The sequence below is a fragment of the Shewanella sp. Isolate11 genome (assembly GCF_022398315.1).
Lineage (GTDB): Bacteria > Pseudomonadota > Gammaproteobacteria > Enterobacterales > Shewanellaceae > Shewanella.
The window spans coordinates 230,686-276,072 of record NZ_JAKEVF010000005.1 but is presented as its reverse complement, the minus strand read 5'-3'; the positions used below and the strand labels follow the sequence as shown (position 1 = coordinate 276,072).

Below are 45,387 nucleotides of genomic sequence, written 5' to 3'. Positions count from 1 at the left end.
AGATGAAACTCATTTGGGTTGTATGGTTAAGTGACTAAGCGTATACGGTGGATGCCTTGGCAGTCAGAGGCGATGAAGGACGTAGTAACTTGCGAAAAGCGTTGGCGAGCTAGTAACAAGCATTTGAGCTAACGATGTCCGAATGGGGAAACCCGGCACCATAAGGTGTCATTCTTAACTGAATACATAGGTTAAGGAGGCGAACGAGGGGAACTGAAACATCTAAGTACCCTTAGGAAAAGAAATCAACCGAGATTCCCCTAGTAGCGGCGAGCGAACGGGGATTAGCCCTTAAGTCATTGGGGTGTTAGTGGAATGTGTTGGAAAGCACGACGGTACAGGGTGATAGTCCCGTACACGAAAACTAACCGATGATGAAAACGAGTAGGACGGGACACGTGACATCTTGTCTGAACATGGGGGGACCATCCTCCAAGGCTAAATACTCCTGACTGACCGATAGTGAACCAGTACCGTGAGGGAAAGGCGAAAAGAACCCCTGTGAGGGGAGTGAAATAGAACCTGAAACCGTATACGTACAAGCAGTGGGAGCGGTTCTTGAGACCGTGACTGCGTACCTTTTGTATAATGGGTCAGCGACTTACATTTTGTAGCAAGGTTAAGCGAATAGCGGAGCCGTAGGGAAACCGAGTGTTAACTGCGCGTTTAGTTGCAAGGTGTAGACCCGAAACCCGGTGATCTAGCCATGGGCAGGTTGAAGGTTGAGTAACATCAACTGGAGGACCGAACACACGTATGTTGAAAAATGCGGTGATGACTTGTGGCTGGGGGTGAAAGGCCAATCAAACCGGGAGATATCTGGTTCTCCTCGAAAGCTATTTAGGTAGCGCCTCGAGCGAATACCATTGGGGGTAGAGCACTGTTAAGGCTAGGGGGTCATCCCGACTTACCAACCCTTTGCAAACTCCGAATACCAATGAGTACTACTCGGGAGACACACGGCGGGTGCTAACGTCCGTCGTGAAAAGGGAAACAACCCAGACCATCAGCTAAGGTCCCAAAGTTATTGCTAAGTGGGAAACGATGTGGGAAGGCTTAGACAGCTAGGATGTTGGCTTAGAAGCAGCCATCATTTAAAGAAAGCGTAATAGCTCACTAGTCGAGTCGGCCTGCGCGGAAGATTTAACGGGGCTAAGCAATACACCGAAGCTATGGGTACAYACTTTTGTRTGTGCGGTAGAGGAGCGTTCTGTAAGCCGTTGAAGGTGAAGGGGTAACCCACGCTGGAGGTATCAGAAGTGCGAATGCTGACATGAGTAACGATAATGGGGGTGAAAAACCTCCACGCCGAAAGACCAAGGGTTCCTGTCCAACGTTAATCGGGGCAGGGTGAGTCGACCCCTAAGGCGAGGCCGAAAGGCGTAGTCGATGGGAAACAGATTAATATTTCTGTACTTCTGCTAACTGCGATGGAGAGACGGAGAAGGCTAGGCTAGCGCGGCGTTGGTTGTCCGCGTTTAAGATTGTAGGTGGTGTACTTAGGCAAATCCGGGTACACATACACTGAGAGTTGACGACGAGGTTCTACGGAACTGAAGTAGTTGATGCCATGCTTCCAGGAAAATCTTCTAAGCTTCAGGTTAGCAGGAATCGTACCCCAAACCGACACAGGTGGTCGGGTAGAGAATACCAAGGCGCTTGAGAGAACTCGGCTGAAGGAACTAGGCAAAATGGTACCGTAACTTCGGGAGAAGGTACGCTGCTGTTGGTGATGGGACTTGCTCCCTAAGCTGACGGCAGTCGCAGATACCAGGTGGCTGCAACTGTTTATCAAAAACACAGCACTGTGCAAAATCGCAAGATGACGTATACGGTGTGACGCCTGCCCGGTGCCGGAAGGTTAATTGATTGGGTTATCTTCGGAGAAGCTCATGATCGAAGCCCCGGTAAACGGCGGCCGTAACTATAACGGTCCTAAGGTAGCGAAATTCCTTGTCGGGTAAGTTCCGACCTGCACGAATGGCGTAATGATGGCCACGCTGTCTCCAGCCGAGACTCAGTGAAGTTGAAATTGCGGTGAAGATGCCGTATACCCGCGGCTAGACGGAAAGACCCCGTGAACCTTTACTATAGCTTGGCACTGAACATTGACCCTACATGTGTAGGATAGGTGGGAGACTTTGAAGCGGGAACGCCAGTTCTCGTGGAGTCAACCTTGAAATACCACCCTTGTAGTGTTGATGTTCTAACTCTGGCCCCTGAATCGGGGTTGAGGACAGTGCCTGGTGGGTAGTTTGACTGGGGCGGTCTCCTCCCAAAGAGTAACGGAGGAGCACGAAGGTTGGCTAAGTACGGTCGGACATCGTACGGTTAGTGCAATGGCATAAGCCAGCTTAACTGCGAGACATACACGTCGAGCAGGTGCGAAAGCAGGTCATAGTGATCCGGTGGTTCTGAATGGAAGGGCCATCGCTCAACGGATAAAAGGTACTCCGGGGATAACAGGCTGATACCGCCCAAGAGTTCATATCGACGGCGGTGTTTGGCACCTCGATGTCGGCTCATCACATCCTGGGGCTGAAGTCGGTCCCAAGGGTATGGCTGTTCGCCATTTAAAGTGGTACGCGAGCTGGGTTCAGAACGTCGTGAGACAGTTCGGTCCCTATCTGCCGTGGGCGTTGGATGATTGAAGGGAGCTGCTCCTAGTACGAGAGGACCGGAGTGGACGAACCGCTGGTGTTCGGGTTGTYATGCCAATRGCATTGCCCGGTAGCTACGTTCGGAATCGATAACCGCTGAAAGCATCTAAGCGGGAAGCGAGCCCTAAGATGAGTCATCCCTAGACCTTTAAGGTYTCTAAAGAGCCCTGTACTAATGACTCGTGAGGCTTAACCATACAACCCTAATGGGTTTTACCGGAAATGAGTCCAATCATTTCTCGGCACTTCCTCCATCCATGGAGGTCGTGATGGTGATACTTGAACAAAAGAATACAGGCACTTGATTGAGTGTGACTCAAATTTAAAACAGCTTTCTAAATTTTACTATTTTGGTTAATTACGCAGGTAATTGTTTGGCTGACAAAGCCGTAACGAGCGAAGCGCGGAGTGTACTTTAGTACATGAGCACTGTACCGAGGAAACAATGCCGTCAGACGGACAATTAACCAGTAAGAATTTGTCTGGAAACCATAGCATTGTGGCCCCACCTGATCCCATCCCGAACTCAGAAGTGAAACGCAATCGCGCCGATGGTAGTGTGGGGTCTCCCCATGTGAGAGTAGGTCATTTCCAGGCGCCTAATTTAGTATCCCGCGTGAGCGTTTTACTAAAGGAGCGGTAGTTCAGTTGGTTAGAATACCGGCCTGTCACGCCGGGGGTCGCGGGTTCGAGTCCCGTCCGCTCCGCCAATTACATCGAAGCCTCGTCAGAAATGACGGGGCTTTTTTGTATTTGGAGCATAGGCAGAGTGGTGGTCAGTGGATTGAGCTTCTCTTTAGAATTTAATTTAGACACGATGGCCTCTCACGCCGGAGACGCGGGTTCACTCTTGCAAAATCATGTCCGCTCCGCCAATGATATCGAAGCCTCGTCAGAAATGACGAGGCTTTTTTGTATTTGGGAGAAAGCAGTTTGGCGCTTAGTTACATTTTTCACTGCTAATGGTTGCTTCAACTTTTTCTGCTGGTGAGGCTTTAATATCTTTGTGCATTGCTGAGAACTCAGTTTGTTGTACCTGACTATTTTAACTGTGGCATAATCGCTAATCACCGATGTGGGATTAGATGATGAATACGGTTGTTAGATTGAGTTTTAATTAGGTAAATAACTTTTGCACAAGCACTTCCAATACATTTCACTTCGAATATTCATACCGACTGTATGCGTATTAGTGTTTGCTGTGTTTTTGCTGTCATCCTATATGCTCGAGCGTAAAGAACAACGTAGCATTTTGTATCAGAATAAGACTGTAGTGTTATCTAAACAGCTTATGAGGATGAATTATCTAATTTCTGAGTCATCAGAGAGATTGAATTTCTCTCGGGTTGAAGAGGAAATCGCTTTGGTGAGTAGTGATATGCAGATGGTCGTTTATACACTGATCGATCATGAAGGCTATATCGATTTTGCTAATCATGCTGTGTGGCAAGATAGTTCTGCGAGTCTGGTAATTGATGGTTATGACGAAGAATATCACCGTGACGCAGTAAGCAGCAGTACACCAGTTGTTCGGTTTAATCCGCAGCGTGAGTCGATTCAAGCCTATTTTCCCATTGTGCCTCTGGTATCTAATCTTTCGATTGAAAAACCTGAAATTATATACTTAGAGTATGATCTTTCTCCTGCGCTTTCTCACTCTGATTATCAAGTGATGATGAGTATTTTGCGGATCGGTATTATCGGAGGGGCACTGCTATTATTTTCACTGTATTTAGCTCACAGGTATCTTTTTCGTCCCTTGGGTCTACTTAGTAAACATGCTGCTAATATCAATGAGGAAGATAATAGTTACTCTTCTTTGTCAAGTTGCTTCTCTGAACTAGCGTCTCTTACAACTAATTTGTCGATTTTCAAAACTCAGTATCTTAACGGAGCAAAGCAGTTAAGGGATAGTGAGCAGCGTTGGCTGTTTGCGGTTGAAGTTTCCCGAAATGGCATCTGGGATTGGGATATTACAACTAATACGCTTTTTCTATCTGATCGCTGGAAAGATATGTTGGGCTATAAACCCGATGAACTGGAGAGTGATTATTCTACGTGGGAAAGCCGTTTACATCCTGAAGATAAAAAGTCTAGTTTAGATGCACTTAAAGCTTATTTAGCGGGTAAAACGGAAGAGTTTGAAACGGTTCATCGTCTGCGTCATAAACAGGGGCATTATATCTGGGTGCTTGATCGTGGCATGACGGTAGCTTGGGATGATAATGGTAATTCGACTCGGATGATTGGCACCTTATCCGATGTTAGCGAAGATGTACGTAATCAGAAAACTGCCTCACACTTGGTGAAACATGATCCTTTAACTGACTTAGCCAATAGACGTGCGCTGATGGATGCACTTTACGAGCTAGGTTCTGCTCCTGGAAATTGTGCGGCTTTATTCCTACTTGATTTAGATAATTTTAAGATAGTTAATGATGCGTTGGGGCACCATGGCGGTGATCGGCTGCTAATTCAGATAGCGGCTCGGCTTTCAAGTTATTTTGCATCTGATGCGCTAATCGCCCGCTTAGCTGCAGATGAATTTGTGGTATTGGTTAAACGTCTGCCGCAAGATCCTATTTTAGCTAAACGCCGCGCTCAGGCGTTGGCTAGTCAGACTCGTCAATTGATTGGCCGTAGTTTTAATATCAGTGAACATAGTTTTAATCTGTCGACAAGTATTGGTATTGCCATCATAGATCATGCTGAAAAGCTGCTGCCTGAACAACAGGTTAAGCGAGCATATTTAGCGTTGCAACAAGCTAAGGATAAAGGACGTGATCGTTTCATTGTGTACAGTAAGGGAATGGATGCAAAGGCCGAGCGTAGCTTGCTGATCCGAACAGAGTTGGCTCGCGCCATCGAAGCAGAACAATTGAGCTTAGTGTATCAACCCTTGTTAAACCGAAAGGGGGAGATAGCCTCAGTGGAAGCGCTGTTGCGTTGGAATCATCCTCAACATGGTGCAATTTCTCCTGCAGAGTTTATTCCTATTGCCGAGGGCAGTGGCCTGATTATTGAAATTGGACATTGGGTATTGCTAGAAGCTTGTCGTTTTATTCGGGCATTAGAGGCCCAAGGGCTTGAGGCTCCTATGGTGTCTATCAATGTCAGTGCACGGCAATTTAATCAGCATGAATTTCCACAGATGCTTTTAGAATTGTTGCGACATGAGAAAGTTGCGCCGCAGAAAATCGAGTTAGAGCTTACTGAATATGCATTATTGACCGATCTTCAGTTGGTAAGAGAATCAATGCAGGTATTGCGCGATTCGGGAGTCAGTATTGCAGTTGATGACTTTGGTACTGGCTATAGTTCTTTGAGTTATATTCAAGGCTTACCACTCACTCGGCTTAAGCTTGATGCCAGCTTTATTCGTGAGATGGGAAGTCATGAGTCCTCTGGAGCGATAGTGAAGGCAATGATCGATATGGCGCACGGATTAGATTTAAAATTTGTTGCTGAAGGCGTCGAAATCCAATCTCAATACGAACAGCTCATGGAGTATCAATGTGACTTGTTCCAGGGCTATCTATTCTATCGGCCGTTGGCTGCAGATAAACTCCGTTCGATTTTGCTTGTTCAAGCTCAGGTTAATATGAGCCTGACTAGCTCAGTAATGTGAGCTAAAGAACGCGTCTAAACGGCTTAACGCTTCATCTCTAACCGCATCCTTTTCGATAAATATTTCATGGCGGGCATTGGCTATGGTTACTAATTTGCAGTGCTCGCTGATGGCGCGTGTCTGAGCATTATTATCAACAATCGAATCATATTCTGCCTGTAAAATTAGGATTGGTGTGGTCGATTGTTGAGCCGCAATAAGGGCTTTGCGACTGGCGATAATGGCTTGCTGCAGCCAGTGGTTGGTGGGTGAGCCAAGTTGTAATTCAGGTCTCTGCTGATAGAGCATGCGAAACTGCTGATAGCGAACCTGGCTATGGGTCAGCTCATTTTGCTCAAATACTGCTGGATGATAATTTTTGCCGCCTATAACGAAATTAGGCTCCTTTGCCGAACCATTATCCAACAGCTTAGCTAGCCAGTATATAAAGTGGGGATGTATCGGCAAACGTATCCCGTACATAGGTGCACTCAACACCGCAGCTTTAAAAGTCTTCGGTGCTCGTTTTAGGTATAGGGTGGCAATGGCACTTCCCATTGAGTGGCCAAGCAGAAATAGTGAAGTGTGTGCCGCTGGAGTCACTACTGTATCGATAAAATATTCAAAATCATCAATATAATCTTCAAACTTACCAACATGTCCCTGATGTGGATTGGTGGTGAGGCGACTGGATAAGCCCTGACCACGATGATCGACGGCATAAACGCTATAGCCTAAATGGTAGAGATCGAAAATAGTTTCTTTGTACTTTAAGTAGGATTCAATTCGTCCGCTGCTGATCACTATGGCTTTATCAGATTGAGGATGATTTATGTAGCAATAGGCTAATGAAATATCAGCAGAGATTGGCAACTTGGCTTGTGTTACTTGATGCCAAAACTGGTTTAGGCGCTTTTCATCATATTGTGACTCCGAAGAAAAGTGCATCTGGGGATTGATATCAGTATTGACGTCAGTAGACATGAAATTATCAAGGCTGAGTTGAGATGTTGCTCAGTGTAGCATGGATTAATTTTGGCTTACGAGCGATGAGTTGATAACAAACTCATCGCTCGTTCTTTCTTTTGGCTTAGTTCACATAGCCGATGTTATTTAGCTGCTTGTTCGGCAATAAAGTCATCGATTTGTTGTTCTAATAGCTCCATTGGTACTGAGCCATTGGCGAGAACGGCATCGTGGAAGGCGCGAATATTAAACTTCTCGCCCAAGGCTTGTTCTGCCTTATGACGTAGGCGTTTGATGGTTAGCTCACCAATTTTGTATGACAATGCTTGACCTGGCCAAGTGATATAGCGGTCTATTTCAGTGGTGACGTTATGCATTGAAAGTGCGGTGTTATTGGCCATGAAGTCGAGTGCTTGTTGACGAGACCAACCTTTTGCATGCATACCGGTATCGACCACTAAACGCGCAGCACGCCACATTTCGTAAGTTAATCGACCAAAATTGCTATAAGGATCTTTATAGAAACCCGCTTCCAAACCTAAGTGTTCGCTGTAAAGTCCCCAACCTTCACCAAAGGCCGAGATATAGCTGTAGCGCCGGAAATTAGGTAATGAAGTGAGCTCTTGATTTAACGAGATTTGTAGATGGTGACCTGGAACCGCTTCATGTAGGGTTAATGCTTCCATCTCATACAGAGGGCGCTTATCTAATGCGTAGGTATTCACCCAGTAATAGCCGGGTTCATCATCACGATTAGAGCCAGAGTAGCGGCCAGTGGTGTATTTCGGTGCAATTTCTAATGGCACCTCTTGGATACCATAGGGCTTTCTTGGCAGTTTACCGAAATACTTAGGCAAAATAGCATCGGCTTTTTTAGCGATATAAGACGCATACTCCAACAGTTCTAGTGGTGTTTTAGGGTAGAACTGAGGATCGGTACGCAGGAATTTTAGGAAGGCAGCAAAGTCGCCTTCAAAGCCGACTTTATCGATAACCGCCTGCATTTCTGCGCGAATACGTTTGACCTCTTTGAGTCCTAACTCATGAACCTCATCGGCCGTCATATTGAGCGTGGTGAAATAGCGTACGCGATTTTCATAATATTCACGACCATCAGGGAGCGTCGAGGCACCAATCGTGGTGCGAGCTCCCGGAATATATTCTTTGGTCATGAAATCAAAGAAAGCCTGGTAGGTCGGCATAACGGTATTTGCAACCAGATCCTTGCCTTGCTCTGTGAGTTGCTGTTTTTCTTGTTTGCTAAAATGTTTTGGATAGTGAGTAAATGGTGCGAAATAGCCACTTTCTTCTACGGGTACAATAAAGGCGCTGATACTGTCTTCGAAACCATTTAGGGTCACTTTAGGCGCTGTGATCCCTGAGGCTAACCCCAGCTTTAGCCAGTAGGTTTGTTGGGCAAAATAAGTAGGCAATGCCTTTAATTTGGCAATATAGTTTTGATAATCTTCTTGAGTATTAAAACGCCCTTTAGCAATAGAGGCGATATAGGCATGAAAGCCGCTCTCAGAAGAGATAGGTAGGTAATGTTCTTTGTAGTGATACTGATCGACACTGTTTTGTAGTTGATATTGCAGGATTTGGGCGTTGATCTTGTCTTCTTTATTGAGCTTGCTTGTATCGAGTTGTTTTAGCTCATTAAGCAACTTGAGCTCTTTAGTATCCATATTGGCTAACGACTCTGGAGATAAGTCGACTAATTTTCCCGCCGCTTGCTTATTACCGTTGGAATAGGCCAAATCTGGGCTAGCATCTACTCGCAGTTGCCATGCTCTATCGATATAGCTTTGTAATTGTTGATGTTCGGTGCTAGTTGATGCTGTGGTTGGTTGAGCCGTTGGATCTTGTGGCGCTGACTGATTAACTTGGCAAGCACTGAGGCTTAAAACTAGCAGGCAAGGTACAAATTGCTTGTACATGAACTATCCCTTTAATTGTCATTATTAGTGTTAAATCATTATGCAGAATCCTATAGGTCTCGTCATTAGCCGATTTGGTCGATTTTTTACATAGACACATATTGTTGCAAACAAATTTGAAACAAATTGCCCTTGCCACTAATTATGCGTATAAACAAACGAGGCATGTTATAATCAAAACAATAGTCGTGTGGCAGCAATATTTTAAAAGGGGTTAAATATGATTGATACATCCATACCTTTAGTCGATTTACACCGTCATCTCGATGGTAATGTTAGGGTGGAAACAATCTGGGAGTTAGGCCATCAACATAATATTGCATTGCCATCGGATACACTTGAGGGTTTAGCGCCTTTTGTGCAGATCCAAGGCAAAGAGTCGAGTCTGGTCGCTTTCTTGAAAAAACTCGATTGGATGGTCGCGGTATTGGCCGATCTCGATGCGGTGAAGCGTGTTGCCTATGAAAATGTCACCGATGCGGCTCAGTCGGGTTTAGATTATGCCGAATTACGTTTTAGCCCTTATTACATGGCGATGAATCATAAACTGCCGTTGGAAGCGGTGGTTGAAGCGGTAGTCGATGGTGTTAAGGCTGGAACAAAAGCGTTTGATGTCAAAATTAATTTGATTGGTATCATGTCGCGTTCATTTGGTCAGCAAGCCTGTATGCAGGAACTCGATGCTTTGCTATCGCATAAGCAACATTTGGTTGCGATGGATCTGGCTGGCGATGAGATTGGCTTTCCTGGAGCGCTGTTTAATGATCATTTTAAAAAGGTTCGAGATGCCGGATTAGCGATTACCGCCCATGCTGGAGAAGCCGCGGGCGCAGAAAGCATGTGGCAAGCCATTGAGCAGCTTGGCGCGACCCGAATTGGTCATGGGGTGAATGCCATTCACGACCCGAAATTAATGGAGTACCTTGTTAAACATAAAATAGGTATCGAGTCTTGCCCGACGAGTAACTTGCATACTTCTACAATCAGCGATTATCAGACTCATCCGCTGCGAACTTTTATGGATGCTGGAGTGATGATAGGACTAAATACCGATGACCCAGGTGTCAGTGCAATAGATATTAAACACGAGTATCGAGTGGTGCAGCAAGAGATGGGGCTGAGTGATGCACAATTAAGTGTGCTGCAGCGAAATGGCGTTGAAATGGCCTTTATTTCTGATGCCGAGCGTAAGGCGCTTTACGCGAGCAAAGTCTAATATTCAGTATTACAACGCTTATTTCTGATAAGACAGCAACAAAAAAGCCGATGAATCATCATCGGCTTTTTATGGATAATCCGCAGGATTAAGGGATTAAATAACGCGCGAGAACTGTTGCTGACGCGCTTTTTCGCGGTAATAGATATCGAAGCAGATACAGATATTACGGATCAATAGTCGACCGGTGTCGCCTACGGTGATCTTTCTATCAGTAATATCGACTAACTTGTCGTCGACAAAAGTCTGTAGCAATTTGAGATCTTCGGCAAAGTACTCTTCGAAAGTAATGCCAAGCTGTTCGTCAATCTTAGCCATATCCAAATCGAAATGACAGATAAGCTGCTTAATTACCACACGACGAATTTCGTCATCGCGATTCAACTTACAGCCTTTCCATAAAGCGTGGCCTTTCTCATCTACAGACTCGTAGTATGGACGAATATCTTTTTGGTTTTGTGCATAGCAATCGCCGATTTGGCTGATTGATGACACGCCTAAACCGAGTAGGTCACACTCTTCCTGGGTGGTATAACCTTGGAAGTTACGGTGTAGTCGGCCTTCATTTTGCAAAATAGACAGTTCATCGTCAGGCTTAGCAAAGTGATCCATACCGATATACTGATAACCCGCACCAGTTAAGGTCTCGATAGTCTGATGCAGCATCTCTAGCTTCTGTTGTGGCGAAGCTAAATCTTCATCTTTAATCTTACGCTGCGCTGCGAAACGTGCAGGCAAGTGAGCGTAGTTGAATACCGATAAACGGTCTGGTGACAGATCTAACACACGCTGCATGGTTTCAGCGAAGGTCTCAGGCGTCTGATGTGGTAGACCATAGATCAAATCGATGTTAGTCGATACGAATCCCATCTCTTTGGCTTTGGCCATTAGATCGAAAATGAACTGTTCATCTTGCTCACGGTTAACCGCAACTTGCACCTTTTTATTGAAGTCTTGTACACCGATAGAGATACGGTTGAAGCCGGCTTCTTTTAGGGTGTCTAACATAGACAGTTCGATTTCACGTGGGTCGACTTCGATAGAGTATTCGCCAACTTCAGCAATATTGAAGTGTTCACGTAGTAGTGCTGACAAACGTAAGATCTGCTCAGGACTTAAGAAGGTTGGTGTTCCACCGCCCCAGTGAATCTGTGTTACTAGATAATCTTTAAATAGTGGTGCGCGTTTTACGATCTCGGCAGCCAGATATTCAATATATTGGTCAGCCTTATGCTGATGACGAGTGATCACCTTATTACAGCCACAGTAGTAACAAAGCTTGGCGCAAAATGGGATATGCAAATACAGTGACAGCTTGTCACTCTTACTATTTTTAATCGAAGTAAGTAGATCGTTTTCGGTGAAAGAATCGTCAAACTCCAATGCGGTCGGATAAGAGGTGTAACGAGGACCGCTGTAATTATACTTTTCGATCATTGACTGATCCCAACTAATTTGGGTGGGCTGCTTCAAGGCGTGTCCTCCGAAGGTGGTAAATTAGCAACAAGCGAAGTATGCAATGTTATTGGATGAATAACATTGATCCATGTTGCAAAATAGCACTGCAGTTTATGATAGCTGGTGACTATCCTTGAATTTAGCCCAATTGTCTGTGGCAGATGGCCAATTTTGTGCGCGTACTCACGCCTTGTGATTAGTTAACGTGAGCGGCGTAATCTTTTAGGATTTGTTGGACTTCTTGATTGATGTCGGCTTCTAAGGCGGCTTCAGATTTCATTCTGGCTAAATCGAGCTTCATGCGTTGCTGTTTTTCGAGTGCCTTACGTTGTTCCATTATGGGATGGGTTTTGATGACATCGAAATGTTTAAATAGCGCAGGGTAGTGAGCACTGACCTCTGCTGTTTTGCCTAAAATGTCGAACAGCTTACCGATCCGCATGACGCCTTCAGACAACTCACAGCGTTCTTCAAGCATTGCTGCGGCGATATAGTGGATATTCCCGAGTAATTCATTTTCGTGGACGAGCTGAGCTGCTTGTTGAGCGGCAATTTTTGCTTGTTGCTGCTTTGTCTGTTGTTTGAGTTTAAGTAGCAGGTGGGTTGCATAGGCTGCGAGTGCAACAATGATGATAGCGCCAAGAATAATTACAGGAGTTGTCATAATGCTGTCCACAAATTTGGGGGAGAGTTAAAACAGTAATGGCATCGAAATTGATGCCATCAGGGGAGTAAGCGAGGGTTTAGTCTTTGCTTTGGTAATCTTTAAGCAGATCGGCACCAGATTCAAACTTCTCGAGCAGATCATCATCTGAGCTAATCGTGGTCTTCATCACGTGATCGAGGTCATCTGCTTCACTGATACCAAGGCGATCCATTAAACGTTCAATCTCGGTTAGCTGCTTTTCAAGCCATTGTTGATCGGTTGCATTGAGTTCACGTCCTTCTTCTAGCATATCCAGCAGCGAGTTAAGACGTGGATCTTCCTCGAGCTTTAATAATTTCTGTTCATCGTTCAGCTTAAGTGCCTTAGGTTTTTGCTCTACTGGCTTAGCTTCAGGTAGGTTAAGCGCAATCGGCTTTTTGCTTCCATGACGAGGATCTTTTGTTTGCGCGCCGCCGGCTTGCTTTTGTTGGATCTGTTTTTCGTTATGACGGCTACCCGCTTTATTGCCCGAATTTTGCTTTTTACCAGAAACCACGCGTTCTTCTTTCTTGGTTCTTGGTGCTCTTTTTGGCGCATTTTCATTGATTTTGCGCGTTTTCTTACGGGACATAACAATAATCTCAACTACAAAAAATCGTGAACTTATCTGATTAGGAAGAGATAAGTGAACTTGGGTCGCGTGTTATACCAGATCCTGGTGGTTTTTGCACCAAAATCAGATCATTTGATGCGAATAATAGCCTAAAGCCTGCGTGTTGCGCTAGATATTGAAAAGTGGCGCGTTGATAAAAACTCACATGGGTGAGGTTGTTCTTATGATGCCACTTGGCAAAGCCGTTTAACTCAGTAATGAGTTGGGTATTGATAGCAATCCAGCCACCGGGTTTTAGAATCGAGCAAAGCAATTGCCACTCTTTACTCGGCAAACGAAAATGCTCAAACACTTTATAGCAGCTAATAAAGTCGTATTGCTGTTTTAGCAGGCTATGATCGGCTGCAAAAAAAGGATCATATTGCAGTAGGTGATGACCGCGCTGTCGTAGTGCCTCTATCGTAGAGGAATTAACCAATCGACCGAAGTTTAAACCAAGCAGTGGATTTGGATTTAATTGCTCAACTTGAGTGACTAAGCTTGAGATCAGTTGCTGCATGGGTTTGTGTTTATTATTCGCTGCGCGATATTTGCTTAATTCGGCATCGGGGGGCAGGTAAGAACTGGCATCGGCAAATAACAGCATGCAGACTTTACAGCGATGTATAGTGCGTTTTCTATCTTGGTAAAATGGGCCTGTCTTATCGCTGCTACATAAGGGACATCTGCGCATGAATGGGAAAGCACTCTTTATGAAGATTGAATTAGTTTACAACGACAAATAAAAAAAGGCGACAGTACACTGTCGCCTTCCAAAAAGTACCAAAGGTACTCAATTCTGATTCCAAGTATCCATACTTGCTATGCGACTTTCCCAGTCGGATTCCATCTTATTTTTTAGCTGCTTTCCTTGCATATTTTATCGTTTTCGGTCTTCCCGACACTTTCTTGATATCCCTGTTGCCTTCCTGACCACAGCTTCCGTAGATGGTCTTCATGACACATCACAATCCATATCGTCTTCTATGACGCCAAATAAACCATCCTTGTCATTGATGTAACATTCAGCAGTAAACAGTCAAACTGTTTTTCTGAACCTGTAAGGCAGAGTGCTATATAGCGTATTGGCCTTCCTAACCAAATTTCCTTACATAAAAGTGTACGACCTGACTTCAAATTTGAAGTACGACTCATTGTTATTTTTGTGAGTGGTCAAAAATTATTATTATTATGTCTTTCTTTATTCTTATATCTTAAATGATTTTACATACTGAAATCTGTTTAATGTTATTGGCTCGTTTTTATTTAAACAGTTGGGTTTACCTCAGTACGGGCATAATTAAACCTAATTATGTGATCCATGTCAAGCGTGTATTTCATCTAGTTTACGTTAACGTAAGGCTTGAGTAGTAAAAAAGGCGACGTAGGCCGCCTTTTGCATTGAGTTTACTTACTTACTTAATGCTTGAAATATATTTAGATAACGCTTCCATGTCTTCAGCGGTCAGTTTTTTAGCCACATCTTGCATCATGCCATTTAAGTCATTATTACGAGTTGCGCTATGAAACTTATTCAATTGGATCTTAATGTAGTTAGCATGTTGGCTAGCAAGAGCTGGAAAGCCTGCTGCTTCGTTACCTTGGCCGGTAGGGCCATGGCATGCGATACATGCAGTGATACCACGCACTGGGTCACCACCTTTGTACAATTGCTCACCGAGTGGAGGAACATCTGTAGCCGCATTTTCATTATGCTTTTGCGAAGCGAAGTAAGCCGCTAAATCGTCAATATCCTGATCACTTAATGCCGCAGCCATAGGGCTCATCATAGGATCGTTACGACCTTCGGCACCACCAGTGTGGGCTGCTTTACGCAGATCATGTAGCTGCTTATTTAAATAAGCTTGGTGTTGCCCTGCAATTTTAGGGTACATGTCTATCATGCTGTTACCATCAACCCCGTGACAGGCAGAACAAATGACAGCTTTAGTCTTTCCCGCTTCAGCATCACCTGCTGCTAGAGCTGGAGTGGATAAGGTGGCTAAAATTGATAGCGCAATAGCGAACTTTTTCATGGCGTTCCAACTTTTAGTTAAATTTTTTGTCCTGAGCTTACGAGAGTGACCTGCAAGCGTGATAAAATATGATTTATGTGATCGGAGTAATATTTTACACGAAATTGTGCAAATGTAAGCAACTCTTCGATATTAAAGCTGAAGAAATAACAAATTTTGGAGTGGGTAGTGACTGATTCTCGTATCGATTTTCGGCAGGCAAAATTTTTGATCAGTGCACCAGATATTGCACATCTCGACGAACACCTTCCGGGTGACGTTGGCGTCGAAATCGCTTTTGCTGGTCGCTCTAATGCTGGTAAGTCGAGTGCTTTGAACCAACTAACAGAGCAAAAGAACTTAGCCCGTACCAGTAAAACACCAGGCCGTACGCAATTGATCAATGTTTTTGCTTTAGATGAACATCGTCGTTTGGTCGATCTACCTGGCTATGGTTTTGCTCAAGTGCCGCTCGCCATGAAGAAAAAATGGCAGCAAGCTCTAGGGCAATATTTGCAGGAGCGAGATTGCTTAAGTGGTTTAGTGGTGCTGATGGATATTCGTCATCCGTTAAAAGATTTAGATATGCAGATGATCGAGTGGGCCGTGGATTGCGATATTCCGGTGCTCGCGCTGCTCACTAAATGCGATAAATTAGCTCAAAGTGCACGAATGAAAACCGTCAATCAAGTGCGCAAAGAGTTAGCCGATTTTGGTGATTCGGTGAAAGTCGAGCCATTTTCATCGTTAAAAGGCACTGGTAAACCTAAGGTATTGAGTATTTTAAATGAATGGTGCCATCCAGATTGGTTGATGGAAGCCTTAGCTGAAGCAAGTGAAGAGTAATATCTACCTTAATCAGGTTTTTAGCTAAAGACGCTGCCTAAATAGGCGGCGTTTTTTATGAATAAAAATCAGATTAAGCTAAGGTTCTGGCCATAAAGCCTGAATTTTTGACAAAAAAAACCGACGGCATTTGCCATCGGTAAATAATTTAGTTCTTTTGGGAAAGCGCTAAATTTAACAAGACTCAAGATCCGTCGACTTAACGATGGCTCTCAACGGTGTGGAGTATACAGCGATAGAGAACACTATTAAAGTATTTGCTCTAAAAATTATTTGGGGCGAAAAAAAGCCCCAGCAACATACATTGCTGAGGCGCCATAATTCGGCTATCACTTTCAATCAGTGAAATAAAAAAGGTTTTAAAGATAGAACATCTTAACCTCTGTACCCTACGCAGAGAATCATATCTTATTGAGCATAATTTGGGAAACTGTTTTTCATAAATTAGGCTAATAATGTGGCTTAACTCAAAAAAATGGTGTTTTCAAACTCATTACTCTTCTTAGATCCTATTTTCCAGCCGTGCGATCGGTGAGGTTTATTGTGATTTCGAGGAGGGGTAAATCCTGGACGTGAAAATGGCATTGTTGAAAATAAAAAGCCCCAGTTAACACTGAGGCTTCAGATTGATATTCGGAGTCAACTTAAGTTAGTGAGCTTGTTCCCAGTTGTCGCCAATGCCCGCTTCGGCAAGCAGCTCAACATCAAGCTTGGCAGCCTTGGCCATTAGCTCACAAACTTTTTGCTGCAGGCTCTCGGCTTTATCACTGTCGACTTCAAAGACTAATTCATCGTGCACTTGCATAATCATGTCTATTTCGCCGTGGGTGTCTGACGCGATCCAGTTCGCTACCGCAATCATGGCCTTTTTGATGATATCGGCGGCAGTCCCTTGCATTGGTGCGTTAATCGCGGCGCGCTCGGCAGCCTGGCGTCGCATGGCGTTTCTATCTTTGATCGCGGGTAAATAAAGTCTGCGACCAAATAGGGTAGAGACGTAACCTTGTTCTGCCGCTGCAGCGCGAGTCTCTTCCATATACTTGAGTACACCAGGATAACGTTTGAAATAGGTGTCGATATATTGCTGAGCTTCAGCGCGCGGTATATCTAACTGTCTTGCTAAACCAAAGGCCGACATGCCATAGATCAAACCAAAGTTTACCGCTTTAGCACGCCGACGCTGTTCGGTTGTTACTTCATCAAAACTAACACCAAAGACTTCGGCTGCGGTTGCACGGTGAATATCTTTCCCTTCGGCAAACGCAGTTAACAGGCCTTCATCTTGAGATAAATGCGCCATGATTCGCAGTTCGATTTGCGAGTAATCGGCAGCTAAGATCTTGCGACCTTTATTGGCAATAAAGGCATGACGAATTCGACGTCCTTCTTCGGTGCGAATGGGGATGTTTTGCAAATTGGGTTCGCTGGATGATAAACGCCCCGTAGCTGCATTTGCTTGATGGTAACTCGTATGCACTCGGCCAGTATTAGCATCAATCATCAATGGCAGTTTATCGGTATAAGTGCTCTTTAATTTGGTTAAACTTCGGTGCTCGAGCAAGATTTTAGGCAGGGGGTAATCCAAGGCCAATTCGACCAGTACTTCTTCAGCTGTCGAGGGCGCTCCTTTAGGTGTCTTTTTGATGACTGGATACCCCAGCTTTTCAAAAAACAGTTGTTGTAACTGTTTGGTTGAACTGAGATTAAAGGTTTCACCTGCTATTTCGTAGGCTTTCTGCTCCAGTTCATCAATCTTTCGCGCCAGCTCGTCGCTTTGCTGACTAAGCAGCATGCTATCGACTAAGACCCCTTGGCGTTCAATCTGCGACAGTACCGTTAGCAGTGGCAATTCGATATCGCTAAATACACTGGCAAGTTCGGATGCCTTCTGTAATCGGGGCCATAAATGTTGATGCAAGCGTAGGGTAATATCGGCATCTTCTGCGGCGTATGGAGCAGCTGTTTCCAGTGGGATCTGATTGAACGTCAGTTGTTTGGCACCTTTGCCTGCAATTTCCTCGAAACTGATGTTCTTATGGCCTAAATACTTGAGCGCCAAGTCATCCATATTGTGTTTGGATGCCACCGAGTTAAACACATAGGATTCCAGCATGGTGTCGAATGCCACGCCGCGTAAGGTGATACCGACATTGGCTAAAATACTCATGTCGTATTTTAGATTTTGGCCGACTTTTTTGATGTTGGCATCTTCAAGTAATGGTTTTAATCTGGCTAATACTTGCTCGCTATCGAGCTGTTGCGGTGCGTCGGGATAATCATGTGCCAGTGGTAAATAGGCGGCTTTACCTGCCTCTACGGCAAACGAGAGTCCCACCAATTTTGCTTGCATATAATTGAGGCTGGTGGTTTCGGTATCGAATGCGACAAGTTCGGCTTTCGATAGCAGCGTGAACCACTCATCGAAGGCTTCCCAAGTTAAAATCGTGCTGTAATCGGTATCGATATTGACCGGTGCAGTGCTTTCATCGTCAGTTTCATCATCATTAGTGCTACTGTTTGTACCTTTACCGTCTAAGACTTCAGCTAACCAACGTTTGAACTCCATCTCGCCATAGCATTTGATCAGCTCATCATTGTCGGCCGGGGAGATATTAAGTTGATGCCAATCTTGTTCTAGTTCGACATCGAGTTTGATGGTGGCTAATTCATAAGAGAGTTGTAGCATTTCACCATGTTCGGCAATTTTTGCAGGCATGGTTTTTGAACCTCTAAAGCCCAGCTCTGGCAATTTATCGGCTTCGTTGATGATCTGTCGGATACCGCCTAAACCTTGCAGCATAGCTAATGCTGTTTTTTCACCGACGCCTGGTAATCCAGGAATGTTATCGGCTTTGTCACCCTGCAATGCCAGTAGATCTATGATCAGTTCTGGGCCAACGCCAAATTTCTCGGTGACTTCATCAGGTCCTAAAATCGTGTTGGTCATGGTGTTAATCAGGGTGACATTACTGTCGACCAACTGAGCCATATCTTTATCACCAGTACTGATTAATACGGCGCGTCCCTCTTTGCTGGCCTGTGTCGCAATGGTGCCTATTACATCATCGGCCTCAACACCGGGAATGCATACTAGAGGTAAGCCCAGGGCGCGAATGATGCGATGAAGCGGATCGATTTGGCTACGCAAATCATCAGGCATTGGTGGACGATGTGCCTTATAGTCGGCGTACATATCGTTACGGAATGTTTTACCTTTCGCGTCGAACACCACCGCCATCTGGCTTGGCTTATATTGCTTTAGCAGGCTACGTAACATGTTGATTACGCCATAAACCGCGCCAGTTGCTTCACCTTTCGAGTTGGTTAAATGAGGCGGAGCATAGTAAGCGCGGTAAAGATAGGAGGAACCATCCACTAGGATGAGTGGGTTTTCAGCAATATTAGGCATAGTGTTAATTAATTTATCGCTATTCGATGATGTGGTTAGCATGCCATATCGAGGGGATTTCGGCCATGCAAAAATACTCAGCAAACTGTGGATAAGTCTGTGAGCTAAAAATAATTATCTGAGTAAGTATCAAGGCTCCGAACGGCTGGATTCGATTTAACTCTTTGATTTATTGTGGTATTAAATTTTTTTGTGAACTAGGTATTACTTCCAAGTAAAAATTCCTAATTTGTGGACTTTTTATTTTTAATCCATTTTCACACTGTTATCTTGGCGAAAATTGAATGCCTTGATAAAGTCGAGGAACTAACTTAGCACGAAAAATAATCAGATCAAGAGGTTTGTTAGCTGTTTGTTAAAACTGTTGGATCTATAAAAGGAGTTTTTAATGAAAAAAGTGGCTGTTTTATTGAGCGGCGCAGGTGTCTTCGACGGTAGTGAACTCCATGAGGCAGTATTGAGCTTACTTTGTTTAACTCAAGCTGGCGCGAGTTATCAATGTTTTGCGCCAGATATTGATCAGATGCATGTGGTTAATCATCTTTCTGGCGAAGTGGATGGAAACGATCAACGCAATGTGTTGGTAGAAGCGGCTAGGATTGCTCGTGGCGATATTAAAGCTATTACCGAATTAGATATTGAGAAGTTTGATGCCTTAGTTATCCCCGGTGGATTTGGTGCGGCTAAAAATTTGTGTGATTTTGCGGTATCGGGAAGCGAGTGTGAAGTGCACCCAGAGGTGAAAGCATTTATCAGTGAGTTTGTCGGTGCGTGTAAACCCGTGGGATTCATCTGTATTGCACCTGTAATGATCCCTAAGTTATATCAAGCAGGAGCCAAGGGCACCATAGGTAATGATGGCGATACCATGCAGGCTTTTAATCTTATGGGCGGTGAGCATGTTATCGCCAATGTCGAGCAAATCGTTGTCGACGAGGCTAATAAATTGGTGAGTACGCCTGCATATATGCTGGCGGAAAATATTGCCGAGGCTCATATTGGCATCAGTAAACTGGTGAAAAAAGTGTTAGAGATGGCATAGCGGTGTGTGAATGGAGCTGCAGCCTAGCAGAAGCGCTAGGCTGTTTTTTTACTGTCGATAAAGCCTTGAATAACCCCAACCACAAGACCGCCAATATGGGCACCATTGGCGATAGATAGACCAAACATATCGGTAAAACCAAACACTAACCATAGCAACATGAAACCGATATAGGCGGGTGCTAGGCCGATGCCGGATTCGGGCCGTTTGACGCCCATGATCCAGGTATAACCGACTACCGCATAGACTACCCCTGATAGGCCACCAAAGTTGGGACCGGCTAAATAATATTGCACTATATTGGGTAGAGTACCAGCAACGACGAGTATGATGAGCAATGGCGCGACGCCTATTTTATTTTCAATTTTGCCGCCGAGATACCACCACCAGAGCAGATTGAAGATGATATGCATCGCGGAGAAATGCATTAGGCTGGGGGTGAATACCCGCCAAAATTGCGCTAATCCACTGTCGGGGACCGCGCCGAAGAAAGATAAATGCTCGAAAATGGGATTAGCAAACCCAAGATTGAAACCTAAGAATATCACGACGCAGACGGCAATAATTGCCAGCGTTAATGGACCTGCACCAGAAACAAATTGAGTTAACAGTTGTAGACCGGGAGCACCGTAATCAAATTTGGTATCTATACCGCCATTATCCCAAGATGCTTGGAGATATTTTTCATCGGTGGGATGTTGCAGAAATTGCTCGTATTCGGCTCTGGCGCGGCTATAGTCGCTCTCTTTTACCACAGAGATAATGACGCCTTGTTCAGCAGGAGTCAGTCGACATTGAATGTCTTGTCCCTTGAGGTAATCGATTAATGCCTGTGCGGCACGGGCATTGGGTAAGCGACCCACTTCCAACATCTGTGTTTCTCCACTAATTAATTAGCGTCTCGCCAAGCTTGGAAGCCACCGTCTAGGCTATAAACGTCATCAAACCCTTGTTCGATAAGGTATTGCGCTGCATTTTGGCTACTAATACCGTGGTAACACACCACCACAAGCGGATGATCCATATCTGCGTTACCAATAAAACTGGCAAGATTTTCATTGGTGAGGTTGGTTGAATTGGGAATATGTCCCGCCTCGAAACTGGCATTATCACGAATATCGACGACTTGTATGTCGCCACTTTCTTGTTGCATCTGGATCAGTTGATTCACACTAAGGTGTTGAAAAGCGGACATGGTCAACCTGTATTGAAATAGAGAATTAGATTAAGTGTGCAACATGGGGCTGCGAGAGTACAGCCCCATGATTGTTGCGAGTAACGGATTAATCCCAGCTAAGGATCACTTTACCTGACTGGCCCGAACGCATTGCATCGAAGCCTGCTTGGAAATCATCGACCTTGTAGTGATGAGTAATGATGGGGGAAATATCTAGACCCGATTGGATAAGGCTGGCCATCTTGTACCAAGTTTCAAACATTTCACGGCCATAAATGCCTTTAATGATCAAACCTTTGAAGATAACTTTGCTCCAATCGATAGCCATTTCGCCGCCAGGAATACCTAGCATAGCCACCTTACCGCCATGGTTCATGGTGTCCAGCATTGAATGGAAAGCCATTGGTACGCCAGACATCTCCAGACCCACGTCGAAACCTTCAGTCATACCAAGTTCTTGCATGACATCTTCGAGTTTCTCGTTCGCAACGTTAACCGCGCGAGTCGCACCCATCTTTTTAGCCAGATCGAGACGGTATTCGTTTACATCGGTGATCACTACGTGACGTGCACCTACATGACGACAAACGGCGGCGGCCATAATACCGATAGGGCCCGCACCTGTGATCAACACATCTTCACCGACTAAGTCGAAAGACAGTGCTGTGTGTACTGCGTTACCGAAAGGATCGAAGATAGAGGCCAAATCATCTGAAATATCATCGGGGATTTTAAAGGCGTTAAAAGCTGGGATAACTAAGTATTCCGCAAAGGCACCTTCACGATTCACACCGACACCTGATGTGTTACGACACAGGTGAGTACGACCCGCGCGGCAGTTACGACAATGGCCGCAAGTGATATGACCTTCACCCGATACGCGATCGCCAATATTAAAGCCGCGAACTTCTTGGCCTATTTCAACCACTTCGCCCACATATTCATGCCCTACAACCATAGGTACGGGAATGGTGTTTTGTGACCATTCATCCCAGTTGTAGATATGCACATCGGTACCACAAATTGCCGTTTTACGGATCTTAATTAATAGATCGTTATGGCCTACTGCAGGTTTAGGTGCATCGACCATCCAGATGCCTTCTTCAGGCTTTATCTTACTTAATGCTTTCATGTTTAATCCTAAATTATGCCCATCTCTTTGGCGATGCGAGTAAAGGCATCGATAGCGCGATCGAGTTGTTCACGGGTATGTGCCGCTGACATCTGAGTACGAATACGTGCTTGCCCTTTGGGTACTACTGGGAAGGAGAAACCAATCACATAGATGTTTTCTTCTAGTAATTTATTGGCGAAATCACCGGCAAGTTTGGCATCGCCAATCATCACCGGGATGATGGCGTGGTCTGCACCACCTAAAGTGAAGCCTGCTGCAGTCATTTTTTCGCGGAAATAACGACTGTTTTCCCACACGGCTTCGCGTAATGCTTGACCTGATTTGAGCATCTCAAGCACGTGGATTGATGCGGTGACGATTGAAGGTGCCAGAGAGTTTGAGAACAGGTAAGGGCGTGAGCGTTGACGTAACCAGTCGATCACTTCTTTCTTGCCTGAGGTGAAACCACCTGATGCGCCGCCTAATGCCTTACCGAGAGTACCGGTAATGATATCGACACGATCCATGACGTCACAATATTCATGTGTACCGCGACCATTTTGGCCGATAAAGCCAACGGCATGAGAATCATCAACCATCACCAAGGCGCCGTACTTGTCAGCAAGATCACACACGCCTTTAAGGTTGGCGATAACGCCGTCCATCGAGAATACGCCGTCGGTGGCAATCAGAATATGGCGAACACCGGCTTCTTTAGCGGCTTTAAGCTGGGTCTCGAGATCGGCCATGTCGTTGTTAGCATAACGGAAACGCTTTGCTTTACATAAACGGACACCATCAATAATTGAAGCATGGTTAAGGGCGTCAGAGATGATAGCATCTTCGGCGCTAAGTAAGGTTTCGAAAAGACCTGCGTTGGCATCGAAGCAAGAAGAGTAAAGAATGGTATCTTCCATGCCTAAGAACTCACTTAAGCTGCTTTCCAGTTGCTTATGGATATCTTGGGTACCACAAATAAAGCGTACCGATGCCATACCAAAACCGTGGTCACTCAAGCCTTGTTGAGCAGCGGTAATGAGTTCAGGGTGATTTGCTAAACCCAGGTAGTTGTTAGCACAAAAGTTCATTACCTCTGTGCCGTTAACTTCGATTTCGGTTTGTTGCGGAGAGGCGATAACGCGCTCACTTTTATATAAGCCTTCTGCTTTTACTTCAGCAAGCTGTTGATTGATTTGATCGTAGAATGAGGTCGTTGCCACCTTGTGTCTCCTTCTTTTGTATAATTTTTATTTAAGCTTCATCTATTTGGCCGATGACTAGGCTGCAAATCTTGACGGTCATGTTGAATGTTCCGCCGAGGCGATAGCGTATGTTTGTCTTAGCATAGATATGGCTTAATGCTTTAAGGCCTAAGTTTAGCTTAATTGGGTGGTTGTTTACTGCTGTTATTAGATAATTTTTTTGTGACAGAAACAGCAATATGAACCATGTAGAGTAATTAAGTTGGGCGAATTCTAACCTTAAATAGGTCAAGTACCACACACTTTTTTATCGCTATTATCTAAGTTAGTGCTAAGTAAGGTTTCGCATAATAAAAACTAATGCAAAATGGATGTTGAGTATTCGCTCAGGGGGCGGAGTCATCCCTGAGCAAGGGTTAATCTTCTTGTGTGTTTGATGCTAGCTCGCGATAGTGTTGCTCGATACGGGCAAATGTCGCACAGGCTTCTTCACTGGCATAGGCTTTGAAAATCATCAGCACTCTAAGTAGCCCTTCATAGACAGAGGTTTTGGTGATGACTTGTGTTTCACTATGGGTTAAACAATTGCTGATCCAGAAGCAGGCTATCATACGGATGGTATCTGCCAGTGGTGTGATTTCGGTGTCGTTGATAACCAATAAGCCATCTTGCTTCAGCTGCTTTAAAATATTGCTGGCTCGTTCGAGTACCAACTTGTGGGTGATCGCATATTGCTTATTCAGTGTTTCATCACGGCTGAGGATGATCACCAAATTGGCATACATAAAACGGAATTGCCATAAAGTATCAAATAGTGCATCGAAGTAACCGATTAAGAGGTCAACATCGACTTTTTTGCCTTCGTAAGGTTGAAAACCTGATTCCAATTGCTGTTCATAGAGCGAAAAAATCGAGCGAATAATGTCTTCTTTATTACGGAAGTGGTAATAAAGGTTACCCGGGCTAATCCCTAAATGTGAGGCGATATGATTAGTCGTGATACTGCGTTCGCCATGTTCATTAAAGAGTGCCAAGCTGGCGTGAATAATTTTTTCGCGGGTTTTCATGCAGATCCTAGATACATCAAATGATGATAAATCGAATGTCTAATGCTTGCAGTAGTGCAGGCATTTTAGAGTAAAGGCTTGAACTGCAAGTTAAACAGCCCCATGGTAAATGTCAATTAAACCCTAATCAGACCAGTCATGTTTCGACATCGACTTGCAGTTGTAAGCGTGAGTGTGTCAGGGCTTAGTTAGCGTGCTAAAATGGTTGTTTCAAGCCTAATTGACTGATCATAAGCATAAACTTCATGAATCGAACTTTATATTCTGCTCTACTTTATCTTATTTCGCCCTTGTTACTGCTTTACTTGGCTTTTAGAGCAATCAAAAGTCCTGACTATCGTGGTCGTTGGGCCGAACGCTTCGGTTTGAGCCGTTTACAGTCGACGGATCTGTTAATCCATTCTGTGTCAATGGGGGAAACCTTGGCGGCCGTTCCACTGATTAATCAGGTTATGGATAGATACCCACAACTGTCTGTGACGGTAACCACGACAAGTCCTACCGGATCGGCGCAGGTTAAACAGGCCTTTGGTGACAGGGTACAGCACTGTTATTTGCCCTTTGATCTGCCTATCTGTGTCGCGCGATTTTTACAGCAGGTACAGCCTAAAGTCTGCATTATTATGGAGACGGAACTTTGGCCTAATTTGCTTTATCAGGCGAAGCGTCGTGGTTGTAAATTAATGCTGGCGAATGCGCGTTTATCGGAGAAATCGGCGCAGCAATACGCTAGCCGTACCCAATTATCACTGCCCATGTTACAGGCCTTAGATGTGATAGCTGCGCAATCGAGTCAGGCTGCAGAGCGATTTATATCTCTGGGTGTAGCGAATCATGTGGTTAAAGTCTGTGGCAGTTTAAAGTTTGACTTGAGTGTTGAACAGCGCCATATCGATAAAGCTTTGTCTCTGAGAAGTGAGTGGCAACGACAGGATGCGCCAGTATGGGTTGCGGGCAGTGTTCACCCCGGAGAGTTTGATATTATGCTTGCGGCTCATAAAAATCTGCTGATCCGTTTTCCCGATGCCTTGTTGGTTATGGTACCCAGACATCCTGAGCAGTTTGAGAATGCGGCGGTGCATATTAAGGCAGCGGGATTAACCTTGGCTCGACGCAGTCAAGGTGATGATGTAAATGGCCAGACTCAGGTGTTGTTAGGCGATACTATGGGCGAGCTGTTAAGTTTTTATGGCGCGGCCGATCAAGCATTTATTGGTGGCACCTTAATTGAGAATGGTGGCCATAATCCGCTCGAACCCGCAGCGTTAGGCTTACCTGTTTATGTTGGCCCTCACCATTGGGACTTTGCTGAAATTACGCAGTTATTACAAGCATCGGGCGGCTTGTCAATGGTGAGTTCGGCGCAAGAGCTAGCGTTACATTTGATTGAAAAGTGGGATGATAAAGCCGCCTATTTAGCGGCTCGTCAGGCAGGTCTTAAAGTGGTCGAAGATAATAAAGGGGCATTGGCTAAACAGTTTGCTGTTGCGTGCCAACTGATAGAGCAATAGCCCTGCTTTAGGATTTGCGGTAACCGGCCAATAACTGTTGCCAGTTGCGTTCATTAAATTGTAGTGCAGGCAGTTTGTTTTTTTCTTTGTTAAAAGAGCGTAATAGGCGATCAAGGTTTGCCTGTTGCCATTTTGGTGAAGGAGGGCGGATCTCGCCTCTGTCAAAGTCAATCAGCGTGAAACCATGATCACTGATTAAAATATTTTTGGCATTGAGGTCAGCATGATAAACACCGCGCTGGTGAAATTTAGCAATCTGAGCGCCTAAGGCTTGCCATTCCTCTTGACTCATTTCGCTAGCGGCAAGCTTTGCGACTAAATCTTGTGCGCCTTCAATACGTTCAATAATGATATCGGCACGATAATGAATACCGCTGCGCTGAACTTGTGCCGCAATCGGTTTAGGTACCGCAAACCCTTCTTCATGAAGCCGAGCTAATAAGGAGAATTCAGCGATAGCTCGGGTACGTTTTAGGCCAGTATAAAGATAAGCATCGCGGCTAAATTTCTCCATGAGTCCGCCACGATAATAATGACGCAGCACCCATTCAGCTGTGGGGGCTGGAACTATCGATTGTGGTGACACGAACCAAGTGGTGTAGCGACCTTTGGAAGACCCCGTAACGGCACCCAGCTCTTGCCAGTAATCGAAAGTAAACCAGTCAGGAGTGATTGATTTCAGCTCGGATTGATAAAAGGCGATATAACCTGCTTGGGTACGTTTGATCTGCATAGTTAGTTCGTAGGGCTCTAGATGCGAAGCGAATATCTTTATTGTACTCGATCTTTATTCTGGTTCAGCATTTTTAGATATTAACTCGTTAACTTTAGTGCTGAAATCACATTATCGACTATCAAGGTACAGCGTTACTCTACTCTGAGGCTGTGATGGCTAATTTAGCAAGAATCTATCGCTGAATTGGTGTGAAACATGGAACCGGATCAGAATCTCCATTAAACTCGAAGTGAAACCTTATATGCCTTCATCTCTTATTCTTAACATAGTGATTCTAAAAACCTTATGCGCTTAAATTTGCAGTCGGCCCAGTCCATTTGTTTATTACGTTTATCGGCGATTGGCGATGTGTGCCACGCGGTGGCCATGGTGCAAGCGATTCAGCGCCAATATCCTCAGTTGAAAATTACTTGGATTATCGGCAAGGTCGAGTATCAACTACTGAAACACCTCGAAGGTATCGAGTTTGTTATTTTCGATAAATCTCAAGGTTGGCGTAGCTATTTCAATTTAAAGAAAGCCTTGGCGGGACAACATTTTGATGTGTTATTGCACATGCAAGTGGCTTTACGTGCCACGCTTGCCTCGTTGATGATCTCTGCCAAAAAGCGAGTGGGTTTCGATAAAGCCCGTGCTAAGGAGGGGCAATGGTTAGTAACCAATCATAGTGTTGAGCCTTTGGCTATGCCTCATGTGCTAGAAGGATTCATGGGATTTGCTAAAGCCATAGGTGTCGATGATTTATCCCCAAAATGGCATATTCCCGTTCCCGAGGCTGATAGTCGTTTCGCTGAACAATTGATCCCTGCTGGTGATAAAACCTTAGTGATTTGTGCCGCTGCGAGTAAGGCGGAGCGTAATTGGTTAGCCGAACGTTACGCAGCGGTTGCCGATCATGCAGTAGAGCAAGGTTATCGCGTTATTTTATGCGGCGGTCCTGCGGCTTTGGAAAAAAATCTCGCTGCCGATATTCAAGCTGCTGCTCAGCATGACATAGAAAATCAGGTGGGCAATACCAGCTTGACTCAGCTATTAGCTGTTTTGAAGCAAGCCTCCATTGTGCTGGCTCCCGATACTGGACCTGCGCATATGGCGGTGACTCAAGGGACACCAGTGATTGGACTATATGCACATTCTAACCCCGGGAGAACTGGGCCTTATACTTGTCTCAATGATGTGGTCAGTGTGTATGATGAGGCGATTGCAGCGCAGCGCTCGGGAGAGATCCCTTGGGGCACTAGGGCAAAAGGAGAGCATTTAATGGCGCTGATCAGCACCGAGGCAGTGATTGAAAAATTCAATCAAGTCTCGCAACGTCTGAATGTTAAATGTTAGACTCAAACAGCTTACAAAGGATGGCAGTAAGTTAAGCCTTAATCATTCAAGATACTAAGTTCTAGGGATATATTTGATGCCAAAAGCGCCAAGGTTTTTATTTGTTCCAGTATCCTGTGAAGAGGGTATTGGCGAATATATGCGCTCTACTATTATTGCCGATGCAATTATCAAGCATTGGCCCGAGGCGAAGGTTGAGTTTGTGCTTAATAGCCACACTCTTTATGCCAAAGATTGTCCTTATCCCGCTCATCTAGTGGATGACACACCGACCAAACGCGTTAAAGAAGTCAACGACCTCGTTTCTTTGCTCAAACCCGATATGGTGATTTTTGATGCTGCAGGCCGCAAGGCACAGCTCAAGCATGCGCACCGCAATGGCGCGAAAGTGGTTTTTATCAGTCAGCATCGACGTAAACGAGCTCGGGGCATGAAAATAGAACGAGCTTTAGTGACCGATAGTCATTGGGTCGTACAGCCTGAGTTTGTGATTGGCGATGTGACTGCTTTCGATAAATTTAAACTTAACCTGTTTAAGTGCGATCTGCCTATTTTTACCGGGTCTGTATTTGCTCGTCCCGATGTTCAGATTCAGCAGGCTTTGTTGCAGAAGTATCAGCTCCAAGCTAATTCATATCTGCTCTATAGTGCGGGCTCGGGTGGCCACTTGTTCGATGATGAGCTCGCCGCGGACCGTTTCGCTAAGGTCGCCGAAGCGAATTTTTTGAACACGGGGATCGTCAGTGTGATGGTGTTTGGTCCCAATTACACTAAGCCGTTACCAGAACTGCAAGGTGTGATTGCCATTAAGCAGCTAAGTAGTTTTGATTTTATTAACTTATTGGTGGGCGCTAAGGGGGCGGTATTGAGTGGTGGTGATACTCTGCTGCAAGCGATAGCGTTGAAGGTGCCGACACTGACTGTCTCGGTATCTAAGGACCAACCTAGCCGGATTAAACGCTGTCTTGCTAGAGGCTTAGTGATTAGTTGCGAACCGACTGTAGAACAGATGACGATTGAAGTTGAACGCTTAACACAAGCCGATGTCTCGGCGCAGCTTATTCAACAAATGGCCAGTGAAGGTGAGGCTAATGGCCTAGATATCTGTATGGCAGAAATAAACAGGTTACTTGGCTAAAATGGACAATAAGATGGTGAGTAAACGCATCGGTCTAGCCATAGACAGTCTTGCTGGTGGCGGCGCAGAAAAGATAGTGTTGACCTTAGCGAACGAGCTAAAAAAGCAGGGGCATGAACCTCACCTTTTAGTGATGATGCCAAACTGTGATTATCAGCTCCCTGAAGCGATTCCGGTGCATTTTTGTTTCACTAAAGCTGAGCGACATATCGATAGTTTATGGCGTTTACCTCGCTCAGTTACGCGAGTGCGCAGTTGGTTGGCTAACATCCAAATCGAATTTGGCCACTTCGATCTTATTCTCTCCAATCTCGACAAGAGTAATTTGTTGCTGACTAAAGCCAATGTCGCGTCGTTATACATAGTGGTGCATAACTCTATCGAAGAGGAGCTTAAACGCGAGCGTAAGCTCGGCCCCTTGTCATATCTGCGGATGTTGCGCGCCAAGAAAGCCTTAAATGGACAACGTTTGGTCGCTGTCTCTAAAGGGATTGAGCGTGAGATTCTCGATAACAAGCGCATTCAGCCACTTTCACTACAGACCATCTATAACCCTTTTGATTTTAGCGCCATCAGGGAGCAGGCTCTGCAAGATTGCCCTGATATTCCTCAAGGGGATTATTTAATCCACGTTGGACGAGTGGCAAGACAGAAGCGTCATGACATTTTGTTTAAGGCCCTTGCCAAGATGCAGCATAATTTGCCTTTAGTTTTGCTATGTAATAATCCGAAGAAGGCGATGAAATTGGCGCGCAAATATGGCGTGGCCGAGCGGATTATTTGCCCCGGCTTTCAAGCGAATCCTTTTCCTTGGATAAAACAGGCCAGATTATTAGTATTAAGCTCAGATTATGAAGGTTTGCCTACGGTGTTAATCGAATCGCTGATTTGTGGTACGCCTGTTGTGAGTACACTTTGTCCTCATGGACCCGATGAGATATTAACAGGTGAGTTAACCGATTATTTGTTGCCCCGACGAGATGTCGGCGCCTTAGCCAATAAATTGGATGAAGCCTTAGCTCATTATCCCGAAATTGATCAGGTTGAGATTTTTGCTCATATCAATGTTGAAAAAGTGGTGCACAACTATGTGGCATTATGTGATGTTTAAGCTGTTTTAGCGGTCTTTATTGGCAACCTTGGGCTGCCAATAAAGCCTTGATGAAAGCGGCCTTAGTTTAAAAAGCTTTTAGTTAATAAAGTCTTTGGTTTAATAGGTTTAGTTTAAAAAACTTAACTACCAACCATTTGATTCATTTTCTGGTATTGCTGAAATACTCGCTCTACCGGTATATCTGAAATATGTCCTTTCCCCTCAACAGCATACATCACGTGAGAAGTCGGACTTTCCGGTGGTGCCCAATAAGGTTTCTTTTGGCGCATCAAGGCCAGTAGCGGCCGCTTAGCCGCAAAAGCGAAATGCAAAATTGCGGTATCGACAGTGATCACGAAGTCTGCTTGAGCAATTAATGAAGGCAGTTCAAAGAAGTTCTTATTTACGGTAAATACTGCAACTTGTAATTGTGTCTCTGCAACGAACTGCTGCGCTCGTTGGTACACTGCGTCATAGTGTTCTGGGGTCACATTAATCACAAAGCGCTGACGTTTGTCTTCTTCTGCTATTTTTTCGATTAATGCTAACAATTGCTCAAGTTGCCAGTCTTTCTTGGTGTTGGTTGAGAGGTGATTTAAAAATAGTAGCTTTCCTTGTCTTTCTGGGTCACTAAAATGCTTAGAAATCCAATGAGTGGTTAACGGTTCTATTTCGGCAGGCACACTAAGATCTGGCATAAATTCAGATTTAGCCATGGTTAATCCAGCGATACTGTTCATCACTTGATAAAACCTATCAGTGATGTGGTGCTCCGCTGGCATCGCGGCAGGATCAAGTTGAAATAGCTTATTGCTATGGCGGAATAGCCACCAATCTAATAAGCCGGCAAATTTCGAGTCACCAACGCTAGAGACGATAAAGGCATTTGGAGCCATTTTCCTCGATATCGCAGAAAACTGCGCACTCTTGCTGCGAGAATGGCAGATCACTAGGTCATAGTTTTGCTCAACGGCTTTATCGATTTGTTGCTGTTGTTCTGCTTTAGAGCCACAGCAACCATAAAAGCGCGTAAAGGCGGGATCAGAGGTGATCCATTGCTGCATGATTTTACTACGAGACAGACGCCATGCTTGTTGATCGTTGCGGATATCATCGATACAAACATCGATTTCCAATGCCGGATATTGCTGCTTCAGGCCAATAAGAAATGTTTTCAGGTAAAGAAAGTCACCGAGAGCCAAAGGGGAGATGAATAATAATTTCTTGGCGCTTTCCATTTGGTGCTGAGTAATAAGAGACATTATTGTGCCTATACCTTGTATTAAGTGGTGATTTGGCGAGCTTAATTCAGGCGCCAATGATGCTGAAAGTTATTAGTGGCTTTCCAAATAATCGACGATTCTGTCTGAGGCTTTGCCATCGGTAGGCCCGACATGATCTTGGGTATATTGCTGACGTTGCTTATGGTATTGCTGTGGTTCTGCAAGTTGCTGCTTTACACACTGCTGTAGTTCTGAGTATGCGTTAATATGCGCACCAATATTGTTATAGAGTACGTTATCTTTGCCGAAGCGTTTGTAGAATCGGTACCTAAATATTCCGCGATAATTCCATTTTAACTTGAAAAAGTTACACACGATAACGGGTTTATCCAGTGCGGCAAACTCAAACAGTGTGCTTGATGCTTCACTGATTAATAGGTCGGCATTGTGCATGAATGGGAGTAGCGAAAGATCATGATCACCGGCAACATAGACGTTATCGAATGTGGTCCAGCGAGCGAGCTTTTCACGTTGTTTAGCATATTGCTCTCGAGTTAATGTGATCGAATGTGCCTTGATCAGAAGATTAAACTCGGCAAAGTCTGCAGGCCAATTATCAGGAAAGCATTCTAAAGAACTTGGATTGAAGGTGGGTGCATAGAGTAATGTAGGTTTAGTTGGGTCGAGTCCTAATTTGATTAAATCTAATCCCGGTTCTTGACCGTTGATAATGGGGTCTAACTTAGAAAAACCGACCTGAACGAAGTTATCGTTGGGATAAAGTTGATTAATTTTTTCTAGACGCAGGCTGCCTTCGATAAATCTTACCGTCATTGGGGTACATGATTTATGATAATAACTGGGTTTGGGACCTATGCCGTGACCCAGTTGAGCGGTTTTGGAATACAGATGTACTTCATCTAAATAGTTAAATTTATTACCAAAGAAAACCCAGTCAGGTTTATTGGTTTGATAAAGACTGGCAGCTTCCTTATCGTCTTTAACCCACAAGAGTTCGACATCGAGTTGCTTTAAAATATCGCCATAAGTATGGGTGTCGTTTTTATTGGCGTAACCTATGATCTGAACTCTATGTCCTCGCGCCTTAAGCCGTTCAATGATCGGGCTATATTGGGGCAGGTAATAAATATTGAGTAGATCAAAAGCGATTAACATAAGACTCTCTTAGTCAGTGTCATTCTTAATGGACGACTGGATTATAAAGTAGGTTAAAACGGCTCCGCAAATCATAACTTACCTAAATGAGTGCTTGGGGAGCAATAGATAACCTCAAATCAAGGCTATCAATAGAACAAATGGACGCTATAAGGCGAATAGCGTAAAATATTGACTAGAATTTTTAAGAGTTTATCCCTATGCCTCACGCGACGTTAAGAAAATTTGATTACCCGTCTAGCCTGATTAAATCTTACCAATATTGGCATTTGCTGCTTAGACCGGGTCAACCGACATTGGGTTCAATGGTGTTGATCTGCAAGGAGAACGTACATCATTATTCTGAGATATCCGATCTGGCCGCCGATGAGCAAAAATTAATTATTGCTGACATAGAAAAGGTACTATCACAGCGTTTTGAGTATAGCAAAATCAATTATTTAATGTTGATGATGGTTGATCCTGCTGTGCATTTTCATGTTATTCCTCGCTATGAGTTTGCCGTGGAGTTTTGCGGCAAAGAGTTTCTCGATAGCCAGTGGCCTAAGCCACCGAGTTTAGGTGATGATTTAGCCCTTGAAACCATTTACCGTGACGAGTTGCTAAAAACTTTAAAAAGCGACTTTTGTAGCATAGGCTTATCACAACAAGATGCCAGCTCAAGTAAACCTTATCGCCGCATGTATACCTCAGGTTGTTTCGATATATTCCATCAAGGTCATTTAAATATTCTCAAAAAGACCAAAGAGTTATGTGATTATCTTATTGTTGGTGTGTCGACCGATGAGCTGATTATCAAATCTAAGGGCAGGCCACCAATAATTCCATTTGAAGAGCGGATTTCGATTCTAGAGGCTAATCGTTATGTGGATGAAGTGATCCCTCAGGTCGATAAAAATAAGCAGGATGTCGTCGATCAATATCAAATAGATGCCATTTCGGTCGGTTCTGACTGGAAAGGTAAATACCCTCCAGTGACCTGTGAAATGGTCTATTTTGATTACACCCCGAATGTCAGTTCAACGGTGTTGAAGCAAAAGTTGAATCTCACACCTAAGAGTTGATATTGGTCAGCTAATCCTATTGCCATGGATTAAATAAAAAGCCCCAAGCAAATTGCTTGGGGCTTTTTTGTCGTCAAGATAAGCGTATTTATTGGCCGATAAAATGCTGTTCTTTTAGCCAGTTTAAATATTCGGGTACGGCTTGCTCTACAGTCTTAAAGGCATCTTGATAGCCTGCAGCGCGTAAATTATTGAGATCGGCTTGAGTGTAACTCTGATACGCGCCTTTTAACTTATCGGGGAAGGGAATGTATTCGATACTGCCAGTACCGTGATAGGCAATCACTGCATTGGCCACATCGTTGAAACTTTGAGCCTGGCCGGTACCACAGTTGAAAATCCCGCAGACGCTGGCATTTTGCCATAGCCATAAATTGACTTTGACCACATCTTCTACATAAACGAAATCACGTAATTGCTGGCCATCTTCATAACCATCGACGCCTTCAAATAAGCGGCATATTCCATTTGCCTTGATTTGGTTATTAAAGTGGAACGCGACACTGGCCATACCGCCTTTGTGTTGCTCTCGTGGGCCATAAACATTGAAGTAGCGTAATCCTGCGACTTGGGTTTTGAATGAATGCTGGCGAACATATTGATCAAACAAGAACTTAGAGTAGGCATATACGTTCAGCGGTTTTTCGACTTCTCGCTTTTCGATAAAGCTATCGCTACCGCCGTAGACCGAAGCTGATGAAGCATAGATAAACTGACTGGCATTGCGCTCGCAGAAATGGAGTAAGGTTTTGGAATATTCATAATTATTGGTCATCATGAACTTACCGTCCCATTCTGTGGTGGAAGAGCATGCACCTTGGTGAAAAATGACCTCAACTTGTCCGTCAAATTCACCGGCTTTGATTAGGCTAAGAAACTCATCTTTGTCTAGATAATCGGCAATTTCACAATCGGCAAGATTAAACATTTTTGTGCCGTCGGTTAGGTCATCTACCGCGATAATATCGCGACGTCCTAATTCATTGAGTGACTTGACTAAGTTGCTGCCAATAAATCCTGCGGCACCCGTGACAATAATCATAATACTTTCCAAGTGGTTGAGTGATGCAAACTGGTACTTGTTTTGAGCCGATTACCGCTGTTGAGCTAAACCTCAGATCAGCACGATAGGCGTAATTAACTTAAAAGACGTACTTGCTGCTTATTGATGACACATCAGCATATTTTACCAGAAAGTCTATCTGATGTGTTTTTGTTTGGTATTTAAGGTGATTTGGCACTGCTAAGATGACATGGCACTCAAAATACCTATGCTGATTTATGACCAAAGAGACAGTGATAAATGATTTGCAGCAGTGAGTTTATTCTGCTTAAACATAAATTTATTCTAAATTGCGGTCATTCTTTCAAAGGGCTTGCCGATGACTGAGTATCACACTATTGGCGAAGGAGCTCTGCAAAGTGATTATGTCGAAGTTATGATTTGGTAAAACAATGCTTTTATTGTTCAATCCTTTGCGTAAACTCGCTACACTATGCTACATCTAAGGCGTTAATTAGGTCGTGAAACTGTGCACACAAGAGCTATCTATCCTGGAACTTTCGACCCTATCACGAATGGCCATACCGATCTCATCGAGCGGGCGGCTAAATTATTTAAGCATGTGGTGATAGGTATTGCAGCCAATCCTTCTAAGCAACCCAAATTTAGTCTTTCTGAACGAGTCGAACTGGTTAAATTGGTCACTGCGCATTTAGATAATGTCGAAGTAGTGGGGTTTAAAGGCTTATTGGTAGACTTTGCCAAAGAGCAAAATGCCAGCGTACTGGTTCGCGGTTTACGTGCGGTATCTGATTTTGAATATGAGTTTCAACTCGCTAATATGAATCGCCGTTTAAATGCCGATTTAGAAAGCGTGTTCTTAACGCCGGCAGAAGAAAATTCGTTTATCTCATCGACATTGGTTAAAGAGGTCGCATTGCATGGCGGCGATGTCAGTCAGTTTGTTCACCCGGAAGTGACAAAAGCGCTCCAACAACAGGATTAAGTTGTTAATGAAAAAAATACAAGTTTATCTTTTAACGGCCATTTCGGTCGTGAGTTTATGGTTTAGCTCTCTGGTTTCTGCTGCGCCTTGGGTTGATGTTTCAGATATCTATTTACGCGCCGATATTCAAGCATTAGCCGATGAAGGTGTTATTACCGTGCCGATAAATACTTACCCCTTGATGTGGGCAGGTATTGGTGCTGACCTGAGTAAAGTTGAGCCTTCGACTCTGAGTCCAGCCTTAACCGAGGCCTTTGCGCGAGTGAATTTTTATTATCAAAATGCACTAACTAATCGGGGCAATACGGGTATTAAGTTGGCGGGAGCCACCGATGCTGCTCGTTTTCAGCATTTCGGTTCAGACTATCGTGAGCGTGGCGAGTTAAAAGCCTCTCATGAATATATGGGTGACCGTTTTGCCTTTAAGATCAGTGGCTCAGGTAATTTCGATGCCGAGGATGATCAGTCATTTCGCCTCGATGATTCTTATGTTGCAATGGCGCTCGGTAATTGGATGGTCACACTGGGAAGCGTCGAGCAGTGGTGGGGACCCGGCTTCGATACTGGATTAATCAAGTCTAATAATGCGCGACCCGCCCCTTCTTTGATGATAAGTCGCAATAATGCCGCCGCATTTGAAACTCCTTGGTTGTCTTGGATTGGCCCTTGGACCTTTACCGCTGGGGTAACCTGGCTGAACGATGATGATCGTGCGGTTGAAAATCCCTTGCTGTGGAATTTTCGCGGCACGATTAGACCTATTCAGCAGATAGAAATTGGTTTGTCTTGGACCACTATGTTCTGTGGTGATGGTCAGGAGTGTGGATTTACCACCTTATTGGATGCATTTGCAGGCAAAAGTATTTGTCCTGATGGTTCAACTAATTGCGATCCGGCATTGAAGTCTGCCGTGGGTAATCAGATGGCGGGTTTCGATATTCGTTATGGCGATACTTGGTTTGATATTCCGGTGGGAATTTATCTCGAGCGAACTTGCGAAGATTCAAAAGGTCCTATGCCTTGGGAACTGGCAGATTGTGGCTATTTAGTGGGTACAGATACCCGTTTAGATTTCGATAGTCAGCAATATAAATTGTTCTTTGAATATTCTAACACCACAGTGGCCTGTGGTCTCGACCCTAACAGCTTTAACTGTTTTTACGAGCATGGTACTTATCAGAGTGGCTCACGTTATTATGGTCGCAGCTATGGTAGTACTTATGATAGTGATGCCAAAGTATACGCCTTAGGTGTGGTGGGGCAGTTTGCTAACAGTCGTGGCTTTACTTCTATATTGCGTTACGCACAACTCAATAATGATGGGGTTAATCGAGGTGGGCTCTGGTCGCCACAGCCTCCGAAAGAAGATCTGCTGATGTTAGAACTGAGCTATCGTATGCCTATTTGGAAAGGGATGATGAGTGTCGGTGGCACCGTCTCTCAGTCTGAATTTGAAACGGCTGACAATGATACTGATGGTACGCTATTTGGAACTTATGAATACCGTTTTTAACGGTATGTAAATTTAAGACACCATAGAGTGTCTGAGGCATTTATAATGTCTTTTATTAATATCATGCCAAGCTTGTTATTATCCTTGGCGATTAATTTTTTTGGAGCGTCGATTTGATTTCAGTAGTGATACCTGGCAAAGATGAAGTGGGCAATATTGGCCCGCTTATGAGAGAGATTTGCCAAGCTTTACAGGGCCTGACCGAATTTGAGATTGTTGTCGTAGATGATGGCAGTCAGGATGATACTTTTGGCGAAGTCATTAACACGGCAAAAGAGATGGGCTGTGTAGCGAAAGCGATTCGTCACGAAAAAAGTACAGGTCAGAGTACGGCTATCTTAACTGGAGTAAAACACGCCAGTGGTGAGTATATTGTCACCTTGGATGCGGATGGACAAAATGATCCTGCCGATATCCCGGCCATGTTTGCGCAGCTATCACAAATACAAGCACAACATTTCTGCATTGCTGGCTATCGTAAAAATCGTAAAGACACTCCTTGGAAACGCTTTCAGTCTCGTTTTGCCAATAAGGTGCGAGACGCATTATTGAATGATGGTGTGCCAGATACTGGCTGTGGTTTAAAACTATTTCCTCGTGAAACCTTTCTCTGTTTGCCCTATTTCGATCATATGCACAGATATATTCCTGCCTTAGTACGTCGTATGGGCGGAGAAGTTTATATTTCTGTGGTCAATCATAGAGACCGTCAAGAAGGTGTGTCGAAATACACAGCTTGGAACCGCGTTTGGGTGGGCATTGTCGATATTCTTGGTGTGATGTGGTTAGGACGCCGCGCAAAAGTGGCTAAGATCGCCAAGCAAGAAACCACTTCTCATGGCTAAGAGAAAGCGTTTCTATAAAACCCTGTTGATCGTATGTTTACTGCTTCTGCTGACCTTTGCTACTCAGCAAGGGCTATTTGAGCATGTGACCGACAGCAACTGGGTTGCTCAAATGATCGATGAAAATGGCGTTATGGCGCTATGGGGTTTATTGTTCGTCGGCGCCTTATTTACTGCCGTAGGTGGTCCAAGGCAAATGATTGCCTTTGTCTTTGGCTTCGCTTTAGGTGGTGCTCTGGGTGGTTTGTTGTCAACGGTTGCTGCCTTAATCGGTTGCGTTTTTGCATTCTACTTTGCAAGGTTAACAATTCGCTCCACTCTTCAGCGTCGCTTTAGTCGCAAGTTGTATAAATTTGAGCTGCTTATTGTGGAAAGAACCTGGCTTAAGGTGCTGTTAATTCGCCTGTTGCCGGTAGGAAGTAACCTGCTCACTAACCTATTTGCGGGGGCGACTCATGTGCCTGCAAGAGGTTTTATTTTCGGCAGTTTTATCGGTTATCTGCCGCAGATGTTTATCTTTAGCTTTGCCGGTGCAGGTGTAGGCTTGTCAGACCATAATCAGCTGGTGGTCAGCATCGGGTTGTTTATCGTTTCTAGCGTGATTGGCGCATATCTCTATCGCTCGCGTCTGCGTAAGCAAGTCGATGAGTTGGTAGAAGAGGAATAGGGATTAAAATGGAATCTTTTGCTCGTCGTTTCAATAGCGATGATTATTATCAGGTGCTGTGGACGCTAATGTTAATGGCGGTTCTGATATTACTGGTTGGCATCGGCTTTCGTTCGCCTTGGCCTGCTGATGAACCCCGCTTTGTCGAAGTTGCACGTGAAATGGTGACTTCTGGTCAATGGCTATTTCCTACTCGAGGTGGCGAGTATTATCCCGATAAACCGCCTGTCTTTATGTGGGCAATTGCGTTGTTTTACCAATTAACGGGCGATCTTAAAATCGCCTTTCTGTTGCCCAATGCGCTATGTGGATTCATTACTCTGTTTCTGGTCTATGACCTGGGTTCGAGATTGTGGAATGTCCGTGTCGGACGTAATGCCGCGTTATTATTATTAATCGTACCCCAGTTTTTGATGCAGGCTAAGAATGCCCAAATTGATGCCATGGTGATGTGCTGGATAACCTTAGGCTGCTATGGGTTAATTCGTCACTTTATGCTGGGCGCTCATTGGCGTTGGTATTTTGCAGGCTGGGGCTTTATGGGGCTTGGGGTGATTACCAAGGGCGTGGGTTTCTTGCCTTTATTGATGTTACTGCCTATTGCTCTGTATGCCTTTAAAGACCGTACACGTTTCCAAGGGCGCTTAACCTGGTTGTGTCTGGTGGGGCCATTGGTGATGTTAGCAGTCATCGCCTGTTGGCTAGTGCCTATGGTGTTAACGGTGCAATCGGTTGGTACTCCTGAGCTTATTGCATATCAAAACAATATCTTGTTTAAACAGACCGGCGAGCGTTATGCCAATGCCTGGCATCATATCAAGCCTTGGTACTTTTTTGTTTTTAGCGTGATCCCTTGGATGTGGTTCCCTATCTCTTTGTTGGTGGTTGCTTATTGGAAAACTTGGGTACAGAAAGTGAAAGCTGAACCCACTATTGCAATTTTGCTGATTTGGGTCGCATTAGTGGTGCTGTTTTTCAGTATTAGTCCGGGTAAACGTAACGTCTATATTTTACCGGCACTGCCCATGTTGGCCTTGGCTAGCTCGGCAATTTTAACTGGGGTCTCGCCTAAGGTCTGGTTTGAAAAGCTAGTCAGTGGCTTATTGTGGTTCCTTGGTGTGGTGTTGCTTGTGGCTGGCGTACTTGCCTACATTCATCATCCCGCTGTGGCTAAGGCACTTGCCGATTATAGTGCCGATCTCACTTATATTAGCTATTTGTTTATCACCTTGGGTGTGCTGTGGCTGGGGCTGCTTTGGATATTGAGAGCTAAGTTTGCCTTAATTAAAGTGGGTGTTGTTTCGGTTTTGGGCTGGGTGCTGATCAGCACTTGGGGTTATAGTCTACTCGATGATATGCGTACTCCAAGAGAGCTGATGAAACATACCGCTGAAGTCATTGGCGAAGATGCGCAGTTAGGGCTGATTAAGTTTAAAGAACAATTTATTTTGTTTTCGCCCATGAGCGTGACCCATTTCAGTTACCTGAGTTCGGTGGAAGAGCAGCAACGCAATGCCTGGGCCTGGATGAATCAGGCTCCGAATCGCTATGTATTGGTACGTAGTGATGGCGAGCTGAGTTGTTTCGATGTGGCTGGAGGACGTAGTATGGGTGTAGCGCATCGCGACGAGTGGATTTTATTATCGAGTGACAATATGCAACCCGAATGCCCTAAACCTGAGAGGGAATATCAGTATTTTACCGATCATCCCGGCCATTGGTTAAAAGAGTAGTGTGCTCAGTAGAGTAAGCTGGTTGAGTTAGTACTAAAAATGCCTGCAATTGCAGGCATTTTTTATGGAGAAACTTGTATGAGTTATACCAATCAAAGTAAATTAGTGATCAGCCCGTTTGTAACAGAAAAGGTTAACTAGCAAGAATGATCAGATAATTACTGCGATTGGTATTACTTCGTCTGACACAGACTACAAAACACAGTAGCGCGCTGTCCTAGCTTGATTTCACTTAGCAGATGACCACATTGAGTACAGGTTTCACCACCGCGGCCATACACATGTAGCTTCTGCGCAAAATAGCCGGGTTTACCTTCGGCATTGGTGAAGTCTTTGAGGGTGGTTCCCCCTTGTTTAATGGCATTGGCTAAGATCTGTTTAACTTCGACCACCAATAGCGTTAAGCGTTCGGTATCGACCTTACCAGCCTCGGTTTGAGGATGAATGCCTGCTGCAAAAAGGGCTTCATTAGCATAGATATTACCCACGCCCACCACGATATGATTATCCATTAAACATAGCTTTATGGCTTTTTTCTTACCTTTCAACGCCTGAGCCAGGTGTTCTAGATTAAAAGCATTAGATAAAGGTTCTGGTCCCAACTTTGACAGCAAGGGATGAGCTTGTTCTGGTAGTTCACACCAGAGCCAAGCACCAAAACGTCGAGGATCATTAAAGCGGAGAATCTTGCCGCTGGCCATTTCTAAGTCGATATGATCATGCTTTTCCGGCGGGGTGGTTTTAGGCAAGATCCTGAGACTACCCGACATCCCCAGATGCACTATCGTTGTGCCCGCATCAGTGTCGATTAGCAGGTACTTTGCGCGGCGGCGAACGTTGCGGATTGTTTGCCCGACAATCTGCTGAGCTATCTCAGGGACAGGCCAACGCAGTGATCCATTACGGACGATGAGCTTAGTAACTTGTTGATCGACAAGGTGAGGAGAAACCCCTTGGCAGGTGACTTCGACTTCGGGTAATTCAGGCATAGGTTACTCGTTATTCTGTTTGGCATCTAATATGGGATCGAGTGCGCCACGTAAGCTGGGGGGGATTTGATACCAGTTTCCTGCAGGGGATTTTAATAAGCCTTGCTGCGGGTACATTAACCATAGCTGAGGTGTGGCGACCAGTTCGATTTGGATAACGAGTTCATGGGGAGTGGATTCTGGAGGGATTAATTTCTCGATGGGAGAAACTAAAATATTGCTCCAGGCTTCACCCCATTCGTCGCAGTTGAGAACGCTTGCTTCGCAGTGCCAAGAGAAACCACCCTGACTGAGCCATAAATCATTATATTGCAGCTGATAAAGTGGCGCCGCCTTATCGAAGAGTGGCTGAGCTTGTTCCGGAATATTGGGAGTATGATTATCCAAAAACGTCAGAATAGCCACCATGCTGACGGAGGCTAAAATAATGATGTTGTTCCATTTCCTACGGGATAAAGCCATGTTGGCAATCACTCTTTTCACTCGTTATTGAGTCGAGTTTATCACCGAAATCCCATTAGCGACAAAAGTGACTGCTAACCACCAGTCACATTCATGAATCGTAGGATTTGGACATCATTTTCCTGACCAAAATGGTGCTCTTTCGGCTTAAGCTTGATGGCATCGAGGATCGCCTGTTTTAGACGTTCTATGTCGCCTGGGTATTGGCGTACTATCGCTTTAAGATCGACCGAGTTTTCATTGCCAAGACAGAGCAGTAATCGCCCCTCAACGGTAACGCGCACGCGATTACATTCATGGCAGAAATTATTACTGTGTGGCGAGATAAAGCCCACATGAATATTGCTGCCGGGCATGGTGTAATAACGCGCTGGACCACCGGTACGCTTATTTGACACGCTTAATGGATAGCGCTGGCTGATAATAGTTTTAACTTCATCGCTGCTGCAATGGCGACTTTTTTTACGCTCATCGATGACCCCTAGTGGCATCTCTTCGATAAAGGCAATGTCCAGTTCGCGACCGCGACAAAATTCGATCAAATCCAATACTTCATCGTCGTTCTGTCCGCGTAAAATGACGGCATTGATCTTGATACGATCGAAGCCCGCCGCTTTGGCAGCATCAATTCCGGCGATGACGCGGTCGAGTTTGCCGTTACGTGTCAGCTGGGTAAATAGCTCAGGCTTTAAGGTGTCTAGGCTGATATTTAATCTACTTAGCCCCGACTGACGCATCTTGTCGGCAAACTTAGTTAGTCTGGAACCATTAGTGGTCATCGACAACTCTTTAAGGCCGGGAAGCTCGCCTAATAGTTTGACCAACTGGTCGCAATCGGTGCGAACCAGTGGCTCGCCGCCAGTGAGTCTGATTTTTTTGACGCCGAGTTCGGTAAAGGCTTGGCCAATCCAGGCCAGTTCTTCTAGGCTTAATACCTGCTCTCTGTCGAGAAAACAGGGATCTTCGCTCATGCAGTAGACGCAGCGAAAATCACACCTGTCAGTCACCGAAAGGCGTAAATATTCTACGGTGCGGCCAAAAGTATCGACAATCAAACTCATTTAAAATTACCTATAAGCGCTGAGCCATAAGCTCAGCTCACTGCATCATGATTACAATAGATCGGCAAAGGGCTGGATATAAACGGTATCGCCCGGTTGTAGTTGCTCATCTTGCTCGCCGATAATGATTAGGCAATTACCTTTTACCATAGAGCTGAGCATGCCAGAGCCCTGAGCTCCAGTGCTGGTGACATGCAATTTGCCGTCACTGCCTAAGTGATAAACGCCACGGCTAAATTCGGTTCGTCCGATGCGGCTGCGTAATGTGCAGTCGGCAACCGCAGGTATTAAGTTAGGCGCCCATTCATTTTCACCCGCTAGCTTACGCAGCGCAGGTTGAACAAATTGCATAAATGACACCATTACTGCCACGGGGTTGCCGGGTAAGCCGAAGAACAGGCTATCGCCAATTTGGCCGAAGGCCAGCGGACGTCCCGGGCGCATATTGATGCGCCAGAAATTAATTTGGCCCACTTTTGCCAAGGCCAGCTTGATGAAGTCGGCATCGCCAACAGATACGCCGCCAGAGCTAATCACTACATCCGCTTGTTCGGCTGCACCCGTTAAGGCATCGATAAGCGCCGCTTCTGAGTCGTGGATAATGCCTAAATCGATAACTTCACAGCCTAGTTGTTTCACCATAGATTTAATGGTGAAACGGTTGGAGTCATAAATGCAGTTAGGTTTTAAAGGTTCGCCCGGCTGGCAGACTTCATCGCCGGTTGAGAATACTGCGACTCTCGGTTTACGGTAGACAGGCAGTTGGCCAAAACCTAAAGAGGCAAGCATGCCCTGATGGGCCGCTTGCAGACGATGCCCTGCGGCAAGTGCGGTCTGATCTTTTGCAATATCTTCACCAGCTTGGCGAACATGTTGGCCTAAGCTGATGTCACCTGAAAAGCTGACTTTATCTTCAAGCTCTTGTACGAGTTCTTTCATCTGCACAGTATCGGCACCAATGGGTACCGGTGCGCCAGTCATAATACGTACAGCTTCGCCATCGAGTAGTGTCGCTGGATAACTGTGGCCAGCCATGACATCGGCAACAATCTTATATTCTGTCTGCATCGGCTGGCTAAATTTGAACGCATAACCGTCCATAGCCGAATTGGTGTGCTGCGGCACATCCACAGGTGAAATGGCATCTTGAGCCAGAACTCGGTTGTTGCAGTCATCGATAGCATGTTGCTCAATATCTGTCACTGGCTTTACATAGCTAAGAATATTATCTATCCCTTGCTTGACCGATAAGGTCTTATTGCTATCGAGTTCGCAACCGCATTCTGGCGCCGCTTGCAATGGTAATTGAGTCGTGGTGGGTTGCCACTGCTTAGCATAATCGATAACAAAATCGGCAATTTGGCCGACATTATTAATGTCCAGACGGGTTAATTCTGTTGGTAACACAGTGTCATCACAGCAGGCGATGGCCTGAATATTGGCATCATGAGTATGGATAAAAGGTTTGCCATGGGAAGCACGGTGCAGTTCGATTTTGGGAAGCTCCAGCTTTTTGAAGCCTTCGACTAGCACGATATCGACTTTATCTTGCTCAATTTGTTGTAGCAGATGAGGCAGAGACGGGGCCTCTTTGACCAAGTCTTCAGTCATAAGCGCCCAGCGAACATGAGAGGCAACCAGCATCTGTCTGGCACCCGCTTTGCGCATTTCGTAGCTGTCTTTACCGGGAATATCGACGTCGAAATCGTGGTGAGCATGTTTAATGACGGCTAAACGTAAGCCACGGCGATTGAGTTCGGGGATCAACTTTTTGAGTAAAGTTGTTTTGCCTGTGCCGCTATAGGCACAAAATCCGAG

General features: G+C 44.9%; 35 protein-coding genes, 1 tRNA gene and 2 rRNA genes (1 of these 38 only partly in view). 17 read left to right on the top strand and 21 right to left on the bottom strand.

Translation table 11 applies throughout. From position 1 onward, the window contains the following. Positions 1-24: 24 nt before the first annotated feature. The 4 genes from L1D21_RS13740 (at position 25) to L1D21_RS13725 (ending at position 6,288) form a co-directional block, all read left to right on the top strand. Positions 25-2,857: ribosomal RNA gene (locus L1D21_RS13740) — 23S ribosomal RNA — on the top strand. A gap of 284 nt (positions 2,858-3,141) precedes the next feature. Beyond that, positions 3,142-3,257: ribosomal RNA gene (rrf, locus tag L1D21_RS13735) — 5S ribosomal RNA — on the top strand. A gap of 36 nt (positions 3,258-3,293) precedes the next feature. Next, a tRNA-Asp gene (locus tag L1D21_RS13730) sits at positions 3,294-3,370 on the top strand. 587 nt (positions 3,371-3,957) lie between these two features. Further along, positions 3,958-6,288, top strand: a complete 2,331-nt coding sequence (locus L1D21_RS13725) for a GGDEF and EAL domain-containing protein (RefSeq protein WP_239845834.1) — start codon at positions 3,958-3,960, stop codon at positions 6,286-6,288. Here L1D21_RS13725 and L1D21_RS13720 read toward each other — a convergent pair. Together L1D21_RS13720 and L1D21_RS13715 are read right to left on the bottom strand one after the other, a co-directional pair. After that, positions 6,277-7,251, bottom strand: a complete 975-nt coding sequence (locus L1D21_RS13720) for an alpha/beta fold hydrolase (protein ID WP_239845833.1) — start codon at positions 7,249-7,251, stop codon at positions 6,277-6,279. The genes L1D21_RS13725 and L1D21_RS13720 overlap by 12 nt on opposite strands. Positions 7,252-7,376: 125 nt before the next feature. Beyond that, a complete protein-coding gene (locus L1D21_RS13715) occupies positions 7,377-9,170 on the bottom strand; it encodes a DUF885 domain-containing protein (RefSeq protein WP_239845832.1) in 1,794 nt (597 codons plus the stop codon). A 220-nt stretch (positions 9,171-9,390) separates the two neighbouring features. Between L1D21_RS13715 and add the strand changes: the two genes are divergently transcribed. Beyond that, the gene (gene add, locus L1D21_RS13710; RefSeq protein WP_239845831.1) at positions 9,391-10,386 is read left to right on the top strand and encodes an adenosine deaminase; all 996 of its coding nucleotides are present in this window, start codon (positions 9,391-9,393) and stop codon (positions 10,384-10,386) included. Between the two features lie 96 nt (positions 10,387-10,482). Here add and hemN read toward each other — a convergent pair whose 3' ends face one another. From hemN to L1D21_RS13685, 5 genes are all read right to left on the bottom strand, one after another. After that, positions 10,483-11,859, bottom strand: coding sequence for an oxygen-independent coproporphyrinogen III oxidase (gene hemN / locus L1D21_RS13705; protein WP_275659003.1), 1,377 nt, complete (start codon positions 11,857-11,859; stop codon positions 10,483-10,485). A gap of 181 nt (positions 11,860-12,040) precedes the next feature. Beyond that, positions 12,041-12,508, bottom strand: coding sequence for a DUF2489 domain-containing protein (locus tag L1D21_RS13700; RefSeq protein ID WP_239845829.1), 468 nt, complete (start codon positions 12,506-12,508; stop codon positions 12,041-12,043). A gap of 79 nt (positions 12,509-12,587) precedes the next feature. Next, positions 12,588-13,121: a Der GTPase-activating protein YihI gene (yihI, locus tag L1D21_RS13695; RefSeq protein ID WP_239845828.1), complete on the bottom strand. Its 534-nt coding sequence runs from the start codon at positions 13,119-13,121 to the stop codon at positions 12,588-12,590. A 40-nt stretch (positions 13,122-13,161) separates the two neighbouring features. After that, positions 13,162-13,836: a class I SAM-dependent methyltransferase gene (locus tag L1D21_RS13690; protein WP_239845827.1), complete on the bottom strand. Its 675-nt coding sequence runs from the start codon at positions 13,834-13,836 to the stop codon at positions 13,162-13,164. Between the two features lie 721 nt (positions 13,837-14,557). Next, a complete protein-coding gene (locus tag L1D21_RS13685) occupies positions 14,558-15,178 on the bottom strand; it encodes a cytochrome c4 (protein ID WP_239845826.1) in 621 nt (206 codons plus the stop codon). A 168-nt stretch (positions 15,179-15,346) separates the two neighbouring features. Here L1D21_RS13685 and yihA point away from each other — a divergent pair, with 168 nt between their 5' ends. Continuing rightward, a complete protein-coding gene (yihA, locus tag L1D21_RS13680; protein ID WP_239845825.1) occupies positions 15,347-16,003 on the top strand; it encodes a ribosome biogenesis GTP-binding protein YihA/YsxC in 657 nt (218 codons plus the stop codon). Between the two features lie 649 nt (positions 16,004-16,652). Here the strand turns inward: yihA and polA are convergent. Continuing rightward, positions 16,653-19,412 (bottom strand): DNA polymerase I, encoded by a 2,760-nt coding sequence (polA, locus tag L1D21_RS13675; protein WP_239845844.1) that lies wholly within the window; start codon positions 19,410-19,412, stop codon positions 16,653-16,655. A gap of 388 nt (positions 19,413-19,800) precedes the next feature. On the opposite strand from polA, the gene elbB reads away from it, so the two are divergent. Continuing rightward, positions 19,801-20,454 carry an isoprenoid biosynthesis glyoxalase ElbB gene (gene elbB / locus L1D21_RS13670; RefSeq protein ID WP_239845824.1) on the top strand — a complete coding sequence of 218 codons (654 nt, stop codon included), beginning with the start codon at positions 19,801-19,803 and terminating at the stop codon, positions 20,452-20,454. A 35-nt stretch (positions 20,455-20,489) separates the two neighbouring features. On the opposite strand, the gene glpG is transcribed toward elbB, so the two are convergent. From glpG to L1D21_RS13645, 5 genes are all read right to left on the bottom strand, one after another. Next, entirely contained in the window at positions 20,490-21,326 is an 837-nt protein-coding gene (glpG, locus tag L1D21_RS13665; RefSeq protein WP_239845823.1) for a rhomboid family intramembrane serine protease GlpG, read from the bottom strand. Between the two features lie 17 nt (positions 21,327-21,343). Next, positions 21,344-21,649 (bottom strand): thiosulfate sulfurtransferase GlpE, encoded by a 306-nt coding sequence (gene glpE / locus L1D21_RS13660; protein ID WP_239845822.1) that lies wholly within the window; start codon positions 21,647-21,649, stop codon positions 21,344-21,346. 88 nt (positions 21,650-21,737) lie between these two features. Further along, on the bottom strand, positions 21,738-22,763 hold the full coding sequence (gene tdh / locus L1D21_RS13655; RefSeq protein ID WP_239845821.1) for an L-threonine 3-dehydrogenase: 1,026 nt from the start codon (positions 22,761-22,763) through the stop codon (positions 21,738-21,740). 8 nt (positions 22,764-22,771) lie between these two features. Beyond that, positions 22,772-23,965, bottom strand: a complete 1,194-nt coding sequence (locus L1D21_RS13650) for a glycine C-acetyltransferase (protein WP_239845820.1) — start codon at positions 23,963-23,965, stop codon at positions 22,772-22,774. 398 nt (positions 23,966-24,363) lie between these two features. Next, a complete protein-coding gene (locus tag L1D21_RS13645) occupies positions 24,364-25,014 on the bottom strand; it encodes a TetR/AcrR family transcriptional regulator (RefSeq protein ID WP_239845819.1) in 651 nt (216 codons plus the stop codon). Positions 25,015-25,259: 245 nt separating this feature from the next. On the opposite strand from L1D21_RS13645, the gene waaA reads away from it, so the two are divergent. Next, positions 25,260-26,525 (top strand): lipid IV(A) 3-deoxy-D-manno-octulosonic acid transferase, encoded by a 1,266-nt coding sequence (waaA, locus tag L1D21_RS13640; RefSeq protein WP_239845818.1) that lies wholly within the window; start codon positions 25,260-25,262, stop codon positions 26,523-26,525. A 7-nt stretch (positions 26,526-26,532) separates the two neighbouring features. Here waaA and L1D21_RS13635 read toward each other — a convergent pair whose 3' ends face one another. After that, positions 26,533-27,258 (bottom strand): 3-deoxy-D-manno-octulosonic acid kinase, encoded by a 726-nt coding sequence (locus L1D21_RS13635; protein ID WP_239845817.1) that lies wholly within the window; start codon positions 27,256-27,258, stop codon positions 26,533-26,535. Positions 27,259-27,546: 288 nt separating this feature from the next. Here L1D21_RS13635 and L1D21_RS13630 point away from each other — a divergent pair, with 288 nt between their 5' ends. The 3 genes from L1D21_RS13630 (at position 27,547) to L1D21_RS13620 (ending at position 30,845) form a co-directional block, all read left to right on the top strand. After that, a complete protein-coding gene (locus tag L1D21_RS13630; protein ID WP_239845816.1) occupies positions 27,547-28,596 on the top strand; it encodes a glycosyltransferase family 9 protein in 1,050 nt (349 codons plus the stop codon). 76 nt (positions 28,597-28,672) lie between these two features. Then, positions 28,673-29,734, top strand: coding sequence for a hypothetical protein (locus L1D21_RS13625; protein ID WP_239845815.1), 1,062 nt, complete (start codon positions 28,673-28,675; stop codon positions 29,732-29,734). Positions 29,735-29,747: 13 nt separating this feature from the next. Beyond that, positions 29,748-30,845 (top strand): glycosyltransferase, encoded by a 1,098-nt coding sequence (locus L1D21_RS13620; protein WP_239845814.1) that lies wholly within the window; start codon positions 29,748-29,750, stop codon positions 30,843-30,845. Between the two features lie 122 nt (positions 30,846-30,967). Here the strand turns inward: L1D21_RS13620 and L1D21_RS13615 are convergent, their stop codons facing one another. Then, complete coding sequence (locus L1D21_RS13615; protein ID WP_239845813.1) at positions 30,968-32,089, bottom strand: glycosyltransferase family 9 protein; 1,122 nt, start codon at positions 32,087-32,089, stop codon at positions 30,968-30,970. A 72-nt stretch (positions 32,090-32,161) separates the two neighbouring features. Next, positions 32,162-33,226, bottom strand: a complete 1,065-nt coding sequence (locus L1D21_RS13610; RefSeq protein WP_239845812.1) for a CDP-glycerol glycerophosphotransferase family protein — start codon at positions 33,224-33,226, stop codon at positions 32,162-32,164. A 200-nt stretch (positions 33,227-33,426) separates the two neighbouring features. Here L1D21_RS13610 and L1D21_RS13605 point away from each other — a divergent pair, with 200 nt between their 5' ends. Continuing rightward, on the top strand, positions 33,427-34,290 hold the full coding sequence (locus L1D21_RS13605) for an adenylyltransferase/cytidyltransferase family protein (protein WP_239845811.1): 864 nt from the start codon (positions 33,427-33,429) through the stop codon (positions 34,288-34,290). Positions 34,291-34,378: 88 nt separating this feature from the next. Here L1D21_RS13605 and rfaD read toward each other — a convergent pair whose 3' ends face one another. Then, a complete protein-coding gene (rfaD, locus tag L1D21_RS13600; RefSeq protein ID WP_239845810.1) occupies positions 34,379-35,332 on the bottom strand; it encodes an ADP-glyceromanno-heptose 6-epimerase in 954 nt (317 codons plus the stop codon). A gap of 490 nt (positions 35,333-35,822) precedes the next feature. On the opposite strand from rfaD, the gene coaD reads away from it, so the two are divergent. The 5 genes from coaD (at position 35,823) to L1D21_RS13575 (ending at position 41,057) form a co-directional block, all read left to right on the top strand. Next, entirely contained in the window at positions 35,823-36,299 is a 477-nt protein-coding gene (gene coaD, locus L1D21_RS13595; RefSeq protein WP_239845809.1) for a pantetheine-phosphate adenylyltransferase, read from the top strand. Positions 36,300-36,306: 7 nt separating this feature from the next. Beyond that, the gene (locus L1D21_RS13590; RefSeq protein WP_239845808.1) at positions 36,307-37,812 is read left to right on the top strand and encodes a capsule assembly Wzi family protein; all 1,506 of its coding nucleotides are present in this window, start codon (positions 36,307-36,309) and stop codon (positions 37,810-37,812) included. A 113-nt stretch (positions 37,813-37,925) separates the two neighbouring features. Beyond that, the gene (locus L1D21_RS13585; protein WP_239845807.1) at positions 37,926-38,657 is read left to right on the top strand and encodes a glycosyltransferase family 2 protein; all 732 of its coding nucleotides are present in this window, start codon (positions 37,926-37,928) and stop codon (positions 38,655-38,657) included. Further along, a complete protein-coding gene (locus L1D21_RS13580; protein WP_239845806.1) occupies positions 38,650-39,324 on the top strand; it encodes a VTT domain-containing protein in 675 nt (224 codons plus the stop codon). Before L1D21_RS13585 ends, L1D21_RS13580 begins: the two co-directional genes overlap by 8 nt. Before the next feature lie 8 nt (positions 39,325-39,332). Next, the gene (locus L1D21_RS13575) at positions 39,333-41,057 is read left to right on the top strand and encodes a glycosyltransferase family 39 protein (RefSeq protein ID WP_239845805.1); all 1,725 of its coding nucleotides are present in this window, start codon (positions 39,333-39,335) and stop codon (positions 41,055-41,057) included. Positions 41,058-41,230: 173 nt separating this feature from the next. Here the strand turns inward: L1D21_RS13575 and mutM are convergent, their stop codons facing one another. The 4 genes from mutM to L1D21_RS13555 all read right to left on the bottom strand — a co-directional run. Then, the gene (gene mutM, locus L1D21_RS13570) at positions 41,231-42,046 is read right to left on the bottom strand and encodes a bifunctional DNA-formamidopyrimidine glycosylase/DNA-(apurinic or apyrimidinic site) lyase (protein WP_239845804.1); all 816 of its coding nucleotides are present in this window, start codon (positions 42,044-42,046) and stop codon (positions 41,231-41,233) included. A 3-nt stretch (positions 42,047-42,049) separates the two neighbouring features. Next, positions 42,050-42,508 (bottom strand): hypothetical protein, encoded by a 459-nt coding sequence (locus L1D21_RS13565; RefSeq protein WP_239845803.1) that lies wholly within the window; start codon positions 42,506-42,508, stop codon positions 42,050-42,052. A 74-nt stretch (positions 42,509-42,582) separates the two neighbouring features. Continuing rightward, entirely contained in the window at positions 42,583-43,569 is a 987-nt protein-coding gene (moaA, locus tag L1D21_RS13560; RefSeq protein WP_239845802.1) for a GTP 3',8-cyclase MoaA, read from the bottom strand. Between the two features lie 51 nt (positions 43,570-43,620). Further along, positions 43,621-45,387, bottom strand: the 3' portion of a protein-coding gene (locus L1D21_RS13555; protein WP_239845801.1) for a bifunctional molybdopterin-guanine dinucleotide biosynthesis adaptor protein MobB/molybdopterin molybdotransferase MoeA. Its footprint extends 39 nt past the window's final position; 1,767 of the gene's 1,806 nt are visible here — the last part of the coding sequence; its start codon lies off the right edge, out of view — the gene reads right to left on this strand; the stop codon is at positions 43,621-43,623.

Bases quoted from the DNA above. Each gene is read 5' to 3' on its own strand.
- L1D21_RS13610 (WP_239845812.1), bottom strand. From the start codon at position 33,226: ATGTTAATCGCTTTTGATCTACTCAATATTTATTACCTGCCCCAATAT.
- polA (WP_239845844.1), bottom strand. From the start codon at position 19,412: ATGCCTAATATTGCTGAAAACCCACTCATCCTAGTGGATGGTTCCTCC.
- L1D21_RS13590 (WP_239845808.1), top strand. From the start codon at position 36,307: ATGAAAAAAATACAAGTTTATCTTTTAACGGCCATTTCGGTCGTGAGT.
- L1D21_RS13605 (WP_239845811.1), top strand. From the start codon at position 33,427: ATGCCTCACGCGACGTTAAGAAAATTTGATTACCCGTCTAGCCTGATT.
- L1D21_RS13635 (WP_239845817.1), bottom strand. From the start codon at position 27,258: ATGCAGATCAAACGTACCCAAGCAGGTTATATCGCCTTTTATCAATCC.
- yihI (WP_239845828.1), bottom strand. From the start codon at position 13,121: ATGTCCCGTAAGAAAACGCGCAAAATCAATGAAAATGCGCCAAAAAGA.
- mutM (WP_239845804.1), bottom strand. From the start codon at position 42,046: ATGCCTGAATTACCCGAAGTCGAAGTCACCTGCCAAGGGGTTTCTCCT.
- L1D21_RS13575 (WP_239845805.1), top strand. From the start codon at position 39,333: ATGGAATCTTTTGCTCGTCGTTTCAATAGCGATGATTATTATCAGGTG.
- rfaD (WP_239845810.1), bottom strand. From the start codon at position 35,332: ATGATTATTGTCACGGGTGCCGCAGGATTTATTGGCAGCAACTTAGTC.
- L1D21_RS13625 (WP_239845815.1), top strand. From the start codon at position 28,673: ATGCCAAAAGCGCCAAGGTTTTTATTTGTTCCAGTATCCTGTGAAGAG.
- L1D21_RS13725 (WP_239845834.1), top strand. From the start codon at position 3,958: ATGAATTATCTAATTTCTGAGTCATCAGAGAGATTGAATTTCTCTCGG.
- glpG (WP_239845823.1), bottom strand. From the start codon at position 21,326: ATGTTGGAAGTGGGTCGCTTACCCAATGCCCGTGCCGCACAGGCATTA.
- L1D21_RS13690 (WP_239845827.1), bottom strand. From the start codon at position 13,836: ATGCGCAGATGTCCCTTATGTAGCAGCGATAAGACAGGCCCATTTTAC.
- glpE (WP_239845822.1), bottom strand. From the start codon at position 21,649: ATGTCCGCTTTTCAACACCTTAGTGTGAATCAACTGATCCAGATGCAA.
- elbB (WP_239845824.1), top strand. From the start codon at position 19,801: ATGAAAAAAGTGGCTGTTTTATTGAGCGGCGCAGGTGTCTTCGACGGT.
- L1D21_RS13720 (WP_239845833.1), bottom strand. From the start codon at position 7,251: ATGTCTACTGACGTCAATACTGATATCAATCCCCAGATGCACTTTTCT.
- L1D21_RS13620 (WP_239845814.1), top strand. From the start codon at position 29,748: ATGGTGAGTAAACGCATCGGTCTAGCCATAGACAGTCTTGCTGGTGGC.
- L1D21_RS13645 (WP_239845819.1), bottom strand. From the start codon at position 25,014: ATGAAAACCCGCGAAAAAATTATTCACGCCAGCTTGGCACTCTTTAAT.
- L1D21_RS13630 (WP_239845816.1), top strand. From the start codon at position 27,547: ATGCGCTTAAATTTGCAGTCGGCCCAGTCCATTTGTTTATTACGTTTA.
- L1D21_RS13565 (WP_239845803.1), bottom strand. From the start codon at position 42,508: ATGGCTTTATCCCGTAGGAAATGGAACAACATCATTATTTTAGCCTCC.
- L1D21_RS13580 (WP_239845806.1), top strand. From the start codon at position 38,650: ATGGCTAAGAGAAAGCGTTTCTATAAAACCCTGTTGATCGTATGTTTA.
- add (WP_239845831.1), top strand. From the start codon at position 9,391: ATGATTGATACATCCATACCTTTAGTCGATTTACACCGTCATCTCGAT.
- L1D21_RS13715 (WP_239845832.1), bottom strand. From the start codon at position 9,170: ATGTACAAGCAATTTGTACCTTGCCTGCTAGTTTTAAGCCTCAGTGCT.
- waaA (WP_239845818.1), top strand. From the start codon at position 25,260: ATGAATCGAACTTTATATTCTGCTCTACTTTATCTTATTTCGCCCTTG.
- moaA (WP_239845802.1), bottom strand. From the start codon at position 43,569: ATGAGTTTGATTGTCGATACTTTTGGCCGCACCGTAGAATATTTACGC.
- L1D21_RS13700 (WP_239845829.1), bottom strand. From the start codon at position 12,508: ATGACAACTCCTGTAATTATTCTTGGCGCTATCATCATTGTTGCACTC.
- L1D21_RS13685 (WP_239845826.1), bottom strand. From the start codon at position 15,178: ATGAAAAAGTTCGCTATTGCGCTATCAATTTTAGCCACCTTATCCACT.
- L1D21_RS13615 (WP_239845813.1), bottom strand. From the start codon at position 32,089: ATGTCTCTTATTACTCAGCACCAAATGGAAAGCGCCAAGAAATTATTA.
- tdh (WP_239845821.1), bottom strand. From the start codon at position 22,763: ATGAAAGCATTAAGTAAGATAAAGCCTGAAGAAGGCATCTGGATGGTC.